The sequence below is a fragment of the Spongorhabdus nitratireducens genome, from assembly GCA_947387575.1.
Classification (GTDB): domain Bacteria; phylum Pseudomonadota; class Gammaproteobacteria; order Pseudomonadales; family Endozoicomonadaceae; genus CANDOC01.
In genome coordinates, this window is record CANDOC010000010.1 from 173,015 (window position 1) to 228,469 (window position 55,455).

The 55,455-nt window shown below is 49.0% G+C and carries 50 protein-coding genes and 1 tRNA gene (1 of these 51 running past the window's edge); 21 read left to right on the forward strand and 30 right to left on the reverse strand.

The window, feature by feature from the left end; translation table 11 throughout:
* From hisD to ACYZZ0_RS18175, 9 genes are all read right to left on the reverse strand, one after another.
* Window positions 1-639: the start of a histidinol dehydrogenase gene (hisD, locus tag ACYZZ0_RS18135; protein ID WP_461538061.1), read on the reverse strand. 678 nt of this gene lie to the left of the window's left edge; the window shows 639 of its 1,317 coding nt (coding positions 1-639); its start codon is at window positions 637-639; its stop codon lies beyond the left edge, outside the window.
* A 38-nt stretch (window positions 640-677) separates the two neighbouring features.
* Complete coding sequence (hisG, locus tag ACYZZ0_RS18140; RefSeq protein ID WP_461538062.1) at window positions 678-1,355, reverse strand: ATP phosphoribosyltransferase; 678 nt, start codon at window positions 1,353-1,355, stop codon at window positions 678-680.
* Between the two features lie 167 nt (window positions 1,356-1,522).
* Window positions 1,523-2,785 carry a UDP-N-acetylglucosamine 1-carboxyvinyltransferase gene (gene murA / locus ACYZZ0_RS18145; protein ID WP_461538064.1) on the reverse strand — a complete coding sequence of 421 codons (1,263 nt, stop codon included), beginning with the start codon at window positions 2,783-2,785 and terminating at the stop codon, window positions 1,523-1,525.
* A 10-nt stretch (window positions 2,786-2,795) separates the two neighbouring features.
* Window positions 2,796-3,038 carry a BolA family protein gene (locus tag ACYZZ0_RS18150; RefSeq protein WP_461538065.1) on the reverse strand — a complete coding sequence of 81 codons (243 nt, stop codon included), beginning with the start codon at window positions 3,036-3,038 and terminating at the stop codon, window positions 2,796-2,798.
* Between the two features lie 198 nt (window positions 3,039-3,236).
* The gene (locus ACYZZ0_RS18155; protein ID WP_461538066.1) at window positions 3,237-3,536 is read right to left on the reverse strand and encodes an STAS domain-containing protein; all 300 of its coding nucleotides are present in this window, start codon (window positions 3,534-3,536) and stop codon (window positions 3,237-3,239) included.
* A gap of 64 nt (window positions 3,537-3,600) precedes the next feature.
* The gene (locus ACYZZ0_RS18160) at window positions 3,601-4,347 is read right to left on the reverse strand and encodes an MlaC/ttg2D family ABC transporter substrate-binding protein (protein WP_461538067.1); all 747 of its coding nucleotides are present in this window, start codon (window positions 4,345-4,347) and stop codon (window positions 3,601-3,603) included.
* A gap of 54 nt (window positions 4,348-4,401) precedes the next feature.
* A complete protein-coding gene (gene mlaD, locus ACYZZ0_RS18165; RefSeq protein ID WP_461538068.1) occupies window positions 4,402-4,896 on the reverse strand; it encodes an outer membrane lipid asymmetry maintenance protein MlaD in 495 nt (164 codons plus the stop codon).
* Between the two features lie 11 nt (window positions 4,897-4,907).
* Window positions 4,908-5,690: a lipid asymmetry maintenance ABC transporter permease subunit MlaE gene (mlaE, locus tag ACYZZ0_RS18170; protein ID WP_461538116.1), complete on the reverse strand. Its 783-nt coding sequence runs from the start codon at window positions 5,688-5,690 to the stop codon at window positions 4,908-4,910.
* Window positions 5,691-5,714: 24 nt separating this feature from the next.
* Window positions 5,715-6,572: an ATP-binding cassette domain-containing protein gene (locus tag ACYZZ0_RS18175; RefSeq protein ID WP_461538069.1), complete on the reverse strand. Its 858-nt coding sequence runs from the start codon at window positions 6,570-6,572 to the stop codon at window positions 5,715-5,717.
* Window positions 6,573-7,303: 731 nt separating this feature from the next.
* Here ACYZZ0_RS18175 and ACYZZ0_RS18180 point away from each other — a divergent pair.
* The 12 genes from ACYZZ0_RS18180 to mgtE all read left to right on the forward strand — a co-directional run bounded on the left by ACYZZ0_RS18180 (window position 7,304) and on the right by mgtE (window position 19,413).
* Window positions 7,304-8,266 (forward strand): calcium/sodium antiporter, encoded by a 963-nt coding sequence (locus ACYZZ0_RS18180; RefSeq protein WP_461538070.1) that lies wholly within the window; start codon window positions 7,304-7,306, stop codon window positions 8,264-8,266.
* Between the two features lie 83 nt (window positions 8,267-8,349).
* Window positions 8,350-9,324: a KpsF/GutQ family sugar-phosphate isomerase gene (locus ACYZZ0_RS18185; protein ID WP_461538071.1), complete on the forward strand. Its 975-nt coding sequence runs from the start codon at window positions 8,350-8,352 to the stop codon at window positions 9,322-9,324.
* A 203-nt stretch (window positions 9,325-9,527) separates the two neighbouring features.
* On the forward strand, window positions 9,528-10,112 hold the full coding sequence (gene lptC / locus ACYZZ0_RS18190) for an LPS export ABC transporter periplasmic protein LptC (protein WP_461538072.1): 585 nt from the start codon (window positions 9,528-9,530) through the stop codon (window positions 10,110-10,112).
* Window positions 10,087-10,662, forward strand: coding sequence for a lipopolysaccharide transport periplasmic protein LptA (gene lptA / locus ACYZZ0_RS18195; protein WP_461538073.1), 576 nt, complete (start codon window positions 10,087-10,089; stop codon window positions 10,660-10,662). Before lptC ends, lptA begins: the two co-directional genes overlap by 26 nt.
* A 168-nt stretch (window positions 10,663-10,830) precedes the next feature.
* Entirely contained in the window at window positions 10,831-11,556 is a 726-nt protein-coding gene (gene lptB, locus ACYZZ0_RS18200; RefSeq protein ID WP_461538074.1) for an LPS export ABC transporter ATP-binding protein, read from the forward strand.
* 339 nt (window positions 11,557-11,895) lie between these two features.
* Window positions 11,896-13,413 carry an RNA polymerase factor sigma-54 gene (locus tag ACYZZ0_RS18205; RefSeq protein ID WP_461538075.1) on the forward strand — a complete coding sequence of 506 codons (1,518 nt, stop codon included), beginning with the start codon at window positions 11,896-11,898 and terminating at the stop codon, window positions 13,411-13,413.
* A 292-nt stretch (window positions 13,414-13,705) separates the two neighbouring features.
* A complete protein-coding gene (hpf, locus tag ACYZZ0_RS18210) occupies window positions 13,706-14,014 on the forward strand; it encodes a ribosome hibernation-promoting factor, HPF/YfiA family (protein ID WP_461538076.1) in 309 nt (102 codons plus the stop codon).
* 221 nt (window positions 14,015-14,235) lie between these two features.
* Window positions 14,236-15,519 carry an L-cysteine desulfidase family protein gene (locus tag ACYZZ0_RS18215; RefSeq protein WP_461538077.1) on the forward strand — a complete coding sequence of 428 codons (1,284 nt, stop codon included), beginning with the start codon at window positions 14,236-14,238 and terminating at the stop codon, window positions 15,517-15,519.
* A gap of 373 nt (window positions 15,520-15,892) precedes the next feature.
* On the forward strand, window positions 15,893-16,360 hold the full coding sequence (locus ACYZZ0_RS18220; protein ID WP_461538078.1) for a PTS sugar transporter subunit IIA: 468 nt from the start codon (window positions 15,893-15,895) through the stop codon (window positions 16,358-16,360).
* Between the two features lie 176 nt (window positions 16,361-16,536).
* Window positions 16,537-17,445 (forward strand): RNase adapter RapZ, encoded by a 909-nt coding sequence (gene rapZ, locus ACYZZ0_RS18225; RefSeq protein WP_461538079.1) that lies wholly within the window; start codon window positions 16,537-16,539, stop codon window positions 17,443-17,445.
* A 126-nt stretch (window positions 17,446-17,571) separates the two neighbouring features.
* Complete coding sequence (locus ACYZZ0_RS18230; protein ID WP_461538080.1) at window positions 17,572-17,841, forward strand: HPr family phosphocarrier protein; 270 nt, start codon at window positions 17,572-17,574, stop codon at window positions 17,839-17,841.
* A gap of 213 nt (window positions 17,842-18,054) precedes the next feature.
* Complete coding sequence (gene mgtE, locus ACYZZ0_RS18235) at window positions 18,055-19,413, forward strand: magnesium transporter (RefSeq protein ID WP_461538081.1); 1,359 nt, start codon at window positions 18,055-18,057, stop codon at window positions 19,411-19,413.
* 53 nt (window positions 19,414-19,466) lie between these two features.
* Here mgtE and pmbA read toward each other — a convergent pair whose 3' ends face one another.
* Entirely contained in the window at window positions 19,467-20,822 is a 1,356-nt protein-coding gene (pmbA, locus tag ACYZZ0_RS18240; RefSeq protein ID WP_461538082.1) for a metalloprotease PmbA, read from the reverse strand.
* A 174-nt stretch (window positions 20,823-20,996) separates the two neighbouring features.
* Here pmbA and yjgA point away from each other — a divergent pair, with 174 nt between their 5' ends.
* On the forward strand, window positions 20,997-21,524 hold the full coding sequence (gene yjgA / locus ACYZZ0_RS18245; RefSeq protein WP_461538083.1) for a ribosome biogenesis factor YjgA: 528 nt from the start codon (window positions 20,997-20,999) through the stop codon (window positions 21,522-21,524).
* Between the two features lie 53 nt (window positions 21,525-21,577).
* Here yjgA and ACYZZ0_RS18250 read toward each other — a convergent pair whose 3' ends face one another.
* From ACYZZ0_RS18250 to ACYZZ0_RS18290, 9 genes are all read right to left on the reverse strand, one after another.
* Complete coding sequence (locus tag ACYZZ0_RS18250; protein ID WP_461538084.1) at window positions 21,578-22,921, reverse strand: hypothetical protein; 1,344 nt, start codon at window positions 22,919-22,921, stop codon at window positions 21,578-21,580.
* 138 nt (window positions 22,922-23,059) lie between these two features.
* Complete coding sequence (gene tldD / locus ACYZZ0_RS18255; protein WP_461538085.1) at window positions 23,060-24,505, reverse strand: metalloprotease TldD; 1,446 nt, start codon at window positions 24,503-24,505, stop codon at window positions 23,060-23,062.
* 75 nt (window positions 24,506-24,580) lie between these two features.
* Window positions 24,581-25,432 carry a carbon-nitrogen hydrolase family protein gene (locus ACYZZ0_RS18260; RefSeq protein ID WP_461538086.1) on the reverse strand — a complete coding sequence of 284 codons (852 nt, stop codon included), beginning with the start codon at window positions 25,430-25,432 and terminating at the stop codon, window positions 24,581-24,583.
* Window positions 25,429-29,373 (reverse strand): YhdP family protein, encoded by a 3,945-nt coding sequence (locus tag ACYZZ0_RS18265; protein ID WP_461538087.1) that lies wholly within the window; start codon window positions 29,371-29,373, stop codon window positions 25,429-25,431. The genes ACYZZ0_RS18260 and ACYZZ0_RS18265 overlap by 4 nt, the downstream gene beginning before the upstream one ends.
* A gap of 100 nt (window positions 29,374-29,473) precedes the next feature.
* On the reverse strand, window positions 29,474-30,949 hold the full coding sequence (rng, locus tag ACYZZ0_RS18270; protein WP_461538088.1) for a ribonuclease G: 1,476 nt from the start codon (window positions 30,947-30,949) through the stop codon (window positions 29,474-29,476).
* Window positions 30,950-30,970: 21 nt separating this feature from the next.
* Window positions 30,971-31,564, reverse strand: a complete 594-nt coding sequence (locus ACYZZ0_RS18275) for a Maf family protein (protein ID WP_461538089.1) — start codon at window positions 31,562-31,564, stop codon at window positions 30,971-30,973.
* Window positions 31,565-31,999: 435 nt separating this feature from the next.
* Window positions 32,000-32,506, reverse strand: coding sequence for a rod shape-determining protein MreD (mreD, locus tag ACYZZ0_RS18280; protein ID WP_461538090.1), 507 nt, complete (start codon window positions 32,504-32,506; stop codon window positions 32,000-32,002).
* A 99-nt stretch (window positions 32,507-32,605) separates the two neighbouring features.
* Window positions 32,606-33,430: a rod shape-determining protein MreC gene (gene mreC, locus ACYZZ0_RS18285; protein ID WP_461538117.1), complete on the reverse strand. Its 825-nt coding sequence runs from the start codon at window positions 33,428-33,430 to the stop codon at window positions 32,606-32,608.
* Window positions 33,431-33,495: 65 nt separating this feature from the next.
* A complete protein-coding gene (locus ACYZZ0_RS18290) occupies window positions 33,496-34,539 on the reverse strand; it encodes a rod shape-determining protein (RefSeq protein ID WP_461538091.1) in 1,044 nt (347 codons plus the stop codon).
* Window positions 34,540-35,054: 515 nt separating this feature from the next.
* Between ACYZZ0_RS18290 and gatC the strand changes: the two genes are divergently transcribed.
* From gatC to gatB, 3 genes are all read left to right on the forward strand, one after another.
* The gene (gatC, locus tag ACYZZ0_RS18295; RefSeq protein ID WP_461538092.1) at window positions 35,055-35,342 is read left to right on the forward strand and encodes an Asp-tRNA(Asn)/Glu-tRNA(Gln) amidotransferase subunit GatC; all 288 of its coding nucleotides are present in this window, start codon (window positions 35,055-35,057) and stop codon (window positions 35,340-35,342) included.
* A gap of 63 nt (window positions 35,343-35,405) precedes the next feature.
* Window positions 35,406-36,863, forward strand: coding sequence for an Asp-tRNA(Asn)/Glu-tRNA(Gln) amidotransferase subunit GatA (gene gatA / locus ACYZZ0_RS18300; protein ID WP_461538093.1), 1,458 nt, complete (start codon window positions 35,406-35,408; stop codon window positions 36,861-36,863).
* Window positions 36,864-36,889: 26 nt separating this feature from the next.
* The gene (gene gatB / locus ACYZZ0_RS18305) at window positions 36,890-38,338 is read left to right on the forward strand and encodes an Asp-tRNA(Asn)/Glu-tRNA(Gln) amidotransferase subunit GatB (RefSeq protein WP_461538094.1); all 1,449 of its coding nucleotides are present in this window, start codon (window positions 36,890-36,892) and stop codon (window positions 38,336-38,338) included.
* Between the two features lie 133 nt (window positions 38,339-38,471).
* On the opposite strand, the gene ACYZZ0_RS18310 is transcribed toward gatB, so the two are convergent.
* From ACYZZ0_RS18310 to ACYZZ0_RS18330, 5 genes are all read right to left on the reverse strand, one after another.
* The gene (locus tag ACYZZ0_RS18310; protein WP_461538095.1) at window positions 38,472-39,239 is read right to left on the reverse strand and encodes a DUF6339 family protein; all 768 of its coding nucleotides are present in this window, start codon (window positions 39,237-39,239) and stop codon (window positions 38,472-38,474) included.
* 2 nt (window positions 39,240-39,241) lie between these two features.
* Window positions 39,242-40,054: a cupredoxin domain-containing protein gene (locus ACYZZ0_RS18315; protein ID WP_461538096.1), complete on the reverse strand. Its 813-nt coding sequence runs from the start codon at window positions 40,052-40,054 to the stop codon at window positions 39,242-39,244.
* 2 nt (window positions 40,055-40,056) lie between these two features.
* On the reverse strand, window positions 40,057-41,982 hold the full coding sequence (locus ACYZZ0_RS18320) for a hypothetical protein (RefSeq protein ID WP_461538097.1): 1,926 nt from the start codon (window positions 41,980-41,982) through the stop codon (window positions 40,057-40,059).
* A gap of 23 nt (window positions 41,983-42,005) precedes the next feature.
* The gene (locus ACYZZ0_RS18325; protein ID WP_461538098.1) at window positions 42,006-42,233 is read right to left on the reverse strand and encodes a hypothetical protein; all 228 of its coding nucleotides are present in this window, start codon (window positions 42,231-42,233) and stop codon (window positions 42,006-42,008) included.
* Window positions 42,234-42,397: 164 nt separating this feature from the next.
* Entirely contained in the window at window positions 42,398-44,485 is a 2,088-nt protein-coding gene (locus ACYZZ0_RS18330; RefSeq protein ID WP_461538099.1) for a DNA cytosine methyltransferase, read from the reverse strand.
* A gap of 25 nt (window positions 44,486-44,510) precedes the next feature.
* Here ACYZZ0_RS18330 and ACYZZ0_RS18335 point away from each other — a divergent pair, with 25 nt between their 5' ends.
* Complete coding sequence (locus tag ACYZZ0_RS18335) at window positions 44,511-44,966, forward strand: very short patch repair endonuclease (RefSeq protein WP_461538100.1); 456 nt, start codon at window positions 44,511-44,513, stop codon at window positions 44,964-44,966.
* 52 nt (window positions 44,967-45,018) lie between these two features.
* Here ACYZZ0_RS18335 and ACYZZ0_RS18340 read toward each other — a convergent pair whose 3' ends face one another.
* Window positions 45,019-46,539 (reverse strand): fumarate hydratase, encoded by a 1,521-nt coding sequence (locus ACYZZ0_RS18340; RefSeq protein WP_461538101.1) that lies wholly within the window; start codon window positions 46,537-46,539, stop codon window positions 45,019-45,021.
* Between the two features lie 232 nt (window positions 46,540-46,771).
* On the opposite strand from ACYZZ0_RS18340, the gene ACYZZ0_RS18345 reads away from it, so the two are divergent.
* The 3 genes from ACYZZ0_RS18345 to ACYZZ0_RS18355 all read left to right on the forward strand — a co-directional run bounded on the left by ACYZZ0_RS18345 (window position 46,772) and on the right by ACYZZ0_RS18355 (window position 49,687).
* Window positions 46,772-47,767 carry a 2Fe-2S iron-sulfur cluster-binding protein gene (locus tag ACYZZ0_RS18345; protein ID WP_461538102.1) on the forward strand — a complete coding sequence of 332 codons (996 nt, stop codon included), beginning with the start codon at window positions 46,772-46,774 and terminating at the stop codon, window positions 47,765-47,767.
* Window positions 47,768-47,801: 34 nt separating this feature from the next.
* Window positions 47,802-48,566 (forward strand): enoyl-CoA hydratase, encoded by a 765-nt coding sequence (locus ACYZZ0_RS18350; RefSeq protein WP_461538103.1) that lies wholly within the window; start codon window positions 47,802-47,804, stop codon window positions 48,564-48,566.
* Between the two features lie 143 nt (window positions 48,567-48,709).
* The gene (locus ACYZZ0_RS18355) at window positions 48,710-49,687 is read left to right on the forward strand and encodes a hypothetical protein (RefSeq protein ID WP_461538104.1); all 978 of its coding nucleotides are present in this window, start codon (window positions 48,710-48,712) and stop codon (window positions 49,685-49,687) included.
* Here the strand turns inward: ACYZZ0_RS18355 and ACYZZ0_RS18360 are convergent.
* Window positions 49,673-49,909 carry a hypothetical protein gene (locus ACYZZ0_RS18360; RefSeq protein WP_461538105.1) on the reverse strand — a complete coding sequence of 79 codons (237 nt, stop codon included), beginning with the start codon at window positions 49,907-49,909 and terminating at the stop codon, window positions 49,673-49,675. The two genes, ACYZZ0_RS18355 and ACYZZ0_RS18360, sit on opposite strands and share 15 nt — an antisense overlap.
* Window positions 49,906-51,543, reverse strand: coding sequence for an amino acid adenylation domain-containing protein (locus ACYZZ0_RS18365; protein WP_461538106.1), 1,638 nt, complete (start codon window positions 51,541-51,543; stop codon window positions 49,906-49,908). The genes ACYZZ0_RS18360 and ACYZZ0_RS18365 overlap by 4 nt, the downstream gene beginning before the upstream one ends.
* 201 nt (window positions 51,544-51,744) lie before the next feature.
* Between ACYZZ0_RS18365 and ACYZZ0_RS18370 the strand changes: the two genes are divergently transcribed.
* Complete coding sequence (locus ACYZZ0_RS18370) at window positions 51,745-52,941, forward strand: MFS transporter (RefSeq protein WP_461538107.1); 1,197 nt, start codon at window positions 51,745-51,747, stop codon at window positions 52,939-52,941.
* Here ACYZZ0_RS18370 and ACYZZ0_RS18375 read toward each other — a convergent pair.
* The 3 genes from ACYZZ0_RS18375 to ACYZZ0_RS18385 all read right to left on the reverse strand — a co-directional run bounded on the left by ACYZZ0_RS18375 (window position 52,924) and on the right by ACYZZ0_RS18385 (window position 55,455).
* On the reverse strand, window positions 52,924-54,204 hold the full coding sequence (locus tag ACYZZ0_RS18375) for an MFS transporter (RefSeq protein WP_461538108.1): 1,281 nt from the start codon (window positions 54,202-54,204) through the stop codon (window positions 52,924-52,926). The two genes, ACYZZ0_RS18370 and ACYZZ0_RS18375, sit on opposite strands and share 18 nt — an antisense overlap.
* A gap of 165 nt (window positions 54,205-54,369) precedes the next feature.
* Window positions 54,370-55,311, reverse strand: a complete 942-nt coding sequence (locus ACYZZ0_RS18380; protein WP_461538109.1) for a ribose-phosphate pyrophosphokinase — start codon at window positions 55,309-55,311, stop codon at window positions 54,370-54,372.
* A gap of 69 nt (window positions 55,312-55,380) precedes the next feature.
* Window positions 55,381-55,455 (reverse strand) — tRNA-Gln (locus ACYZZ0_RS18385).

A 55,455-nucleotide genomic window follows, 5' to 3' on the forward strand; every position in this document is an offset into this window, starting at 1 on the left:
CACCCGGGGCACAGTTTCTGTACCATAGGCCAGTGCCGCTACAGCCTGCGCACCGCCAATAGTGAAAATGGTATCCACACCAGCAACTCTGGCAGCTGCCAACACCATATCATTCAGTTCACCGTCAGGGGCCGGAACCACCATCACAACTTCATTAACGCCTGCCACCTTGGCAGGAATGGCATTCATCATCACGGAAGAGGGATAAGCAGCCTGACCTCCCGGCACATAAAGCCCGACACGGTCCAGCGGTGTGACTTTTTGCCCCAGTACCGTGCCATCGTCTTCCGTATATTGCCAGGATGTCTGCTTTTGCTTCTCGTGATACTGGCGAATACGTGACGCAGCTTTTTCCAGCGCTTCACGTTGCTCAAAACTGATTTTATTCAACGCGGACTCAAGCCGTTCTTCGGTTATTTTCAGAGCCTGTACAGAATCAACTCTGAAGCGATCAAACCGTGCCGTGTAATCCAGCAGAGCCTTATCACCCTGCTGGACAATAGCCGTAATTATGGCTGTTACCTGATCCTGCACCTGATGATCAGATACAGACTCCCACGCCAGTAGTTGGTTCAACTGTTGCCAGAACCGGGCATCAGAACTTTCAAGTCGCTGGGGCTCAGCGGCCACTTCACTCATAGCCTGTCACTCCTGCAGTTGTTATCCGAAATCCAATATCAGCATTCAGTCTGACGTTTTGCGATCACCGCAGCTTTGAGCTGCTCCAGCAATGAAGAGATACGCTGATGTCTTAATTTCATCGCTGCTTTATTGACTACCAGTCGCGAAGAAATATCCGCAATATGTTCTCTGGGCTCCAGCCCATTCGCTCTCAGCGTACCGCCGGTATCCACCACATCGACAATTTCATCAGCCAACCCAACCAACGGTGCCAGTTCCATGGAACCGTAAAGCTTGATGATTTCGGCCTGACGTCCCTGGCTGGCATAGTATTTCTTGGCAATATTAACGAACTTGGTTGCGACCTTGATGCGTCCTTCCGGCAGGATTTTGCCCACTGGCCCGGCAGTCATCAACTTGCAGCAGGCTATTTCCAGGTCCAACGGTTCGTACAGCGAAGGTGAGTTGTACTCCATCAGCACATCCTTGCCGGACACACCGATATCTGCAGCACCATGCTCCACATACGGCGGCACATCACTGGCCCTGACAATCAACAGCCTCACACCCGGATCGGTAGTGGGGATAATCAGCTTGCGGGATTTATCAGGATCTTCTGCCGGTTCAATACCCGCGGCATGAAGCAGCGGCAGGGTATCTTTCAGAATACGGCCTTTGGACAGGGCGATGGTCAGCTGCTCTGCAGCATCCGACGGGGAGTTTGATAATTGCATGGTGATGTTTTTATATTCAACTGCACAGACTGCAAATCCGCAGGATTTGAGAGGTTATCGTAATTTTACTTATTGCAACAGCTTTTCACCTGCATTTTACCCTGCCAGAAACAAATAAAGCCGGCTAGGCCGGCTTTATGGGGAAGAGCGGTATCAGAAGGATACGATCAGGAAGGTACCCGACGAATCTTGGCACCCAGCAGCTGCAGCTTCTCTTCGATACACTCATAGCCACGGTCGATGTGATAGATACGATCTACCACAGTGTCGCCTTCGGCCAGCAGGCCGGCAATAACCAGACTGGCTGATGCACGCAGATCGGTCGCCATCACCGGAGCCGCTTTCAGATTGGTCACACCGGTACTGATGGCAGTGTTACCTTCGATATCCATCTGTGCACCCATGCGCTTCATTTCCAGCACATGCATGAAACGGTTTTCGAATACAGTTTCAGTGATTTTACCAGTGCCTTCAGCCACGGCATTTAGGGCCGTAAACTGGGCCTGAATATCAGTTGGCATGGCAGGGTATGGAGCTGTCTTCAGGCTGATCGCTTTCGGACGCTTACCGTGCATATCCAGAGTGATCCAATCATCACCCCACTGCACATCAGCACCGGCTTCCTGCAGCTTGATCAGGATAGAGTCGATGATATCCGGACGGGTGTCTTTAACCTTGATCTTGCCGCCGGTTGCTGCTGCAGCAATCAGGTAAGTACCAGTTTCAATACGGTCCGGCAGTACAGAGTAGGAGCAGCCGTGCAGACGCTCAACACCCTGAACCCGAATAGTATCAGTACCATGACCTTCGATTTTGGCACCCATGCGAATCAGACACTCAGCCAGATCGACCACTTCAGGTTCACGGGCCGCATTCTCAAGAATACTTTCGCCATCGGCCAGAGCAGCAGCCATCAGAATGTTTTCGGTACCGGTTACAGTAACGGTATCAAAGAAGATACGGGCACCTTTCAGGCGGTCTTTCATGCTGGCCTTGATGTAGCCGTCTTCTACCACGATATCCGCACCCATGGCTTCCAGACCACGGATATGCAGGTCAACCGGACGGCTGCCAATGGCACAGCCACCTGGCAGGGCAACTTCTGCGCGGCCAAAGCGTGCCAGCAGCGGGCCCAACACCAGAATGGAAGCACGCATGGTTTTAACCAGTTCATACGGTGCAGTCAGATGCTTGATGGTGCTGGCGTGCACTTCAACATTCATCTTCTCATCGATCAGCAGCTCAACCCCCATGCAGCCAAACAGCTCGATCATGGTAGTGATATCGTGCAGATGAGGCAGGTTGCATACCGTTACCGGCTCATCTGCCAGCAGCGCTGCAGCCAGAATCGGCAGAGCCGCATTCTTGGCACCGGAGATGCGGATTTCACCTTCAAGGCGGGTGCCGCCGGTAATAATCAGTTTATCCATGAGCCTGCCCTTATTGTCCTGCAGCCTGCTGCTCAGCAGGGGTTAAAGTGGTCATGGTTACGGCATGAATAGAACCGTCAGCAATCAGGTGATTGAGGTGACCATAAACCAGCTGCTGACGCTTGACCGCAGACAGCCCTTCAAACTGACCGGATACAATAGTCAGACGAAAGTCACAGCCTTCGCCTTCTACCAGAACATCTGCACCGCCCAGTTGCTCCTGCAACAACTGCTTAACGTCATTGGCCTGCATTTATAACCTCAGAGAATAAAATCATGATTCAGGGCGTGTATACCCCATAACTACACTTCGTAGCTACGGCGGAAATCACGGCAGCAAATAAAGAGATAACGGCGAATAATATCTGACCTGTAAACCGCTGACCAGTTTCAAAGTGCGCCGTCGGCAGGAATCAAAATAAAAGTTTGCCCGAACAGGAAAAAGTGGTGATTAATGCTCCAACACCAACAGATCATCGATACCGCTGAGTGTCACCAGAGATAGCAGCTGACTACAGGGCTTGCGCAGAATGACACCAACCTGATGCTCACGGCCGTAACGGGTCCAGCTGAGAAAAACCGACAAGGCTGCACTGTCAATCCGGGTCAGGCCCGACAGATCAACAATCATACGCTTGCGACCATGCATATGTGCCCGCCCCTCGGCCTCGACATAAACGGCCTGGTCGTGCTGCAAGTCACCTTCAAGAATTAACTCACCCTCGGCACCGTGGTGAATCTGACAGGACATACCGTGCTCCATTATGGGGGTGAATAGAGGTGTGACCGGTTCACACCCCGGAAGAGTAGGAAAATCAGCCTGCAGCTGCGGCAGCAGGCTGAGCCTCATGTTGTTTTTCGATCTGCTTTTCAGTCTGCTGCTGGGACGACTTCATAATTTCATCCCAGTGTTCAATCACCTTATCCACACTGCCATAGCGCTGCATCGCATCATGGAACTGGTTTCTGAAGACAACACCGATATTGATGCCTTCAACCACAATGTTCCGGACTTTCCACTCGCCATCGTCCGACATCATCGAGAAGGAAGCCTGGTAGCTGGATCCACTGGCAGTGGAGATCACCATTTCAACCGGAACGGAGCGCACCTTGCCGGCATTGTAATCTTCCAGGCTGGCTTTGGACGCGTCCTTAACCTCAATTTTTTCGTTCTGGTATTTCAGGATACCGCGACCATACAGTCGCATGGCACTGCTTTTAACCTTGGACTCAAACTCGTGAATCTTCGTTTCAGTGGTACGGTGGGCATATTTACCCATAACTCCACGGGCAAAAGATTCACCGGCCACCTTGGGGGAAAGCGCTGTATCCAGATACTGAAACAGCTTGTCAGTATCCTTTTCGTACTCAGCCCGATTCTTATTGATATTGGCGATCAGTGCATCAGCCGTTTCACGCACCACAACGGCCGGATCGCCCTTTGCCGCTTCAGCTGCAGTCGTAACCTGTGCCACGACCAGCAACCCCAGACTAATAGCTTGAGCAGCCATCAGTGTTTTGAACGTCGACATCCACTTACCCGGAAATTTTATCCAGCGCATATCTTCAGTCTCTCTTACCCTGTCAGTTCTGATACTACTACTCTGATACTGCTATCAGAAATTATCTGCCGAACCAGAGCCTGCTGTAGCGCCACTGTCACTGTTAACAGTATTCAACAGAAACTTGCCAATCAAATCTTCCAGAATCAGCGCTGACTGGGTATCTTCAATCCGGCCCTCAGGCTGGACAAAATCAACCTCACCACCCACGCTGATACCAATAAACTTCTCACCCAGCAGGCCGGCGGTCACAATCGCAGCGGTGCTATCGACCGGGATATTATCGATATTCTTGTCAATATCCATATCAACCCGCGCCATATAGGTGCGCTTGTCAAACGTCACACTGACCACCCGCCCGATGGTAACACCGGACATGGAAACCTTTGCCCGGGGAGAAAGGGAGCCCACATTATCGAACATGGCATATATCCGGTATGTCTGCCGGGCAGAATCCAGTGACAGGCCACTCACTTTCAGGGCCAGCAACAGCAGGGCCAGAATTCCGGCCAGCATGAACGCCCCTACACTGATCTCTACGGTTCTCATCCGCATCTGCATCAATCTCCAAACATGACTGCCGTCAGGACAAAATCAAGGCCCAGTACGGCCAGCGATGAATAAACCACTGTCCGTGTGGTTGCCCGGCTGATTCCCTCTGATGTCGGGGTCGCATCATAGCCCTGGAATACAGAGATCCAGGTCACTACAGCACCGAACACCAGGCTTTTTATAATTCCGTCGCCCACATCACTCACGAAGTCGACGGAGTCCTTCATACTTGACCAGAAAGAGCCCTCATAGACTCCAAGCCAGTCAACACTCACCATGGCACCACCCAGAATACCCACCATGGTAAAAATCAGGGTTAACAGTGGCATTGAGATAAAGCCGGCCCAGAATCGGGGCGCAATAATGCGCTTGAGTGGATCGACTCCAATCATTTCCAGACTTGATAACTGCTCGGTCGCTTTCATCAGGCCGATTTCGGCAGTCAGTGCCGAACCAGCACGACCGGCAAACAGCAGTGCCGTCACCACCGGGCCCAACTCCCTGACCAGACTCAGTGCAACCATCTGCCCCACCGCCTCTTCCGATCCGTAACGAACCAGAATGTTATAGCCCTGCAACCCGAGTACCATTCCGATAAACAACCCGGATACGGTAATGATAACCAGAGATAGCACCCCGACAGCATACAACTGTTTGATTAGCAGACCATATCCACCGCCACCGGCTGCCGGACGACCAAAAATCGCCTGTACCATAAACAGCCCGGAACGACCGATAGCCTGAACAAACCCCAGCCCGGAATGACCTACCTGCTGCAGGCGATCCAGCATTGGTTTCAGCATGCTTTGCCTCCTTTACAAACCGATGCCACCTGCATCACCTCCCAACATATCCTGACGATAGTCTTTGGCCGGGAAATGGAACGGCACGGGGCCATCTGACAATCCCTGCATAAATTGTTTAACTCGTGGGTCATCTGACTGCAGCATTTCTTCAGGCTCGCCCTGACCAATCACTTTGCCGTCTGCAATCAGATACAGGTAATCTGAAATACTGGCCGTTTCATGCAGGTCATGAGATACCACAATGCTGGTAATACCCATCGCCTCATTCAGCCGCCGAATCAACTGCACCAGCATACCCATGGCAATAGGATCCTGCCCGACAAAAGGCTCATCGTACATAATCATCTCGGGATCCAGAGCCACTGCACGTGCCAGCGCAACCCGGCGCGACATACCACCGGAAAGCTCTGAGGGCATCAGGTTTCGGGCACCCCGAAGCCCCACTGCCTGCAGTTTCATCAACACAATATCGCGAATCATTGCCTCTGGCAGCCGGGTATGAATCCGCAGGGGAAAGGCGACATTTTCATAGACTGTCAGATCGGTAAACAGCGCTCCACTCTGAAACAGCATGCCCATCTTCCGTCTGACAGAAAACAGTTCGTCACGGCTGAGTTGCCCCATATTATGGCCGTCAACAATAACCTCTCCAGCATCCGGCCGGAGCTGGCGCCCGATAAGCCGCAGCAGGGTTGTTTTACCGGTACCGGACGGGCCCATGATGCCAACGACTTTGCCCCGGGGAATATTCAGATCAATATTGTCAAAAATAACCCGCTCGCCACGATGGAAAGTGAGCCCGCGAATCTCGATAAAGTTTTCGGATGCTGTACCGGACTGCTGTTGAGTCTCTACAGGCTGTTTCATTTGTGTCCAGGTCCTTTTCGTACGACGCATATTGCCTGATCAGTGATCAGCAATGTCATATAATGCTCCGTGCAGGATTAAACCCGCCAAAAGGTTAGGTGATGCTGTTCAGGAAAAACTGTTGGAAAACTGCTGCAAGTTGCCTGCGGACACGACCAGCCGCCAGACCCGGCAACCCTTTATCTCCATCTACTGTTGTCATCCCTGTTATTTTTAGCAGCCGGCGTTGTATTCAGGTTACTGATTCGTACTCTGATATCCTGTCAGAAACACTTTCCCACTCTCTCGCGACTATTTCCAGTTCCAGCTCCGAATAAAATTCCGGGTATAGTTTCGGATATAGCTCCGCTCTGAATACACGCCAATGCTTCAGCAATCTGATTCTGCATTATAATCATAAACAAGCAAAAAAATAAGCACAGGCACTGAAGACACTGACTGTTTCCAGTAACCTCAAAAACAAGCACACGCTTAAGGAGTAAAACCTCGTCAAATCAGCGTGGATAGAATTTAGAAAAGTTCTGCTCATAAAATGATGTGACACCCGATGTGACGCAAATGTGAAGAGCAGAAACAATACTTCTTACTGTAAAAACAACCATCACATTAATTACCTGCCAGACAACCTGCGATAATTCTCCACCAATAAACGACGCCAACTTATCTAGTGATACAATAACCGGGGTTAACAACAGGTTAACGAATCCAAATTCAATGGAAACATATAAATAATGCCACCAATTGTTATTGCCTCCCTGGCCATCCTGGCCGGCTTTGCTGTGTTAATGAAAAGCGCCGACTGGTTTGTAAATGGTGCCGCGGCAACAGCACGTAATTTTGGCATGTCACCCATGCTGGTCGGATTGACAATTGTCTCCATCGGCACCTCCGCTCCCGAAATACTGGTGTCATCCATGGCAGCACTGGACGGTCACAGCGCACTGGCGGTGGGGAATGCGCTGGGCTCAAATATTGCCAATATTGGTCTGGTGCTTGGTATAACGGCTCTGGTTGCACCGCTGCCGGTTCAGTCATCACTGATTAAAAAGGAACTTCCATTATTATGCGCAGTCACTGTTATCAGCGGAGTATGCCTGCTGGATGGCCGACTGGATCGTATCGATGGTGTTATTTTGCTGGCATTACTGGCACTGGTCCTGTACCTGATGTTTCGCTGGCAAAAGACACCTGAAGCCGCTGGCGAAGCTCATTATCAGGATGAAGTGGAACAGGACTACCCTGAGTTATCGCAGAGCAAGGCTTTTCTTCAGCTGGCAGCAGGATTAGTACTGTTAATGGCCAGTTCAAAGCTGCTGGTATGGGGTGCAACAACGATTGCAACCCAGCTCGGCGTCAGCGATCTGGTGATCGGGCTGACAATTGTAGCCATTGGCACCAGCCTGCCGGAGCTTGCAGCCTCGGTCGCATCCGCACTCAAAGGGCATCATGATATTGCCTTGGGCAATGTGGTCGGTTCGAATTTGTTCAATTTGCTGGCGGTAATGTCAGCACCGGCCCTGATCGCTCCGGAAGCACTCGATACGGCAGTGCTCTGGCGTGATTTCCCGGCAATGCTTGCATTGACAGCATTGCTGTTTATCATGGCTCGCAAGCAGCGCATTGGTCGTATCGGGGGTTTGTTTTTTGCCGGTACCTACGTGGCCTATACCGCTCTCCTTTTTATTATTGGCTGACATAGCAGAAGCAGGTACTGACCTGCTTTATGCCAACCGGCTGTAACCTGAGAACCGCTGCCAACCGAGACTGGCAAACGCAGATGCAAACTACAGAAGATTTTATACATTCAGCCCGCCGTACTATTTCAGTCGAGTTACAAGCTGTCGAAAAGCTGCTGCAACGTATTGATGCCAGCTTTGCCAAAGCCTGCGAATTACTCCTGAACTGTGAAGGACGAACCGTTATTCTCGGCACGGGCAAGTCAGGTCACGTCGGCCGCAAGATTGCTGCCACCCTGGCCAGCACCGGAACACCTGCCTTTTTTGTGCATGCCGGCGAAGCCAGCCATGGTGATATGGGGATGATCACCGGGCGTGATGTTGTAATTGCTATTTCCTATTCCGGTACAACCTCCGAAATTGTCACCCTGCTGCCCCTGATCAAGCGTCTGGGGGCGCCTTTGATCAGCATGACCGGCAAGCCATCATCGGCTCTGTCTCAGGCTGCTGACGTTAATCTGGATGTTGGTGTAGACAAGGAGGCTTGCCCGCTGGATCTGGCGCCTACTGCCAGCACCACTGTGACTCTGGCGATGGGTGACGCCCTGGCTATAGCCCTGCTCGAAGCCAAAGGTTTCACCGAAGAAGACTTCGCCTTTTCTCACCCGGGTGGTGCTCTGGGTCGCCGCCTGCTGCTCAAGGTTCGGGATATCATGCACAGTGGTGAGCGGATGCCACTGGTAAGCAGCGACACGCTGCTCAGCAAGGCACTGCTCGAAATCACCCGTAAGAGCCTCGGTATGACAGGCGTTGTTGATGACAACGGGCTGCTTATGGGCATTTACACTGACGGAGACCTGCGTCGAACCCTGGATCAGGGTATTGACCCGCATACGACGCCCATTGCGGATGTTATGACCCGTGACTGCATTACCATTCGAGCCGATATTCTGGCAGCAGAAGCCTTGAAAATCATGGAAGATAACAAGATTAATGCTTTGATCTGCGTTACTGAGGATGGCAAGCCTGAAGGTGCCCTTAATACTCACGACCTGCTTCGCGCCGGCGTCGTTTAGACCAAAACTTGCTACATTTGATTTACCATGAGCTAGTGCCATTCGTGCCGGCTCATGGAATAATCATATTGAATCACTGAGACTGTAATCGAGCCGGGTGTTGCTGAAAAAGTTAACAAGCCTTTTTCCAACCTCTGGCAAATGCCAGTGCATGCATTGAACAGCACTGGCTCTAAACAGGATATTTTAATGATCAGGGCCATATGAACTATCGCCATTACCTGTTTCTTCTGTTGCTGCTGGGACTGGGCGTGATTATTTACATTGCCGGCGACAACAGTATTTCCACGCCTCTGCTCAGCCGGGTGACATCGACACCGGCCGGCACACCTGATGTCTTTATGGAAAATGCCCGCATCACCCAGTATGACGAAGCCGGCAACCGCAGCAGTTTTGCTACAGCGACTCAGGTTGTCCATTACCCGGACAGTGACACCACCTGGCTGGACTCGCCCGACATCTGGAACTGGCAAGACAGCATCAACCCACCATGGCATAGTGTTTCTGAACGAGGCAAATTACTACCTGGTGGTAAAACACTGGAACTCTACGATAACGTGGTGATTAACCGGGCCAACCCGAAGGGTGGTGCACCACTGCAACTGGAAACCGATTTTCTTACAATTCATACTGACCGGGATATTGCTGAAACAGAGCGACCGGTAAGAATTTCCGATGAGTCTGGGGTCACTACGGCTGTTGGCATGACCACTTACTACAAAGAGAATCTGGTTAAATTAAAGTCAAAAGTAAGGGGTATACATGAAGTCAAGCAGCCAACGCCATAACGGCCAGTCTAAATGGCAAAAAATGACCGGACATTATGGCTGTGCGCTACTGTCTGCACTGATGCTGGCGTTTACCAGTACCAGCTGGGCACTGCCCAGTGATCGGAGCGAGCCTATCCGCATCGCTTCTGACAGTGCAGATATTGATGACAAGACAGGTACTGCCACTTATCGTGGCAATGTAGTGATGACCCAGGGCACTACCCGCCTGACAGGTGATGTCGTTACTATCAAGTCCGAAAATCGTGAAGTTGTTGAAGTGACTGCTGTTGGCAAGCCCGCTCACTACCGGGAGCAGCAGGAAGGTGAACAGGGCGAAATGAAAAGCTGGGGCAACACCATTCACTACTATGTGGCACAGGAAAAAGTTGTGCTGCTGGAGAATGCCCGGGTTGAACAAAAAACCGATGAAGTGCGCGGCAAGCGAATTGATTATGACATGAAAACCCAGCGCATTAACGCTCGCAGCCAGCGTGGAAGTTCTGGTGACGATCGGGTCATTATGGAATTCCAGCCTAAAACCGCACCGGCAACGCTTCCAAAAGGCTGAGATATTCTGATTGAGGAACCTTGGTACACCCCAAGAGTCAAACTGAAGACTTGGCTGGTCGGTTGTACCAACTATTACAGTGCGGTTGTATCAAGGTTCTCAGACAGTTCTCTACCCGCCAAAAGACTATCAGCTTAATTTGATTTCTAGTTTGGACTTTCTTAACGCATGAGCACACTGATCGCGAGAAACCTCTCTAAAAGCTACAAAAGCCGGCAGGTTGTCCGGGATGTGTCGCTTAGTATTGACAGTGGACAGGTCGTTGGCCTGCTTGGCCCTAACGGTGCCGGTAAAACCACTTGCTTTTATATGATTGTGGGACTGGTGCGTGCTGACGGCGGCCAGATCAGCATCAACGATCAGGATATCACCCGACAGCCGATGCATGGCAGGGCTCGTGCAGGTATCGGATATCTTCCTCAGGAAGCGTCTATTTTCCGCAAACTGACTGTCACCGATAATATTATGGGGATTCTGGAAACCCGGCGCGAGCTGAGCAAAAAGCAGCGTCTGGCCAAAATGGAGTCATTGCTGGAAGAATTCCATATCACCCATATTCGCAACAATACCGGCATGAGCCTCTCTGGAGGTGAACGACGCCGGGTAGAAATCGCCCGAGCATTGGCAACCGAGCCTTCCTTTATGCTGCTGGACGAGCCTTTCGCCGGTGTTGACCCGATTTCTGTGAATGATATCAAACAGATTATCCTGCACTTGCGTGACAAGGGCATTGGTGTACTGATCACCGACCATAACGTTCGGGAAACTCTGGATATTTGTGAGAAGGCCTATATTGTCAGTGAAGGCCATATCATTGCAGAAGGCGATAGCCACACTGTACTTTCCAATCAGCAGGTTCGTGACGTTTATCTTGGCCATCAGTTCAGCCTGTAAAATTTCTCTTCCGACCAATAAAGACTTTTTTTCCTGCTAACTTCATAGTTAGTCAGGATAAAGGAGTCTTTTTTCTCACCCCCACCAGTGTAAAATATAATTTTCATGCTCTCTCACAGCTATTAACATGCTGTGCCGTGAGTGTCGTTTTCTTAAAAACGGCACTATTCTTGCGAGTCAATATTGATTTTTTGCTTCGGTTTCTGAATATTCCCTATATTCTGGACGATTCCACCAATACAAAACCGGAATAACTGACCCTGTTGACCGAGGACCGTCGACGAGGAAGTATGGTGTGCCCCCGGGAGGCACACTGAAGGAGACAAGGGTAACTTTAAGATGAAACCATCTCTGGTCATGAAAATGGGCCAGCAGCTGACGATGACACCCCAGCTGCAGCAAGCCATTAAACTGCTCCAGCTATCTACTCTGGATCTCCATCAGGAAGTACAGCATGCATTGGAATCCAACCCAATGCTGGAACTGGAATCTGAAGGTCTTGAGCGTGATAACCAGAATAATAATGATGAAGCAGCTTTTGACATACCTGAAACACCCCCCAATGCTCCAGTCGATGCCTCAGCGGCCACTACAGCAACCACACAAGAAACAACGACCGAGCCTCAACCTGACTCTGAATGGGCGGAAAAAATCCCTGACGAGCTTCCTGTGGATACGGCCTGGGATGATATCTATCAACCGGCAACATCTTCTGCCGTCAGTGAAGACCGGGAATTTGATATTACGGCCCGCACCGGAGGACAGCAGTCGTTAAGAGATCATCTGGAATGGCAACTGAATCTGATTCCACTATCCGAGAAAGATAACCTGATCGGCGTGGCGATTATCGACGACATTGATTCACGGGGTTACCTGGCATCTGCCGTAGAACAGCTGACTGAGAGTTTTGATCCGGCTCTGGAGATAGAGCCGGAAGAAATTGAAGCGGTACTGAAACTGGTACAGCAATTTGATCCACCAGGTATCGGTGGTCGTGACCTGCAGGAGTGCCTGACGTTACAGCTGAGACAGCTGCCGGATGATGAGCCTTTCAAAGATATCGCCCTGACGGTTACCGAAAAGTACTTGAGCCTGCTCGGTGGTCGTGACTACAAACAACTGCTGCGCAAGCTGCGTATCAGCGAAGCCGATCTGGGTGCAGCTGTGCGCCTGATCCAGACCCTGAACCCCAAACCGGGTACCAGCATCGAAAGTGATGAGCCGGAATACATCATTCCGGACGTGGTGGTGAAAAAGCAGAAAGAGGGCTTCTGGACCGTTGAACTGAACGGCGAAGCCATGCCCCGACTACGGATTAACAATGACTATGCATCACTGATCAAGCGAGCAGACAGCAGCCGCGACAACACCTACATGAAAAACCAGCTGCAGGAAGCTCGCTGGCTACTGAAGAGCCTGCAAAGTCGGAATGAAACGCTGATGAAAGTTGCCACTTGCATTGTGGAACAGCAGCAGGCTTTTCTTGATTACGGTGAAGAAGCCATGAAGCCAATGGTACTGCATGATATTGCCGAGGCGGTTGGTATGCATGAATCAACCATCTCCCGGGTTACCACCCAGAAATATATGCATACGCCTCGCGGCATATTTGAGCTGAAGTACTTTTTCTCCAGCCATGTCAGCACCAGCAGTGGGGGTGAATGTTCCTCAACTGCTATTCGTGCCATCATCAAGAAGCTGGTTGCAGCTGAAAACCCCAAAAAGCCGCTGAGCGATAACAAAATTGCTACGCTGCTTTCCGAACAAGGCATAAAAGTCGCACGACGTACAATTGCAAAATATCGGGAATCTATGAACATTCCCCCTTCCAATGAGCGCAAGCGGCTGATGCCGTAGTTCATCTGATCATCCCGAAGGTTTTCAGCCTTCGGGATCTCCTAAAGTAATTCTCTTTCTGGTGACAAGCGCGCCAGCAAACAATTCAGAATAAACAACGGACTTGTAATAACAACCTTGCTATCAACCACCATTCTTACAATTGATTCACATCAAACGCACGATAACTTTACGAAAAAGTAACTACGCTCATAACCAGAAACCACAATCCGTGTGATACAATCAAATTGAATCGGCCAGAATTTCAAACGGCTGATGGGTCACGTTAGAGAGAAGATTAGGAGAGCGCTATATGCAAGCCAACATCAGTGGACATCACGTGGAAGTGACCCCCGCCCTGCGTGAGTATGTGACCAAGAAGCTACAGCGTTTGCAACAGCACTTTGACGGTATTACTAACGTTCAGGTTACCCTCAGCGTTGAAAAGCTGGCTCATAAAGTAGAAGCCGCTTTGCATATTCGAGGCGCCGATATCGTTGCTGCAGCGGAACAGAGTGATATGTATGCTGCGATTGATATGCTGTCTGACAAGCTGGACCGTCAGCTCGTCAAGCATAAGGAAAAGCAGCTTGACCGCATGCAAGGTGGTGCGGGTCGCTAACATTTCCGTGTAGCTCGATACCTCTGGGGTTACTCAGAGGTATCCAGAAACCTTGATATCAATCACTTTCCCCGCCTCGTTTATTTAAACCTCTCTTTTTAATCACTTCATTTCAGACTTTTCAGCCCGTTTATCCGTAGTTCTCATAATAACGGCTGGCACATTCATCCCTTAAAATCACGGCCACTTACCAACCTGCCCGACTTTTCAAGAGATCTCTCATGAAAGAACAGTGGTCACAATATCTTCAAGTTATCAAATCTGTCGTTAAACCCGCATTGGGTTGTACCGAGCCGATCTCGACAGCCTATGCCGCGGCGGTTGCGGCAGAATTATTGCAGCAGTGCCCGGAACATATTGCAGTGCAGGTGTCGCGCAACCTGTACAAGAATGCGGTAGGCGTTATGGTGCCCGGCACCGGAGAGAAAGGCCTGCAAATCGCCGCAGCGGCTGGTGCAACTGGCGGGCAGGCAAGCGCCGGGCTGGAGGTACTGAAAGGCATTACTGAAATCCAGGTGCAGCAGGCCCGTCAGTTAATTGCAGAACAGCGTATCCAGGTTGAAGCCGTCGATACCGAAGAATTTCTGTATTGTGCGGTCACTGCCACAGCCGGTGACCAAACCGCATATGTGCTTGTTTCCGGGGGCCATACCCGCCTGGTTGAAAAGCGTCTGAACAACAAACCGGTTTTTCAGCTGGACGAAAATCCGTGCAGCCAGAGCAGCAGCACTGGCAATGTCTGCAGCTGCATTGATATCGATATTGCCTCCATTTATGACTTTGCCCTGAATATCCCGGCAGAAGACATTCTGTTTATGAATGAGGCTGCCCGACTCAATAATGCACTGTCAAAGGAAGGTCTTGATAACGCCTACGGCCTGGAAGTCGGCCGGATCATGCAGGCCAATATCAACAAAGGCATTCTGTCCGAGGATTTAATTAACCGGATTGTACTGCGAACAGCTGCAGCCTCTGACGCCCGCATGGGTGGAGCAACCCTGCCGGCCATGAGCAACTATGGCAGTGGCAACCAGGGTATTGTTGCTACTATCCCACTGATCGAAGTGGCTGAATTTGTGAAAGCCAGTGATGAAGATCTGGCTCGAGCGCTGGCTATGAGCCATCTGATGGCTATCTACATTAAATCCCACTACCCACCGCTTTCTGCTTTCTGTGGCAATACCGTTACCGGTTCCGGCACTGCCTTTGCCATGGTTCATTTGCTGGGTGGAGATTTCAGCCAGTGCTGTCATGCCATGCAGAATGTAATGAGCGACTGTTCCGGCATGGTCTGCGATGGGGCCAAGGCCAGCTGTGCCATGAAGGTTGCAACTGCTGTCGGTGCTGCTGTTCGCTCCAGCCTGATGGCATTGAGTAACTCTGCGATTCAGGAACAGGGCATTATTGCCGACGAAGTTGAACAGACTATCAGAAATATCGGCGAGATGATTTGCTCTGGCATGGTCGATACTGATCGTTGCATTATCAACATAATGACGGCTTAAAGCCGTGCTGCCGGGGCGCTTCAGACTGTTTTGCGTGCAAATCGCCGACTGATCTGCTCAAATAGCACCTGACACAGGGGCATCCGCTTTTATTCCCGGGCTATAGACCCGGGAACGGATGGTATTTTTGTTGCGATTTGCCCGGTTGCGCAATCAACCGGTTATCAGCAAAGCGCATGAACTATTTAAGAGCCTGTTCACAATCTTATCGCGGGCTGCAAATGCCGATAAAAACCTCAGGTGCTCCGCTTTTCCTCGTTACATAGCACCACTATGCGCCTCGAAAAATCGAAGCACCTGAGGTTTTTCTCAACATTTTCGCTATCCACGAAAGATCATGAACAAGCTCTAACAAGCTGATCGCCACAGGGCAATGGGCATAGAAAACTTGATCTCGCCGTCACGGGCTTTGTGCAACGTACACGGCATCAGTAAAAAGCGTACTCTGGAACTGGTTGCCAATCAGTTGCATGAACAACTTCCGGCCTTTAATGCCAAGGAACTGTTTGCCAATCTGGTCAGCAGGGAAAAACTGGGCACAACAGCGCTGGGTGAGGGTGTAGCCCTGCCCCACTGCCGCTTGTCTGGTTGTGAACAGCCTGTCGGGCTGCTGCTGAAGCTGGCAACACCGATCGACTTTGATGCTGCCGACCAGCAGCCGGTTGATCTGGTTTTCGCCCTGATCGTGCCAAAGGATGCCCACGAGGAACATCTTTTGATTCTGCAGGATATTGCGACCCGCTTTAACAGTCCTGAATTTCGGCAAAACCTGCGCCAGACGGCAACCACTGACGAGCTTTTTACCGAAGCCGTCAAGCCACTGCCGCCTGAAACCAGTTAAACCACCCTTCACTATTCTCATACCGGCCGCAAATGCCACTGTGAATTTGTGGCCAAGTATGAGATACATATCAGAAAGCCTGTCCGTTCGGACAGGCTTTTTAGCAGCTTGATATGAGCCTGGGTTCGGATACAACGGTCCGACCGGCCCACTCACGCACACAGGACATCATCACCATGGCTACTGCAAATGCTTCCCAGCCAATCTCCCTGGTTATCATCAGTGGTCGCTCAGGCTCCGGTAAAAGTGCAGCGCTGAATGCACTGGAGGACCAGGGCTATTATTGCATCGACAATTTACCAGCCAACCTGTTAAGCCAGCTGGCCGGAAATATTCATGCCGAAGGCAAGCAGAAAGCCGCACATGTAGCGGTCAGTATCGATACCCGCAACGCAGTCAAGGATCTCGGCGATGTTCCGGGCCTGCTGGACAAACTGCGTGAACGGAAAAGCACAGTTATGGTTCAGGTAGTCTATCTCGACTCTGACCCGGTATCACTGATCAAGCGCTTTAACCTGAGCCGCCGGCGTCACCCGTTGTCTGAAGAAATGGGCCTGTCACTGGAAGAAGCTATCCATGAAGAAGCCCGGGTGCTCGAGCCGTTGATGTCGGTAGCAGACCTAAAACTGGACACGACTAACCTCAGCGTTCATGAATTGCGGGAAATGATCCGGCTTCGGGTTGTCGGACATGACGGTCGTAACCTGTCATTGCTGTTTCAGTCATTTGGCTTCAAGCACGGTGTTCCTCTGGATGCAGACTATATTTTTGACGTCCGCTGTTTGCCTAACCCCTACTGGGTAGAAGCACTGCGTGAATACACCGGACTCGAGAAGCCCGTGATTGACTACCTGTCACAGCAACCGGAGGTTGATGAAATGCTGGATAACATCAGCCAGTTTATTAGCCGCTGGCTGCCAGACTTTGAAAAGGGTGGGCGCAGCTACGTTACCGTAGCGATTGGTTGCACTGGAGGCCAGCATCGTTCAGTCTATATTGCAAACAAGCTGGCTGAGCATTTTAACGACCCTCAACATCCGGTCAGGGTTTCCCATCGTCAGCTGGGAGTCACTGAAAGCTTGTAAAGAACAGGCTTGTAAAAACAAGCCTGCAGGTTGTCGTAAACTGCAGAGGGAGAACAGCAACATCCCGTTCTCCCTTTTAGAATAAAGAAAACAGCAGTATCCATGCGGTAAAGAAAGCAGATATTTATGATTCAGGAACGCATTACAATTATTAACAAGCTGGGTTTGCATGCCCGTGCTGCAGCCCGTTTTGTGTCGACAGCCTCGGCTTTTCACAGCACCATTCGGGTGGGCCGGGATAACAAGATGGTGGATGGAAAAAGTATCATGTCGGTCATGATGCTGGCAGCCAGCAAGGGAACCGAATTAAACTTCGAGATTGAAGGCGAAGACGAACAGGATGCATGGCAGGCCATGTCAGGGCTGATCAATGATTATTTTGGTGAAGGCGAGTAGTTGATCGCTCTGGTGAAACCACCGGTTATTCAATTTGCTACGTCGAATTACCTCCCTGTCACAAGCTGAAACGATATAAACAGGTAAAACTGCTGTTCCTGTTGCCTGAATCATTCAATCCGTTTCAGATTCCCGCTAAAATCCCCGTTATATGAAACGATAAGTCATATCAACTATATTTGATATAACTCGCACCTCTGCAAGGTCGACGGTATGCCGCATCAGCCGCCCCTCAATACTACTGACATTCAGCTAAAAGAACTGAGTGAAGCTCTGGATGCGGGTATTCTGTCCCAGGCCCATCGCCTGCTGAACACCCTGCCATCCGAAGATATTGCCCACTTACTGGAATCCTCTCCGCCGCGGCTCAGGAGTCTGATCTGGAAACTGCTTGAGCAGGAGCAGGAAGCCGATGTCCTGCAGGACCTCAGTGAGGATGTCCGGCAGTTCTTCCTTGACCAGATGAACGTGGCCGAGCTGAAGGCCATTATGGAAGGCCAGGACGCCGACGATATCGCCGACCTGCTGCAGCAACTGCCCGACACTCTGATGCGGCAGGTGCTGGAATCCATGGACCAGCAGGACCGGCAGCGGGTAGAGGTCGTACTGCCCTACCCGGAAGATACCGCCGGCGGCCTGATGAACACTGACACCATCACCGTTCGTCCGGATAACGCCATCGATGTAGTACTGCGTTATCTACGCCGGCACAGTGATATTCCGGAGATGACCGACAGCCTGCTGATCGTAAACCGGCGTGATGAGTATATCGGGTCTCTGCCGCTCACCCGGCTACTGACCACTGATCCCTCCATTACTGTACGCGAAGTGATGTCTACAGACCTGGATGTGATTCCGGCGGATATGCCCGACACCCAAGTCGCCCAGCTGTTCGAACGTAAAGACCTGGTTTCGGCGCCGGTGGTTGATGAAACCGGCAAGCTGCTGGGCCGGATCACCATTGACGACGTTGTAGATGTTATCCGGGAAGAAGCCGAGCACTCGGTAATGAGTATGCACGGTCTGGATGAGGATGAAGATACCTTTGCGCCAGCCGTTAAAACTGCTCGTCGTCGTGCGGTATGGCTAGGTATTAACCTGATCACAGCATTTATCGCTTCATCCGTAATCGGTATGTTTCAGGAAACCATCGACAAGGTGGTAGCACTCGCAGTACTGATGCCGATTGTAGCCGGGATGGGTGGCAATGCCGGTAGTCAGGCATTAACGCTGGTTATTCGGGGTATGGCTCTGGGCCGTATCAGCCCCAGCAACACCCGCTGGCTGTTGGGAAGGGAACTGGCTGCCGGATTTATGAACGGCGTGTTATGGGCATCACTGGTAGCTCTGATTGCCTGGTTCTGGTTTAACGACCCGATTATATCGCTGGTCATTGGCTGTGCGATGGTGATCAATCTGACCATCGCCGTTATATCCGGCGCCACATTGCCCATTATTCTGAAGAAGCTGGATATTGATCCGACACTGGCCGGCACCATTCTGCTGACAACCATCTCCGATGTTGCCGGATTCCTGTCTTTCCTTGGCCTGGCGGCACTTTTCTATTCCTGACACTCAAACTGACTGAGCCTGTTATCAGACAGGCTCAGTCATTTCCCCAGTGATCAGTTACCGGCAATCATCATGCTATCAACCAGTAGCGATCCACTCTGGACATTGCCCCGGCGATCCACATCATTACCAACAGCCTGAAGACTCATAAACATATCCTTCAGATTCCCGGCAATGGTGACCTCTGATACCGGATACTGGATCTCGCCATTTTCAACCCAGAAGCCTGCGGCACCACGGGAATAATCACCAGTCACAATATTGATACCATGTCCCATCAGCTCGGTTACCAGTAATCCCTTATCCATGGTTTTCAGCAACTGCTGCAGATTCTGTTCACCGGGCTCAATAAACAGGTTATGGACACCGCCGGCATTAGCCGTACTTTCCATACCCAGTTTGCGGGCCGAATAAGTACTCAGGATATAACTGGTGAGCATGCCATCTTTCACAAAATCCTTGTCACGGGTTGCCAGACCATCATCATCAAATGCAGCAGAGCCCAGCCCGCCAACCAGACGAGGCTGTTCATGAATATGAACCCAGTCAGGAAAGACTTGCTTACCCAGATGATCCAGCAGGAACGATGACTGACGATACAGGCTGCCACCACTGATAGCGGCCAGAAAATGGGAAATAACCCCACCGGCCAGCTCTGCACTGAAAATAACCGGCAACTGCCCGGTATCCAGCTTGCGGCTGTCCAGTCGCTTGACTGTACGTTCTCCAGCCTTGCGACCAATTTCCTTCATTGAACTGAGCCGCATCGGGTCACGGGCAACGTCATACCAATAATCCCGCTGCATCTCTTCACCACTGCGACCAATCAGCACACAGCTGGCGCTGTGGCGGGTAGCATGACCACTTCCAATAAAGCCATTGCTGTTGCCATAAACCCGGGCACTCTGATGACTGCTGATGCTGGCGCCGTCGGAGTTTTCAATCCGCTTGTCTGAAGTCAGACCTGCTTGCTCACATTCCAGTGCCAACTCAATAGCCTGCTCGGCATCCAGCCCCCAGGGATGATACAAATCCAGATCCGGCAGATCGGTTGCCATCAGTGATTTATCCGCCAGCCCGGCATGAGGATCTTCAGAGGCATAACGGGCAATATCAGAAGCCGCTTTCACAGTAGCCGCTACTGCTTCAGGTGAAGTGTCGGAAGTGCTGGCAGAACCTTTTCTCAGCCCCTGATAGACTGTGATACCCACACCTTGATCACAGCTGAATTCAACCGTTTCAACTTCGCCCTTGCGGACATTCACCGAGAGGCCGGCACTGAGACTGGCGCCGACCTCGCAGGCCGTTGCGCCCTGTTTGTCTGCTTCCTGCATAATGGTTTTGACCAGGGTCTGCAGGCGCTGTTCTTCGGCCTGGATATCCAGCGGGGCTTCGGATTGATTCGCCATTTCTGCTCCCTTACAACAGCTTGACTCGGCTCACCATGATCGTTCATGGCTATTATGATTTCCATTGTACAGGGCTTTCAGGGCGCGTAAATACGCCGCTCATTCCCCGTTTCACTACTTCAGATGGTACAATGCTCCATCACCTCTTTTTGTAGTCTTTCTCTGGATTGGATCATGTCCGACATTCCACATGATGATGTATTTGACGATGATGAAGAAGAAATCATCTACGTCAGTAAAAGTGAACTGAAGCGTGATGCTCAGGAACTGCGGGATCTGGGCGTCCGTCTGGCAGAACTGAAGCCATCACAGCTGGACAAGCTGCCGCTGCACGATCGCTTGCGCCAGGCTGTTGACGAAAGCCACCGCATCAAAAGTCATAATGCCCGTAAGCGGCATTTCAACTTTATTGGCAAACTGATGCAGGATCAGGATATCGAACCGATCAAGGCAATGTTTGAGCAGCGTGATGGTAACAGCGCTGAATACAACCGCCGCTTCCATGCACTGGAAAACTGGCGTGAGCGGCTGATCAATGATGGAAACGCTGCTCTGGGTGAATATCTTACAGCCTATCCTGATGTTGATATGCAGCATTTACGACAGTTGATTCGTAATGCTGCAAAGGAAGTTAAATTGAATAAAGGGCCGACTCATCAGCGGAAGTTGTTTCGTTATTTAAGAGAAGTAGACGGCCTCTAATCAACCCCTTCAAGCGATCTCATTACGAATATTGTGATCGCTTGTTTTCCTGTTCAAAAGTCACTCGGGTTTGTCATTGAAGTGTCTACAGCTTCATCTGTGCACTCTTTAAGTACGTTGACTCCAGGTCTAGCTTCAACGAATCTATCACATAAAAATTTGAGTAAAAGCCCTTGGTCTCCCGCGTCCGTTTCGTCTTCCTCACCATCTTCTATATCACTTTGAGCTGGTGAAGACGTCACAACAGCAGCATAGTTAAATTTGCTTGATTGCTGTTTCATACTGGTAACATCCAGATGTGACATTCCCTCGAACTGCTTCCTTACTTGTTCAGCAACAACCTGTTGGTATTCAGGCTGAAACTTTCTCAAAGAAAACTCAATCTTGCTGTTAACTTCAAGTTTGAACTTTGACGCAACCTGATACAGCTCTCTTTCAGCAGGGCAAAACACATCCAGAATATCGAACTGAGAACCTCCTACCAAAACAACAACATGAATACCTATAAATTCATGTCCTAAAAATCTACGCCCTGATTTACTCTGATGTGGATCATGCTTTGTTAAAAAGGATGGCCATTTCCTTTTATCCAAAAACACTGCATGAATTGATTTAACCCGTCCGCCATAAAAGTCATCTACCAACCCTTTTTTAGCTACTTTTTTAATCTGTCTCTTTATCTCTCGAATTGTATCCCCATACAACTCAACCTCTTTTGCTTGCGTTTTAATTGCCATTTCATCCAGAATCATGCCTATCCAATTTGATAATGATCTGACCTCATAGGCTTTATCACTTTCCTGTGCTGGAACAACAAGCTGTTTTAGCTTGTCTAGCCTGTCATCAGCATTAACACAACAAACACAGGGAAACTCAGCCATTGCGGGAAAGCTTAGCAAACCCTCAGCGGTCAAAGTTGGCTCTCGACTTCGCTCATCGACCTGAATAACTTTCAGGCGTCTGGCACTGACAATTACGCTTTCAGAAAAAGGGTCCAGACCAGCTCCCCTCTGATCAGGCTTATAAGTCAGTTTTGGCAAACCTGATTTAGCATCTCTTTTCGAATCTTTACCTGCTGCCTGACTCAGCTCCTCTGGTTCCTCCCATTCGAGCTCTATATAACCAAGCTTTTGGAGCTTCATCGTCATCATACTTTTGGAACTGATATATTGTGCATACTCCAGAATCGTCGGCTTTACCGTCTCATCTATTTGAGCCAAGGTTAATGACTCTGATCTACCCTCAGTCAGATAGTCACTAAAAGGAGTTGATTGAAGGTCAGTAACTACAAACCTGACTATTGTATGCTTGATTGCGCTATCAACAGGAAAGGAAAGCAAAAAAAGAAGAAACAAGCTAGCTCTTGAGAAAATTCTTTTTAATGAATATAAATCCATTTTGTAAGCACCATATTAAAAACAGTCAAGTGCTTATAGATAGCTCAAAATATCAGAACTTAAAGACGAAAAATGTCATTTGACAGGAAGATAAATGACTATTACTTGAGACATAGCAATAGTCATTTACACAGCTATTTACTCGCTAGTACCGCCCACCGTAATCTCATCAATCTTCAACGTCGGCTGTCCAACACCAACGGGGACAGATTGACCATCCTTTCCACAGACACCTACACCCGTATCCAGCTTGAGATCATTACCCACCATGGAAATCCGGTTCATAACATCCGGGCCATTTCCAATCAGGGTTGCACCTTTAACCGGAGCAATTTTCTTACCCTTCTCAATCAACCAGGCTTCACTGGCATTGAATACAAACTTGCCGGAGGTGATATCAACCTGACCACCACCCATATTGGTGACATAAATGCCTTTATCCACAGAAGCGATAATTTCATCCGGATCGCTGGCTCCTGCCAGCATATAGGTATTGGTCATTCGTGGCATTGGCAGGTGAGAGTAGGACTCACGACGGCCATTACCGGTTGAGATACCTCCTGTCAGACGGGCATTGAGCTTGTCCTGCATATAGCCCTTGAGAATGCCATTCTCGATCAGTGTCGTGCACTGCGAAGGCACACCCTCGTCATCCATATTCAGAGAGCCGCGACAGCCTGCCAGCGTGCCATCATCAACAACGGTACACAGTGGAGAGGCTACTCGTTCACCAATTCTTCCGGCATAGGAAGAGCTGCCCTTGCGGTTAAAGTCTCCTTCCAGACCATGACCGACAGCTTCATGCAACAATACACCGTTCCAGCCAGCACCCAGTACCACAGGCATAATACCAGCCGGAGCAGGCACTGCTTCCAGATTAATCAGCGCCTGACGTACCGCTTCATCGGCATACTTCAGAGCCTGATCATCCTGCAGGAACATGCGATAGTCGGTGCGACCACCACCGCCATGTCCACCCCGTTCCAGGCGGCCATTCTGCTCGGCAATCACGCTTACATTCATCCGTACCAGCGGACGCACATCGGCAGCCAATGTACCATCACTTGCAGCCACCAATACCACTTCATGAACACCACTGATACTGGCAGTGACCTGCTTGATTCTGGGATCTTTGGCGCGGGCATGAAGGTCAACCTTGCGCAGTAATTCGACCTTCTCATCCTGCGTCAAAACATCCAATGGATTGGCATCAGAATACAGTGTCAGCGGTTGCTCCCGCTGCCAGGCCTGCACCTGCTGATCACCACCCAGTCGAGTAATACTGCGGGCAGCACCGGCAGCCGCATTCAGCGCCGGTAAAATAATTTCATTGGAATAGGAAAATCCGGCCTTTTCACCGGACATAGCCCGCACACCAACGCCCTTGTCGACGTTAAAGCTGCCTTCCTTGACGATGCCATCTTCCAGCACCCAGGCTTCATGACGTGTACTCTGAAAATAGAGATCAGCAGCATCCACACTGTGACCGAGTACATTGTTAAGCACTTTTTGCAGACTGCTGTCGGTTAATTCACCCGGCGCCAGCAGTTGCGCCCGGGCAATTGCCAGGGAATTGTCGCTCATTACCCACCTGTACTGTGGTTTAATATCGTTGCTATGGACAGAGCTATATATCGCTCTATATAGCTGTGTATAGCTCTATGGTAGGGAAGTCGAGGATGGGTCACAAGAAAGCATTTGTGGCGCGCCCGGCATTTTCTTTCTGAGCTGTTCGACCTGGGTCAAATTAATTGTCTGGAACAAGACGCCCGGCGAAAAATCAGACAGGACTTTAGTGTCTCCCCAGGGAGAAACAATCATCGAATGTCCCCAGGTTTCACGCCCTTCTTCATGTTTTCCGCTCTGGTTGGCCCCCAGTACCCAGCACTGGTTTTCAATAGCCCGGGCACGCAGCAATACTTCCCAGTGGGCTTCACCGGTTACTTTGGTAAAAGCTGCCGGAACACAGATAACTTCAGCACCCAGCTGTCGCAGTTCACGAAACAGTTCCGGGAATCGCAGATCAAAACAGATCGCCAACCCGACCCGGCCAAAGGGTGTATCAAAAACAACTGGGTCATATCCCGGCCGGTAATGATCCGATTCACGGTACTGTTTTTTGCCATCCGTCACTTCAGCATCAAACAGATGAATCTTGTCATATCGAACGACTTCATTTCCGCTCGGATCATAAACAAAGCAGCTGGCCCATGCCTTGTCACCCGGAATACCTGAATCTTTCGGAGTGCAACACGGCAGTGTCCCCGCGATCAGCCAGATACCATGCTGCTTTGCCAGTTCCGCCATAAGCTGCCGTTCCGACGAAGCGGCAGGGCCAAACCGCGCTGCATCACCTCCAATTGCGGCAAACATCTCCGGCAGCACAACCAGACGGGCACCTTTTTTTGCTGCAAAGCCTATCTGCAGCGAGGCTTGCTTGAGGTTCGCTCCAATTCCAGTACCGGAGCACATTTGCACAACAGCAGCCTTATAGAGGATGTCAGCACTCATCCCTTTTTCACCTTGTCAGAAAATACCCGATCCAGTTCAACATCCGGCTTGTCCAGACTGCCGGTAATTTTGTAACGGAGACTGGCAAACTGCTGCACTTTTTTACCCAGCAATTTATCGAACAGATAAATGGCTCCGGCAATTTGCGGTTGTCCCAGCAGCAACCCGACCAGCGGCAGATTCTCAGTCACCGGCAGAGTAACCGCCAGTTCCATATCAAGCCTGTCCTCAGGCAGGTTCATGGAACCTCCGAGAATAAAGTCTGATGAAGGGCCCGTAACTTCCAGCGGCTTAGGAAAGGAAATCACACCATGATCAAATCTAGTTTCACCCTTAATCCGATCAAAGCTAAGCCCTGAACGATAAAGATCCGAAAAATCCAGTTTCAGCCGGCGCATAATCGAATCAATATTCAGAACACCGAAAATCCTCAGGGCAGAAGTTGAAGAACCCTTGGGAAAGCGTCCGTCACGGATATCTATAGAGCTGTTACCTTCCAGGCGTGACGCATTCAGGTAAGCCGGCGAACCGGACCAGCGCAAATCACCTGACAATGTCGTTCGGTCAGCGACCATAAATTTATCATGACCAAAATCCCGCAACAGATCGCCAATCTTTCCGGTCTCCAGCTGGCCGGAAAACTGACTGTTATGAGCACCTTCCAGATAGTACCAGTCAAGCGTACCGGCCAGCTTTGCTCCTGCTCGCTCCAGGTTCAGGTCTGTGATCTGGACACCATTTTCCTGTGGCCGTGTTTTGAAGCTGAAGGAGTCAACTTTCAAGGTTCCCAGGTTAACCCTGCTCCCGGTTACATTCATTGCAGGCAGCTGTGCCGGATCCATATCTGCCAAGGCATCCTGATCGGAATCACTACTCCAAAGCTCCGACTCGACCCCTTCTTCCGCCACCAACTGCAATCGGTCAATAACTACCTGCCACGGTTTGTCTGACTTATAGGGCTTCAGCAGACTGCCTCTGACCTGCTCGCTGTTAATCTGGATATCAATGCCGTCGACCTGACTCAGAGCTGATACAGAAATATTACTTGTCTCAGTATCTCCCAACCTGAACTTGTCTATCTGCAGCTGACTCACTTCCAGCCGCATACTGCGATTGGCTTCCGGGCCTTCACGATTAATTACATCAAAGGCTGCCTGCCCCTGATTCTGCTGGATAAAATCACTCCACTCTTTTTCATTCAGTTCGCTTACTTTACCCTGCAAGCGAATAAATCCCGGGTTTAAAGTGTCAGGTCCGGAACCACCCAAACCGACACTGACAGCATTAACACCCTTATCATCATAAGACAGTGCAAGCTTTGCCAGCTCAGTACTGCTCTGGTTCAAATAGCTGCCATAAACCTCTCCACCTGCACTGGCAAAAGACAGATCAAGCATTAACTCGGCTGGGTCATTAGCTTTTTTACCAAACGGTGTCGGCAGATTAATGGCTGTACCTTGCAGCTTGCTTGAAACCATCAATCTGGCAGGCTCATCAGCGGATATAGCCAACAGACCGGAATAGTTCAGCTCTCCGGAATACAGTTTACTGTCCAGTATCGGTAACCAGGCCTTCAGTGCCTCAGCCCGGGTTTCGTGTTCAAGCTTGAACTGGTAAACCGGCTTTTGCGCCGGAGACACCGTTGTAATCGATAACTGCAGCGGGTCATTCCATAACTTTCCTGTCAGCTCATCAGCAACCAGTCCCAGTTTGGAATCATAAAACAGGTCTCCCTGAATATCGGTTATATCCAGATTCTGACGCTGTTCGGTGAAGCGGCCATTCTCTGCCTGCACATCCACTCGAACAAATTCCTCAGCCCCGTCATCAAGTGGAATATCGAGCTTTAAACCAACATCGAAACGCCCTTCCAGATTCCAGTTATCCGCTTCATTTCCCAGCAGAGTTGCAACCGGAGAGGTACGAAGCAAGGTCAAACCATCACGACCATTGGTTTTCAGATCACCTTTGACGTGTAACATCAGTGGGTGCTTATCATCTTCAATTCCCGGCACACTGACATCCACATGACTGGCAACCGTATCTTTGTACAAGCGGGCCTGGGAAGCCGTTACATCAACCCGGTCAGGATCCACCACAACCATTGCAGTAACATCTTTCAGTCGGGGCCATGCGGGGTCATAATCCAGCTCGGCATCCTTGACGTCAAAGAACAACGCATAGACATTCTCGATGCTGCCATAGCCCAGATTGCTCAATGGACCATTCATCATATAGGCGCCTTCATTAACAAAGGCAGCCTTGATACTGTTATCAAGCCACTTGACCAGACCCTGGCTCATACCTGAGCGGGCAGGAAGGTACTTACTGGTATAACTGCCGTCACCATCCTTCAGCCCGGCGGCCAGTTTCATACTAATCGGCCTGGTACTCAGGCGCCCAAAGGGAATATCCAGCTGCAGCGCTACACTGAGATCACCTTCTTCACCTTTCAACTTCAGATGATTAACATCCAGCCGGTACAGACCGTCGGTCAATTCCCAGGCCAGCCGACCTTTTGCAAGCTGGTAGTGCCAGGTATCCCGAAACAGCTCCGGCAACCCAAGGCTGAAATTTTCCGTATCGAGATCGAGGTAACCATAACGCGGCCCCATTCTCAGCTGAGCATTTACACCGGCCCCTGAAGGTGCATCTTCCCAAGCTGCAACAGATACTTCTTTCAGGCTGGCACTCAGATCAAAATCAAGATCTTTACCTTCTTGCAAAGGGCTCCATCGCAAGGTGATATGTTCCAGCTGACCATCAGGGTTAAGTGTTTCCAATACACTGCGCCCGGTACCTTCCAGCAGGGGCAAATCAAGTACCATGTCCCTGACCGGAGCCAGGTCGACACGATCCGCAGCAAGCGTCAACTGCCTTTCTTTTGAATTTGCCGCAGCAAGGTAAAACGATGCCGGTTCGATCGTATATTCACCACGCTTGAAACCCAGATCCTGAACAGCCACTTGCCATAACCAGGGATTTGAAACCTCCCCCGACTCATTCTGCTTAAAGAAACCCTGAGCAGAAAAGCTGGTTGAGAGGGACTCTATCGCTGGTTGCTCAACACCACTTAAAGCAAACTGTAATTGGGGAATATTCAAGTTGCCCTGAATCGACCACGCCTTCGGATCGAAACGTCCCCAGATCTGAGTGCCTAGGTTGAGCGGTGCCAGAGAGAATTGTTGCTGCTGTTCAGAAGGCAACAGACCTTGCAGTAAATCAGGCCGAAAACGGGAAGTTTGAAGATAGAAATTACCCGCCTCAAGTGACTTTTCAATTTCTGCACTGATATTAACAGGCTGTCCCTGCGATACTTGCAGCATCAGTTGTACAGCGGATGTTTCACCCTTATCGAGCAACTGAAAGTTCTGACCAAGCAATGAAACCGGATCACCCTGAACCGGTTTAAAATTCAGATATATATGGCTGACTTCAATATATGACTGTTCAAGAAACAGACTTACCAGGTTCCTTGTCGTCTTGTCTGCATCACTTTTGTTCGTACTGGCGGTTGCATCAGATACGGGTGGACTATCAAATCCTGCCAGTTGCCAGCCGTTATCAACAGCGTTTTGCTTCAACCGGGCTTCGAGCTGACTGATACGAAATGATCGGAAAACAGGCGACAATGATCTCAGGCTGCCAATAGAATCAAGTTCCATTACTGCATCCTTAATCACCAGTGCGCCATTCCCACTGCCGATATACAGATTCTCCATGGCAATTGCCGGATTAAACCCCTGCCAGCTACCTCGCAGCAGTCCAACCTTTACTGGCACTTCCAGCCGATCTTCAAGCAGCTGCTGAATCTGCCCCCGGTAAGCCGGAAGCTCATTGATTGCGATTCGGGTCGCAAGCAGGGCCAATGCAATGATCAACAGCATTCCCAGCTTGATAAACCACAGTCCGCGAAAGCAGTGCCAGACAATTTTTTTCATCTATCAGTGATTCTGCAATAAGGCCTCAAATCCCTGGGCCTTTTAAAAAGGAGTGCGTATTCCGCTATTAACAGAATACGCGTATATATGACTTCAGGATTTACACCAGAACAACGTCGAACTGTTCCTGTGTATACATCGGCTCAACCTGGAAGCGAATAGTCTTGTCGATAAACGCTTCAACATTGGCGACGTTATCCGACTCTTCATCCAGCAACCGGTCAACAACGGACTGCGCTGCCAGTACCAGATAAGCGTCGTTTTCATAGGCACGGGCATTACGCAGGATTTCCCGGAAAATCTCATAGCAGATGGTTTCTGCTGTTTTCAGCATGCCACGGCCATTACAAGTCGGACAGGCTTCACACAGAGTATTTTCCAGACTTTCCCGGGTACGCTTGCGGGTCATCTGCACCAGGCCCAGCTCGGTAACACCGGTAATACCGGTTTTGGCATGGTCGTTTTCCAGTGACTTTTCCAGTGTACGCAATACCTGACGCTGGTGTTCGGCATCTTCCATATCGATAAAGTCGATAATGATAATACCGCCGAGGTTACGAAGCCGCAGTTGTCTGGCAATTGTCGTGGACGCTTCCAGATTGGTTTTGAAGATGGTTTCTTCCAGATTGCGATGTCCGACAAAACCACCGGTATTCACATCAATGGTGGTCATCGCTTCGGTCTGATCGATAATCAGGTAACCACCGGATTTAAGCTGGACCTTACGCCCTAACGCCCGGGTAATTTCATCTTCAACCCCGAACAGGTCAAAAATCGGACGTTCGCCAGAGTAATATTCAACCCGGCCATCAACCTGTGGCACCAGTTTTTTTACAAACTTGGAAACCTTCTCAAAGGTCTCCCGGGAATCGATCCGGATACGTTCAATATTCGGGTTAACCAGATCTCGCATGGTACGCAGGTGAAGTGGCAGGTCTTCATAAACACAGGCCGGCGCTTTTGATTCTTTGATGGCCTCTTCAATCGTTCCCCATAACCGGTGCAGGAACAAAATATCAGCCCGGATTTCAGATTCGCCCACACCTTCAGCAGCGGTGCGCAGAATAAAACCGCCCCGCTCACTCAGCTGCTCTTCTTCAATGCACTTTTCCACCAGCTCCTTCAGCCGGTCACGCTCCTGACTGTCATCAATCCGGAGAGAAATACCAACATGGTTGTTGTGGGGCATAAAGACGAGATAGCGGGCAGGAATCGATAGGTGGGTTGTCAGCCGGGCACCTTTGCTACCAATAGGGTCCTTGGTAACCTGTACCACCAGCGACTGGCCTTCATGGACAAGACCCAAAATATTAGGCTCTCCACTTTCTCCCTGTCGCGGAGCATCCGCCTTGGCCTGAATTTCACTGACATGAATAAATGCCGCCCGCTCCAGCCCGATATCAACAAAAGCCGCCTGCATCCCGGGTAAAACCCTGACAACCTTGCCCTTGTAGACATTGCCAACAATGCCCCGGCTGCGACTGCGCTCGATATAAACTTCCTGTAGTACACCGTTTTCAACCACGGAAACCCGTGATTCCATCGGTGACACATTCATTAGAATTTCTTCACTCATTCAACATCTGCCCGCTGCTTTTCAAGGATTAGAATGCCAAAACCCTACTCCGCATGTTTTCAGCAGCTTCGCCGTCTCTGCCAGCGGCAGTCCGACCACATTGGAATAACAGCCATCAATGCGCTCAACCAGCACTGCACCCTTCCCCTGTATTCCGTAACCACCGGCTTTATCGACCGGTTCACCGGTACTCCAGTAGCGTTCAGCCAGCGCCCTATCAATCGGTGCAAACACCACACGGGTTTCCACCACCGCCTGGTGCAGCTGTTTACCATCGAAAACAGCCACACCGGTAAGAACACTGTGAATTCGGTCGGAAAGTTGTATCAACATCCGGATACCGTCTTCACGGTCAGCCGGTTTGCCTAGAATCTGTTGATCAATAACAACACTGGTATCTGCTGCCAGTACAGGGGGTAGTGGTGCTGATTGCGACGTTTCAAGTCGCTGCCAGACTGTTTGCGCCTTGGTCGTTGCCATTCGGCGGACATAAGCCTCCGGCTGCTCGTGATCAAACGGGGTCTCGTCAATATCCGCCGGGGATACTGAAAAAGGCACACCGATCTGTTGCAGTAGTTCTGCCCGCCGGGGCGATTGTGAAGCCAGATAAATCATGCGGAAATCAAAAATCTTTCAATTCCCTTGCATGATATATGAAAAACCCGACCGCAGGCCAAGCCCTTTGCGGATGGTTATAGAAATAAACGAAATGAAAGGTCGATGTGTGCCTGTAGCCACAACGGCTACAGGCACATATAACTAGGGGCTGTTGACAATTAAACATGTGACCAGTTCATCACACAAGCCCTCAGGTAAGGCGAGCGGCGCGGGGCATGGTGGTTCCATGTTCAAGCCGTTCAACGTGGCATGAGGGCTTGTGTGATGAACCCGAAGGGCCGCCCATGGATTACGCCATGCCGCGTTGCTCACTGTTTATGTGGAATAACCACACCGCACAGCTCGCGCCTAACCTGGCGTAATCCATGGGCGGCTGGTCGCATGTTTAATTGTCAACAGCCCCTAAATCAAAGAAGTAAACAGAAAGCCTGATTACGACACATTGAATCGCTGCCGCAGGTAACGCAGGATCGCGTAAATCCAGGGCCAAAGAAAGGCACTGCTTAATGCCGGCATCAGCATGTACAGTGAAGGCAGACGGTTAGCAATGGCACTTTTCACCCAGAGCTTCATCATCTCGGCAATGCCAATAATCACCAGCACCATAAAAGACTGTTGCCACCAGGGATACATACGCAACCGCTGATGCAGCTTCAGGGTAATCATACTGACCATAACCATGGTCAGCGCATTCTGCCCCAGGATCGCTCCTTCCATAACATCAAGCAGCAACCCGGTACCCCAGGCGAAAAAAAGACCATAACGTTGCGGTAACGCCAGTACCCAGTACATCACTACCAAAGCCAGCCAGTAAGGCCGGGCCGACATCAATACCTCAGGCAGCGGTACCAGACTCAGGACATAAGCTACCAGCACACTCAGCAGGACAACCCACTGCCCCCGTGCAGTCCCCATCATGACTCCATAATCCGAGTGCATCGCCACAGTTCTCCCTGAAGCGGCTTTCATCCATGAAATATATGACTCGTAACGCCAGGTAACCGGCGTCAGACAAGGCCGGTTACCAGTAAAACAAAACTATTCTGTTTCAGAAAACAGCAACAGTACCAATCGTCCTCGGTTCAGATGAGCAGCAGGAACGACCTCAATCCGGGCAAACGCCTTGCCCGGGTCATGTACAACCCGACTCACCTTACCCAGCGGATAGCCCACCGGAAACCGCTGCCCCATGCCCGAACTGGTCAGCAGATCCCCTTCCTGGATATCTGCCGTATCGGAAACATGTAACAAGTCCAGTTTGTCCGGCAATCCGGTTCCGGCCGCAATCATGCGCACGCCGGAGCGGTTCACCTCGGCGGGAATCCTGCTGCTGGCATCAGTGACCAGCATAACCCGGCTACTGAACGGACTGACTTCCACCACTTGTCCCATAACCCCGGTTGCATCCAGTACTGCCTGACCAAGGAACACACCATCCTGGGAGCCCTTGTTAATAATGATCTGCTGCACGGAGGGGTCGGGATTGACACCAATGATCTCTGCGACCTTCACCTGATCTTCCAGCGTCTCGGTGGAATTGAGCAGGGCTTTCAGGCGAATATTCTGCGCTGTCAGTGCTTCCAGTTTCAGCACTTGCTGCTGCAGAATCAGGTTTTTTGCTTTCAGGCGGGCATTTTCTTCCTGAATCAGACTGCGGGAGACAAAAGCATCGGACACCATTGACCACAGCCGAACCGGCATATCAGCCAGCCACTGAACAGGAGTAACGGCCACTGTCAGCCACGAGCGAACCGGCGCCAGATAATTCATGCGCTGATCCACAAACAGCAGAGCCAGTGACAGAATGACCAATACCAGAAAGCGAGACCAGAGGGTGCGACCACGCTTGAATATCGGTTTAATTGTCTTCTCTCCAGGCTTGCAGTGCTGCCCGCTTCAGCATGAAACAGGCAGAACCGTTTATCCCGTTATTCGGTTGAGAGCAGATCCATGCGGTGCTTGTCCATCATATCCAGTGCACGGCCACCACCACGGGCGACACAGGTCAGCGGATCTTCAGCCACAATCACCGGCAGGCCGGTTTCTTCACTCAACAGGGTGTCCAGGTCACGCAGCAGACCACCACCACCGGTCAGCACCATGCCCTTCTCGGCAATATCGGAAGCCAGTTCCGGCGGAGACTGCTCCAGAGCACTCTTCACGGCCTGCACAATGGCAGCCAGAGATTCCTGCAGTGCTTCCAGAATTTCACTGCTGTTCAGGGTAAAGCTGCGCGGAATACCTTCGGCCAGGTTACGACCACGCACATCAATTTCCAATACATCATCGCTGGGGTAAGCACAGCCGATTTCCTGCTTGATGCGTTCAGCGGTAGCATCACCGATCAGGCTGCCGTAATTGCGACGCACATAAGTCACAATGGCCTCGTCAAAACGGTCACCACCGATCTTCACGGTATCGGAGTAAACCACACCACTCAGCGAGATAATGGCGATCTCGGTCGTACCACCACCGATATCCACCACCATGGAGCCACTGGCTTCTTCAACCGGCAGACCTGCACCGATGGCAGCTGCCATTGGCTCCTCAATTAAATAGGCTTCACGTGCACCGGCACCCATCACCGATTCACGAATCGCCCGGCGCTCAACCTTGGTTGATTTGCAGGGAACACAGACCAGCACGCGCGGGCTGGGCTGGATAAAGGTATTTTCGTGCACCTTGTTAATAAAGTGCTGCAGCATCCGTTCACAGACATCAAAGTCGGCAATAACCCCGTCTTTCATCGGACGAATGGCGGTAATATTGCCGGGAGTACGTCCCAGCATGCGCTTGGCGTCGGTACCTACCGCCACCACACTTTTCTGGCTGCCATGATTGCGAATTGCAACAACAGAGGGTTCATCAAGAACGATACCCTTGTCACGTACATAAACCAGTGTATTGGCTGTTCCCAGGTCGATGGAAAGGTCGCTGGAAAACAAACCGCGTAATTTTTTCGGAAATAGCATCTGTTGAGATTACCTCGGTAATCGAGTGATCTGTTGACAGCGTTCAGTTGAAACAGCCATAAAATCCTGAATATGCAGTTTTCTTCATTCCTGACGGTCGTTCATGACGGTCACTCCTGATGAACAAGCCACTGCATGCCCGTATATATTATAAAGTGACGAACACTCTCAGCAGACCACTTCCCATAATTCTGCAAATGTATCAACGGCGCAAGTTTACAGCAACCCGGAATCATGTCCGACTTGATTTAACGCCTGATTTTTTTATTCTTTTGACCGCATATTTCTGCTGTTATCACGGCATTGGGTCAAAATCATCGTGCTGAAGTACGGAAATAACGTCCAGCACTTGAGATTGAACGGTCATACCCCTACATTAGCCTGCTGCTCACCATGAAAAAACAGCATGCTCATTCCGGTTATGGATTCGAGTATCGAGTTTTTCATGAAGTTCCAGATTACACCCAAACCTGCCTAAAAGCATTTAGCTGGTTTTCACAAGCCGGAGCGACAGCATGGCCATTGACCGAAAAGAGGTGGAAGCAGTTGCCCACCTTGCGCGTCTGTCTATAGACGAAACCCAGATTGAACGCACTACAGAGAGCCTGCAAGGCATTCTCGGAATGATTGACCAGATGCAGGCCATCGATACCAAAGGTATCGAGCCTATGGCTCACCCGCTGGATGCGGTTCAGCGCCTGCGTGCTGACGAAGTAACCGAAACTGACCAGCGTGAAAAACTGCAGCAGCACGCACCGGCCACCGAAGAAGGCCTGTTCCTGGTACCCAAAGTTATTGAGTGATGCCCGCCGCCCTGTTCCCGATTCCGGCAGCATCCTTTATTAACCTGATTACGAACCGAACCCATGCACGAAAAAACACTGGCTGAACAGTCAAAAGCGCTGGCCGCAGGTGAGATTTCCAGCGTTGAGCTGACTCAACATTACCTCGGCCGCATTGAAACTCTGGATCCACAATTTAACAGCTACATCACCGTGACCGGTGATCAGGCGCTGGAAGCGGCCCGTCAGGCCGATGCCCGCCGTGCTGCCGGAGACTTCAATGCCCTGACCGGTATTCCACTGGCTCACAAAGACCTGTTCTGCACCGAAGGCGTTCGCACCAGCTGCGGCTCCAAAATTCTGGACAACTTTATTGCCCCTTACGAATCCACCGTTACCGCCAATTTCCGCGATGCCGGTGCGATTATGCTGGGCAAAACCAATATGGATGAGTTCGCCATGGGCTCTTCCAACGAAAACAGCTTTTACGGTGCGGTAAAAAACCCGTGGGATATTAAAGCCATTCCCGGTGGTTCTTCCGGCGGCAGTGCTGCCTGTATCGCTGCCCAGCTGGCAGCCGGTGCAACCGGTACCGACACCGGCGGCTCCATTCGCCAGCCAGCTTCCATGTGTGGCATTACCGGTATCAAGCCGACCTACGGCCGTGTGTCCCGCTGGGGTATGATCGCTTACGCCTCCAGTCTGGATCAGGCGGGCCCGATGACCCGTACCGCTGAAGATGCAGCGATGATGCTGAATGTAATGGCCGGTTTCGACCCGAAAGACTCCACCTGCATTAATAAGGAAGTACCGGATTACACCGCTGATCTGGACAAACCTCTGGACGGCCTGAAGATCGGCCTGCCAAAAGAGTTCTTTGCCGAAGGTCTCGACAGCGGCGTAGAGCAGGTTGTTCGCGATGCTATCCGCGAATACGAGAAGCTGGGCGCCACTATCAAGGAAGTCAGCCTGCCGAACGCAGCACTGTCCCTGCCCGCTTACTATGTTATTGCACCGGCTGAAGCTTCCACCAACCTGTCCCGCTTTGACGGCGTTCGTTTCGGTTACCGCTGCGAAAACCCGAAGAATCTGGAAGACCTGTACAAGCGCAGCCGCAGCGAAGGTTTTGGTGAAGAAGTGCAGCGTCGTATTCTGGTCGGCACTTATGCGCTGTCTTCCGGTTACTACGATGCCTACTACCGCAAGGCACAACAGATTCGTCGTCTGGTTCGTGAAGACTTTACCAAGGCACTGTCCGAAGTTGATGTACTGATGGGCCCGAACGCACCGACTCCTGCATTTGATCTGGGTGCCAACACCAAGGATCCGGTATCCATGTACCTGCAGGATATCTACACCATTTCCCTCAACCTGGCTGGCCTGCCGGGTATGTCTGTACCTGCCGGTTTTGTAAATGGTCGTCCGGTTGGCTTGCAGATTATCGGTCGTGACTTTGACGAAGCCCGACTGCTGAATATCGGTCACAAGTTCCAGCAGGTTACTGACTGGCACCTGCAATCTCCAACTGGCCTGACAGCCTGAAACGCATCCAAGACGAGGTTTTAGACATGGCATGGGAAGCGGTTATCGGGTTGGAAATTCACGTCCAGCTCGCCACCAAAACCAAGATTTTTTCCGGCGCCTCCACCGCATTTGGTGCGGCTCCGAACACACAGGCCTGCGCGGTTGACCTGGGTCTGCCGGGCGTACTGCCGGTACTGAACGCCGAAGCAGTAAATATGGCCATCAAATTTGGTCTGGGTATTGACGCCGAGATCAACAAGATCAACGCCTTCGAACGTAAAAACTACTTCTATCCTGACCTGCCCAAGGGCTACCAGACCACTCAGCTGGAGCGTCCGATTGTGGGTGCCGGTCATGTCGATATCATGCTGGACGACGGTAGCAGCAAGTCGGTTCGCATCCATCACGCGCACCTGGAAGAAGATGCCGGCAAGAGCCTGCACGAAGACTTCCAGGGTATGTCAGGTATTGACTTGAACCGTGCCGGTACGCCGCTGATCGAGATCGTAACCGAGCCGGATATGAGTAACGCCAAAGAGGCGGTTGCTTTTGCCAAGAAGCTGCACTCTATCGTTACTACGCTGGGTATCTGCGACGGTGAAATGTCTCAGGGCTCTATGCGTTTCGACGTCAACGTTTCTGTACGTCCGAAAGGTGAGAGCAAGCTTGGCACCCGTACCGAAACCAAGAACCTGAACTCTTTCCGCTTTATGGAACGCGCCATCAACAAGGAGATCGAACGCCAGATCGATCTGATTGAAGACGGCGGCACCGTCATTCAGGAAACCCGCCTGTACAACGGCGACACCGACGAAGCCCGCTCCATGCGCAGCAAGGAAGAAGCTAACGACTACCGTTACTTCCCCTGCCCCGATCTGCTGCCGGTAGTGATAGAAGACAGCCTGCTGGACAAGCTGCGTGGCGAAATGCCGGAAATGCCGGATGCCAAGAAAGCACGCTTTATCCGCGATCTGGGTCTGGGCGAATACGACGCTGAAATTCTGTCCGGCGACCAGACCACAGCCGCTTACTTTGAAGCTACTGCCAAAACCAGTGGTGATGCCAAACTGGCTGCCAACTGGGTAATGGGTGAACTGTCCAAGTCCCTGAACCAGAATGAAATCGCTATCAGCAACAGCCCGGTTACAGCCGAAATGCTGGGCGGTCTGATTCTGCGTATCAAGGACAATACCATCTCCGGCAAAATCGCCAAGCAGGTGTTTGAAGCCCTGTGGAATGGTGAAGGCAAAGATGCGGATGAAGTGATCGAGAAGAAAGGCCTGAAGCAGGTAACCGATACCGGTGCAATCGAAACCATGATTGACGAAGTACTGGCGGCCAATGCCCAGCAGGTCGATAATTATCGTGCAGCGCCGGTTGAAAAGCGCGGCAAGATGATTGGCTTCTTTGTGGGTCAGTGCATGAAGGCCTCCAAAGGCAAGGCTAACCCGGGAATGGTTAACCAGATTCTGAAGAAGAAGCTGGAAGGATAAATCGATATAATTTCAGGGTGCCGACAAATCAGCACCCTGAATTCAAACCCTTCCAAACAATCTTGTTTATATATAATTCTTTGGTTTTTTTATACATGACAAAGCTAATTCGGTCATGTATAAAATTGAAACATCAAACACAAGATTCAACCAAATCGTATAGCTCTTTTCTTAAACTATTGATACTGATTGATTCAAGCTGCTTATGCTTAATAAGTAGACTTAGTTTTTTCACAACAGATTTAGACAAATTATCCTTGGACTTAACTTTCGGAAGAAAGTGCGATAAAGCATCCAGCAAGCAAATTCTTACCTTGTCACTACTGCCATAACTTCTTTCTAATACATCAAAGAATATTTGCTGTTGCGAAAGAAGAATATGAGTATACTTTTCTCTATCTGATGATTTGAAAACATCTAGCTCAGAGTTTCTTTCCCAAGGAGCTACGGTCAAATAAGCAGCCCACCATAACCGTGAGATGGAGTTTCTTCTTAAAGCTCCGAGCCCCCCACCTTTTTTCTCGAACCAATGCTCAAGAATATAGCTGTTTTTGCTGATTGAAGGCCAGCGAGCAAAGGTATAATCCCAGAATATTGAGTGCGTAAGAGTTACCCAGAGTCTAGTATCTGATGCTTGGGTGCGACTAAGAGAACCTAAGTATTCATATATTAACAGTGCATTCTTGGCATCGTCCTTTGCTCTAGTCCTATCAGAGGTGATATCAACTTTTAGGTTTGGTACTGTTGAAGGCACCTTTATAGTTGTATTTACGAAACAATCTTCTGTGAATATAGGTCTAATATCAGAGTTTAGATATAGCTCAGGTATATCTTCAGAATTAAGCAAAGCACTACGAAGTTTACTTAATGATGAGCTGTTTAATATTTTTAAAGAATCCATTTTTAACCCTTATCAAGAGATGCGTTGATATCAAGAAAAGCTCTCTGTAAAGGAAAATTAAGAATTTCCTGAGCAATAACATATGAAGAGCTACTAGTGATTTCCTTGTTCGAAATTATTTCTTTCAAGCGAGAAGACCAGATATTTGACTCAAACCGATCCATAAGAGATATAGCTTCAGCAATGACTGGTAAGACGATTGAGGCATGCAAAAAGGAAGGGATTCTATCCCGTATTCCAGCATACTCACTCCAGTCTTTTTCAGATAACTCAACTGTAATGAAGTCTTCTTCAAAAATAGCGTTATAAGCACCTTCTTTATGTACACCTTTTCTTATCTTCAGAATTGAAGAAACAGGCGCTTTTAAAGGGTCATAATCTTTATCTACATTAAATGTATATGTTGCTTGCGATGATAAGGTTTCGCCAGGCTTTATATGGAAAGAAGTATCACTATAATCCTGATGCATAGCAATTGGCTTATAGTTAGGCATTTCAGCATTTGCTACTACCTGTATCTCTACGTTGACAGTTCCCTCGAAATCTTGTCCCAAACAATGATGCACCCATTGTTTATCTTTAGTTGTATATGTTTGCCTGACGTATGTTCGTGGGCATAGTAATCTTATTTGCCAAATTGCTTTATTGTCACAAATCAAGTCATCAATATACTGATAATTAGTATATAAATCAGAAATATTGATTTTCAAAGTTTCATCAGAAATATCACATTCGACAATAGGGTCATGTATCTCTGATCCTATATCATCACCATTACCTAAAACTGGGTATGGATATGAAAAATAAGTGCTCATACTTAATTCCCCATTGAAAGGCAAAGCTCTGTATCAGAGTTAATATCAACTAATAAAGTTGTTTTCTGACCTTTGATTAAGTTGATGCCGAGAATTTGGCTATCGCTTACAGAAAGATGCTCACCATTATCAACAGAGATTGCTTTAGTTATATTAATGGGGTAGTCATTATCCTCTCCAATAGCTTTCAGCTTGAGTATTCCTGAAAGGTCTTTTTTTGCAGTCAAAATTATTTTGTATTTCTTATATGAAATGAAACTTCTGAAATTCACAACTGTTGAGTCAAAAACTTTTTGCTTTTTTCCTTGTCCTGCACCTTCAGAACCCGCACTTTTTCCTTTGCCTCCAGAGGGAGACTTTTCCCCTTTAGACGCCTTTTTCCCTTTCTTTCCTGAACTAGGCTTATCATCCTGTTCATTTGCAGAAGGCCTTGGGAGTTTTGCTGCAGTAACTTGGACTACTGCTTTCTTATTTCTACTTCTTTTTTCTCCAGTTTCTTGATCAGAGTTTTGGCCTGTCAGTTCATTTCCAGGTTTAGTGTTAGTACCATCATCTTCAGATGGTAAATATCTACCTAAGAAAGGAATGTCCTCCTCATCTTGAAGATTTTCACCTCGTACTTTTTTTAAGGTATTTCTCACGAAGGCATTTATACTATTTAGTACTTTTTTGGCTTCGTTCTTCTGTTCAGTAGACCAGTTTCTTGTTTCTTCTATATCCCAGCATTCATGAGTAGCTCCCTCAAGCTGAGCAAGATATTGATTACCATCCTCATTATCACAGATTAATACTGCTGCGAAGTTACTTAAAAGCCTGCTCCCATGGTGCTGAACAATAATACGAGGAGATCGCATTTTTGCCCATCTGTCTGGCATTGATTTATTTTCATTGTCTCTGTAAAGATAGAGTTTGACAGTGCCAATCTTTGCAATTTCTGTAGTAAAGGGTTCTCCATTTAGTGGAGAAACTAGGGCCTTATGAAAATAGACTGTTGAACCAAGCCCGCTTGTATATTCAGAATGATTTTGCTCGGAAAATGCTTCTTCAGCAGCCACTTTAAGATGATGGTCTAAATTTCCAGAAGATATTTCAGATAAAAGACAATCACTTTCTTTGAGCTTAACGACCAACTGATTATTTTCAATTGCAGCGAAAAAGTTCTCGAGAATAGAGTGCCTTATTGATTTCTCCCAGTCGCTACTATTGAAGCCAACAACCCACAAATCAGTACCGATGTTTTCTCTCAAAAATCTTTTGGGAATAGTGCTAGTTTGTCGTATGGTATTCCAAGATTTTCCATCTGTACTTTTTTCGCACCACCAACCCTTTGCTTGAGTGATTTCACTGCCCTCTGGGTGCGGAAAACTTGCCAGAATTGATTTAGCAATGAAAGCATTACCATCTGGTGTTTTTGTTGAATAAAAAACTGTTCGAAGTGCTGAGTGAGCAAATGGTGCTCGTTGACCTATGCCGTAAGTTCCACCACCTACCCCTTGTGCAGAACTAGAGCCTTGTTGCTTAAGTAATCGAAAAAATGGTTTTGTCCTATCACTATCATCGCCTACTAAGCCTGTAGTATTTTCATCTCCAATTCGGAGTACAGGTATAGTCTTCGAGTTTAATATTTTTATACCATTACGAAAGAACTCTTTTTCATTCCCGGTACCATCTTTCAACCCAGCTAAAACATAGTCCCTGCATGATTCAAAACATTTTTTGAACTGCTCTAAACCCGGGAACTCTTCTATAGGTAGGTGTATAAGTTCGAAGGTTGCTATTGCAGGTTTTCCTGAACCGTCACGAACATCACCAATATTCTGGCAGGTTTCTCTACCAAGTGCAGATGCTTTCTTAAAAGTCTGAATTCCAGACTCATTGAGTCCTTGCTCTTCTCCGCCTCCAAGCAGAGGAAAAAACCAATCTGACAAAGTGAATCTCCTTTCACTATAGATTACAGCTTAAAGCCTTCATCTTCGTTAGAACCATTGCTATCAAATCGAGCTTTCATCTCATCCAGAGACTTTTTAAGAGCTCCATATATTTTTTTTGCATCCTGATCTGTGTAATCATAATTACTTCTATTTGATAGATTTCCAATCAGCTTTATATCTTTTAATGCTTTATTTACGCGTTTCTCTGCCAATTCCTTGAACTTTTTTCTATCTTCTTCTCTAGCCATAAATGCCACCATATGTACAATATAAACAATAGTACACATAACAAAAAAGACTGTCAATATATTTTCGTATATATTGAAAATGTACGAAAATATATTGAGGTAAACATAAAAAAGCCCCGCGGCGTGAGCGCAGGGCTTAAATATCTATTTAAAGCTAATAATCCTTAGAGCAATTTATTCCATAGACTAAACAGTACATTAGATATATGCAGAGCCAAATAAGGTGGTACAGCATTACCAACCTGAGTTCTCTGCTGCGTAGGCTTTCCTTCAAAAAAGTAATTGTCTGGAAATGTCTGTAGCCTTGCCGCTTCACGCACTGTAAGGCTTCTGCATTGAACAGGATCAGGATGGATGTAGTAATGTCCGTCCTTTGATATATGGCAGGTAACAGTAGTAGATGGACTTTCCGCTCTTTGGACTTTGAATCGGTCTACAAAAGATTGAGTATTTTGATGATATGGCTGGAGGCCAGCCTCCTTTAAATGATCAATATTTACCCTGTCTGATATCCTGCACTTTTTCGACAGAAAATCTCTTGCCTTCATAGCGTCGAAACTAGGAAATACTGACCGTATTTTTTCCTGCATATCTTGGTATGCAACTGCATAGCAGGCAATATAGACATACCTTGCCAAGTCTGTATCCATGTGACCACGGGAATAATGGTTTATAGCTGGTAGCCCTTTGGACTTAGCTTTATACCAGTTACTTAAAAGCTCAGAGCTTGGCTGACCTGACTTCCATTGATAATCGCCTAGAGTAAAAGGAGGTTCTTTGTCGGCAGTTAAGGTACTAATTTTTCTTTCAGTTTCGGATAAAAGCTCAGTTATTCTATGTTGAAGCACTTCTTTCAACTTATCTGACAAACATCTGTCATCTATTTTTAATTCTTCATTTTCAGACATGAGATTACTGATAGATTCTAGAGACAAAGTAGAATCAGGGTGCTCAATATCTGAAATAATGTCTCTAATCAGCTGTGGTACCAATACCTTCCATTTAGCTTCAGATTCACTGGCTTTAACACTTTTTTTCTTCCCTCCTAATTCAGCCATTGAGCTCAATGTACTGAAAAGAGGTGGCAAGTCATTAATTGCAGTTCCTACTGAAACCGCATGATTCTCGGTAGATGGCAGCTTTGCATTACTTAAAACAGCCTGCTTTGAGAAACCCTCCAAAAGGTCCTCCCTTATACCGAGCAATATAACTCTATCTCTGTGCTGTGGAACACCATAGTCAGAAGCTCTGAGTAAGAAGTCTCTTGGGTCAATGCGGTCTAAATCTTCAATTTCACCGTCATAATAACAATCTTTGCCAGGTACAAGAGAAGTAATTGTATATTTCTTACCAGAGGTATTTGAGCCCAAACTTTTACTAGGGTTATGAAGCTCTGAAACAACCCTTTTCCATACTGGCTCTTTTGTTCCATTTTCAGAAGAAAATTGTGCTGAAAGCATACCTCTGACATTTTCCATGACGAAAAATGCAGGTTCATTCTGATTAAGAACCTTCAGATATTCCTTATACAAAGTAGCTCTGGGGTCTCTATCGAAAACATACTCGCCACTTTCATCACAAGTGTAGCTTTTAACATTACCACTACGCCTGGACCGACCCGCATTAGAGTAAGCCTGGCAGGGAGGGCCTCCCACCAGGATAAAATCATTCTTGGAAGCCTCATTGTTGTTAAATCGTCTTAAAGCGATCGCTATGTGCGGGGTTATATCACCTGAGTTAGAGGTATTTTTGCCACCTCCAAGCTCAAAATGCTTAACTTCTTCACGAGCATGCAAAGCAGCATTAAGTATGTCATCTAGCTCATCAGAATAGTCCTTAGAAAAATTTTGCCACCGATCTCTTAATGAACCTGCCAGTAGAGTTTTAAATTCAGAGTCAGTCTTATAGTCTTCAAGCTCAACGTGAAGAATATCCGCCAATATGTAAGCAGGAGATTTCTTCTCGTTATTTGTCTTTGCCGTTACATAATCAATATAGATTTCAGGAGGGCAGTCATACTTTTTGTTATATATAAAGAAACGCAGAAAAGCCCTCATACGTAGAGTATGAAAGGCGGACTCTTCTTTCTCTGCAGATATAATACTTCTGAATGGATAGAAATCTTCGCCCGAGGTAGCAACTGAGAACGATGAAAAGCCCTCACTTAGGCCGCCTGGCCCTGCGAATATATCCACAAATGGGATTGACTGATGCATATAAACCTGACTGATAAAATCTATAGCAAGCAGCATACCAGGTAACCCATTACAGGCCAATATGACAGATACAGTAGATAGTGCAACCCGTTCACAAAACATGTCCAGAATCAGGAGCAAAAACACAAAACCTGAATTACTCGTTCGAAAGTATCTATTTTCTTCAGGTTTCAGATACTGCCTGAACGATCGAAAATTACCAGGCCGTCCAGATATAGTTTTGCGTAAGTATAAAGCGGTAATCTTTGTCCATGGCTGCTTCTGGCATCATCATCAAGGCTGCCGACTGGCATATTCTCCAAGAAGTAGAACAGGATTCTGGCAGAAAAAATTCTCTGGCAATGTAAGCAGGGACGAAAAAGTAAAACAAGCATTATTAGAGATCGACTGGAGAGTTCTAGTCATCTGGGAGTGTGCAACCAGATCCAAAAAATGCCTAGATTATTTTGCAGAGGTTGAGAGCTGGATAAAATCATCAAGTTCATATTCAGAAATATCTGCATCAGATGAGTTGTAGAAGTTATATGCCGCCGGCTCAAGTAGTGAGACCAGCGGCAATAGAGGTTTTGCTACTGAATTTCCAGCTTCTGCGCTTCCTGAATCTTCACTTTCCACGCAGCAGGGCCAGTGGTGTGAACCGATTCACCTTTGCTGTCGACAGCAACCGTTACCGGCATATCCTTAACATCAAACTCGTAGATGGCTTCCATTCCCAGCTCAGGGAAGGCCAGCACTTCTGCATTTTTGATCGCTTTGGACACCAGATAGGCAGCACCACCCACCGCCATCAGATAGACGGCTTTGTGCTTTTTGATCGCTTCGATAGCAGTCGGGCCACGCTCAGACTTGCCGATCATTCCCAGCAGGCCGGTCTGCTCCAGCATGGTATCGGTAAACTTGTCCATTCGGGTTGAAGTGGTCGGACCCGCCGGGCCAACAACTTCGTCGCGTACCGGATCAACCGGGCCAACGTAGTAGATAAAGCGGCCTTTCAGATCGACCGGCAGTTCTTCACCGTTGGCCAGCATTTCGGTCATCTTCTTGTGGGCAGCATCACGACCGGTCAACATCTTGCCGGACAGCAGTACGGTTTCACCCGGTTGCCATTCCAGTACATCTTCCGGAGTGACTTCATTCAGGTTAACCCGACGCACATTGTCGCTGGCTTCCTGAGTAATTTCCGGCCAGTCTTCCAGGCTTGGCGGTGTCATTTCATGAGCACCGGAGCCATCCAGTACGAAGTGGGCGTGACGGGTAGCGGCACAGTTCGGAATCATCACTACCGGCAGGGAAGCAGCGTGGGTCGGGTAGTCGAGGATTTTGACATCCAGCACAGTGGTCAGACCACCCACACCCTGGGCACCGATACCCAGATTGTTTACCGCATCAAAGATTTCCAGACGCAGCTCTTCAACCCGGTTCTGCGGACCGCGCTCACGCAGCTCGTGGATATCGATATGCTCCATCAGAGACTCCTTGGCCAGCACCGCTGCTTTTTCTGCAGTACCACCAATACCAATACCCAGTACCCCGGGCGGACACCAGCCGGCACCCATGGTCGGTACGGTTTTGACAATCCAGTCCACCAGGCTGTCGCTGGGGTTCAGCATGACCATCTTGGTTTTGTTTTCGGAGCCGCCACCTTTGGCTGCTACGGTTATATCCACGGTATCCCCGGGTACCACAGACATATGAATGACAGCCGGCGTGTTGTCCTTGCTGTTTTTACGCAGACCGGCCGGATCGTGCAGGATGGAAGCCCGCAGCACATTGTCCGGGTTAGTGTAGGCACGACGAACCCCCTCGTTCACCATATCTTCTACACTCAGGGTGCTGTCCCACTGCACATTCATGCCGATTTTCAGGAATACGGTAACAATACCGGTGTCCTGACAGATCGGGCGCTTGCCTTCGGCACACATGCGGGAATTGATCAGAATCTGGGCCATGGCATCCTTTGCCGCCGGCGATTCTTCTTTCTGATAAGCGGAATAGACCGCATCAATAAAATCTTTGGGATGGTAACAGGAGATATACTGCAGAGCGTCAGCAACACTTTGAATAAAGTCCTGCTCGCGAATTATGGTCATGGTGTACTTGTTCTCCATGATTTGTTATGAGATTTGCCCCGGCGCCGATTATATCAGTCTATGGAGCAATGGTTTACATGGATTTATCAGACCAGGCTGATATACACCCTGAAGTGCTTTCCAGTGGGAAATAAAAAACGACCAAAGAGCCTGAAAATCTGAAATAAGCGACCATAATCACCTATAAAGATGCGATCACCTTGGTTATGATGCGAATCAGCCATGAACAAGAATGATACAAGAAGAGATGGGCATGTCCGGTTCAGATACTGAAACAATACCCTGGGTACAGTATGAAGGCCGGCAGTATCCGGTTAAACCGGGTCAATCGGTACTTGATGCCTTGCTGGAAGCAAAGGTCCGGGTGCCGTTTTCCTGTCGTTCCGGTCTGTGCCATGCCTGCATGATGGAGACCACCCAGGGACTGGCACCGGCTACAGCACAATCGGGACTGTCAGCAACCGAGATCAGGCAGGGGGCTTTTCTGGCCTGCCAGTGTCATCCCCGAAATAATCTTGCCATTCGCCGCCCTGACCGGCAGCAGCAGACTGAGGCCATTGTTACCGAAATCAAGGAACTCAGCCCTACAGTCAAGGCTTTGACTATCTCTCCTCGTAATCCGCTGGACTATCACCCGGGGCAATATCTTTCAGTCTGGCAAAACAAGCATGAATGTCGTGATCTCTCCATTGTTTCGCTGCCGGAAATAACCAACAACATCACCTTTCATGTTGAACGCCATATCAGCAGCCCGTTCAGCCGCTGGGTTCATGAGGAACTGAAGCCCGGGGACAAGCTGACAGTCGGTAATGTTCGTGGTGCCAGTCATTATCATCCCGGAGATACCAATGCTCCGCTTTTGTTTGTCGGATTCGATACCGGTATCGGTGCGCTTTATGGCGCGGCACAGGATGCCATTCGGCAGAAGCACCGTGGGAATATCGAGATGCTGCATGTGACCAATGCAGCGATTGATTTATATCTTGAGCGGGAAATGAAGTATATCGCCGGATTAACCCGTAATTTTCAATATCATCCGATAACCGGAATCGATCGGGTTGATAACACTGTTTCATATCTGGAAAATTATCCACAACTGCAACGGGCTGATATTTTTATCTGCGGTACCGAAGCTCACACCCAGATTGTTGCTGACTGGCTAAGCCGGCAGCAGCCATCAATTGATCGTGTATTCTGCGATCCTTTCCACCATAAGTCAGATAACTGACAGTCACTCACATAAAATAAACAAGGGTTGCACTATGAATGCTCCTGTAAAAACGACACTTGAAAATAATATTCTGACGATCAGTCTGAATCGCGAAGAAAAGAAAAACGCGCTTACCCAGGAAATGTACACAGCACTGGTCGATGCACTGGAAAGTGCATCCGCGGATCCTGAAGTGCGTGTCGTATGCCTGACAGGTTCAAAGGATTGCTTTACTGCCGGCAATGACATGATGGACTTTTTCCACAACCCGAACACCAGCATGGACAGCCCGGTAATGCAGTTTATCCTGGCTGCAGTCTCTTTTGAAAAGCCCTTGATTGCGGCTGTTAATGGCCCTGCCGTGGGGATCGGTACGACCATATTGATGCATTGTGATCTGGTATATGCCGGGCCTGATGCTCTTTTCCAGCTGCCTTTTGTCAATCTGGGTCTCTGTCCTGAAGCAGGCTCCAGTCTGTTGTTACCCAATCTTGCAGGTTATCAACGGGCTGCAGAAATGCTGTTACTGGGCGAATCGTTCAGCGCAGAACAGGCCAGAGAAGCAGGCATAGTCAATCGCGTGGTTGATGATGTCCAGGGCTATGCCCGACAACGCGCCCAGGCTTTGGCTGCACAACCACCTGCAGCGATTCGATTGGCCAAAAAGCAGATGAAGGAGCCGTTGCTTAACCAGCTGAAGGAAACTATTGCCAGTGAAGGCCAGGCTTTTGCTAAGGGGCTTCAGTCGCCTGAGGCTAAAGAGGCTATTGGGGCTTTTCTGCAGAAAAGAAAACCGGATTTTTCCCGATTCAAGTAATCCTGAATTTTTAGGTCACAGAGCGTTCTGCTTTTCATAGAACGCTCTTTAAATAACATGCTATTTACTCTGCTAACGTATTATTGCCATTCCTTGTAGAAACAGAGACTTTATCTATATTACTAGTTTTAAAAACGTAAGACGTGAAAACTGAAATGCGTAGAATAATAATGGTTATATTCCTATGCGTAATAGTATCGTCATCTCCTTTAAGCTATGCCAAAAAGCACTTTGTAATTACTCATAGAAACCAAGTCATTTCAAAAGGCTGGACTCATTTTGAAGGAAGAGGCAAAAGCCTTACACTTATCAATGATGCCATTCTAATTAAGCCCGGTACTCGAAGAGAAAGATCCAGGGTGATATTTATACAGGTCAGGCACTACAATCAATACAGCCCCGGATTTTCAGGCCCCCTGACAGATCAAGTTATTGAGCTTACCTTAAGCTTGAGCGCAGGGTTTGAAGTTCACCCATGCGATAGCGATCCGGAACAACTGGATTTTCGACATGAAAAATCATTCGATTTTTTTGAGTATTTAAAATGGTTAAATCATGATAATCCAACAATCGTTACATATTGGATAAACCACATTAAAGATCGATCGAAACGTGGCGATTTTTGGTATCCTGACGCTGACCTATATGACTTTGTTTATTTTTCAATAAAAAATAAAGGCGTTACATTGCACGATTTTGACGACCTTCAGAGAGGAGCAAAAAAAGCTATCACCGACGATAAGAGCTCTACAAATTGGAACAGTTTTATGCCTTGTTTTGCAGTAGGACCTCGTAAGATCAGAATGGACGTCAGAAAAAGATTACAATCTCCTGAAAGCGACTCTGTCCTTGATGCAGTGGAGCTTACCCAGTTTCATGAATCAGGGTCTGGAAATTCGTTTCTGACGATTTACTTTTCAAAGAAACATGATGCCCAATTTTTTTCGCATACTACAAGAGCCGGTGCTGTTCTACGTGTAAAAGGCGTTTCAGCAGCGACCCATCGACAAGTCAGAACCAATGAATCTCATAGACTTCACAGCAACGTATTAAGGCTACTGCTATCCCCTATACTGCAAGAAACTCTACTGCAAAAAACTTTTCCTTCAGCTACTAAGTGAACTGCTGACCCAGCCAAGAAGGCCATCCAGCAACATAATAGACTCAATATCTGCAGAGGCCAGATCAAGCGTTAAACCCAGATCGGCCTCCAGTTGCACAATCATTTCCATCAAATCTACCGACTTTAAATGCTCTAGCAGCAAGCTATCTCCAGACAGACTATTTATGTCGACACCTTTATGTTCCATAAACCGATAAACCAATTCTCTGACCTGGTTCATTTAGACTCCTCCTGCTCTCGGGTCGCTGCCTGCAACCCGGCAATATCCACTTTTCCGTTGGCATTTCTGGGAAGCGTATTCATCCAGTAGATCGCTGACGGCAACATATACGACGGCAGTTTATTCCCGCACAGTTTTAAAACCTGCTTCAGATCGGCTGTTTCTGACGACTCTCCTGAAACCCATACTACAACGCCTGATGCAGCCCCCGTCAGCTCATCTACCGGCCAAGGGATAGCAGCTAGCCAGCTACATTCCACCAACTCTCTGATGACGCCTTCAATCTCGGATAGTTCAATTCTGTAGCCATTGATTTTGACCTGAAAATCATTACGGCCATGAAAGATCAGTCCCTGAAACTGACTGTCGGAGGCAATATCTCCAGTCTTATACCATCGATTAAACGGATGGCCTGTCACAGTTTTTTCTACAAATGTCTGTCCGGTTTTTTCTTCATCCTTCCAATATCCTGCTACCAGCTGACTACCGGCCAGATACAGTTCACCTTCTTCACCTGAAGTCACTTCTTCACCCGATTCATTCAGTACTACAGCCCCCTGTCCGTCAAAGGGCAGCCCAATGGGCATCACCGCCTGATCAGGAACCTGATTTCTGTCGAGTTCATATGAAGTAATCGCGATAGTCGCTTCAGTGGGCCCGAACAGATTGATAACCCGACTGTTTGGTGCGGTCGCTCCCCAGGCAACAGCCATCTCGACAGGCAGCGCTTCGCCACAAAAGAAACTGAGGCGAAGACTGGGCAAATAATCCGGCTTGAGCCGGTTAAAGCGTTTGATAAAACCCAGTGTGGAGGGTACCGAGCCCCAACATGTCAGTTCATGCTTGCGTACAAAGTCAGACGGACAAAGCAGAGCCGTTTCCGGCACTACATACAGACAGGCTCCGGCCTGCCAGCAACTAAAAATATCATTGACCGAAACATCAAAAGCCAACTCATAGATCTGGGTACAACGATCTTCAGTCGTCAGAGGCCAGGTTTGCTGCATATGGTCAAGGAAGGCCCCAACATTGCCGTGGCTGACGCCGACCCCCTTGGGTTGACCTGTAGTACCGGAGGTGAACAGCAAATATGCCAGATCCTCTACTTTCAAGCTTTGGGGAGCAGACCAGCGTTCAGGAGAAGGCAGCTCATCAGCCAGTACAAACTTATGCTTTCCCTTCAATTCTTCCGCCCAAGCAGGAAGCCGGCCCCTGCAACCAAGCAAAATGACCTGGCATTCATATTTGACCACAGCCAGCAATGCCGCAGCTTTTTCTTCACAGGCAGAATCAACACATAAGGTGCGAATACCAGCCCGGCCCACAATGAAGTCAAGACGCTCAAGCGGAAAACGCGGATTCAGAGGAACATAACAGCTCCCGGCCAACAACACTCCCAGCAAACTGCAGTAAACGCTGGATGTACGGCTGGCAAAAACACCAACTTTCTCACCTGCTCTCCCTTCTCCGGTATCAGGCATTACCTGAGCCAGAGAACAGGCCTGCTGCAATACCTCCTGATAAGAAAGATATTCACCTTCAGCCCATAAAGCGGGTCTGGATTCATACTTTTTAGCAGCACTGAGAACTCTCCCGCCAAGAGTGGCCTGGAAATCCATATCGCTCTTATTCATCTTGATCTGTTCATTAAACCAGTACAAAAAATGAATGGAATGCAAAGCATAGCGTTTATTTATGCACTTATTATTAAGAATTACGCTCTTTGCCACACCGGCAGGAACTTGTCGGCCTTATGGTCGATCATTAAAAGAACATTTTATTAAATGAGTCCTGCCGTGATCTCAGACAGCAATTTAAAGCGGGTGTTACCCGCCATGAGTGCAATTTTCGTCGACATTATGTCATTCGGTCTTGTTACGCCGATGATCGTCGCTGCTTTTGCTGAAGATATCTTTCTGGCAGCAAGCCCTGATACCGTTCGGGACCTGGCTCAGGCCATTGCATTTGCCATTTTCCCACTGGGTATGTTTTTAGGAGCAGCCGTTCTGGGAGACCTCAGTGACCACTGGGGACGTAGAAAAACCCTGATGCTGTGTATGGTCGGACTCCTGTTCTCATTCGGGCTGATGGGGGTCTCCATGGCTTCTGGATTGGTATCCCTCCTCTTGCTTGGCCGGCTGTGTGCCGGACTGATGTGCGGAGCTACGGCTATTGGTCAGGCCAGTATCATCGATCTCAGCACTGAAGATACCAAGACTCAGAACCTATCCCGCATTACACTGGCCAATGTCTCCGCTCACTTTCTGGGCCCCGGCATGGGTGCGGCCCTGGCCGGATTTGGTCTGTACTGGCCTTTTGTGGCCATCAGCGCACTGGCACTGGGATCCATGATCTGGATTTATCTGAGACTGGAAGAAACGGTAACAACCAGAGCCCAGGAACCTGTTGACTGGTTACTTCCGGTCCGAACTTTCCGAGCCGCTTTTAATAACAGGAATATTCGTCGCCTCAGCCTGTGCCATATCCAGTTTCATACCGGTAACTGTATGGTGTATCAGTTCTTTTATATCTATCTGGCCAGTCACTACCACTACTCTCCTGTGGAGCTGGGCCTGTTCAGTGCAGTCTGTGCCGGTAGCGGCGGCATGATTGCCATCCTGTGGCTGTTACCCTGGCTGCAGAAGCGGTATACACCGCGGATACTTACAATAGCTTCACTATTCTGTAGTGCGATATTTTCAGTCTTGTTTGCTTTGGACTTCTCTATAGCAGCTCACTGGATAATTGCCTTGTTATGGTCCATGGCCATTGTGGTGGCTTATGTATCAACGCTGGCTCTCTTTAGTGACTGTGCCGACAGTGAAAGTCAGGGTTGGGCGATGGGCATCGCATCCTCCCTTTTTGCTTTCTCCTTTATTCTGGGAGGTCTCAGCGCCTCACTCCTGACCCTGCTTGGTGTTAACAACCTGATTATCCTCGGCGGAGCTTTCCTGGCAGGAAGCGCGCTAACGCTAAAACTGTATGTTCCCGAAAAGCTCTGCCCTCAACCCGACTCAGGCCAATTGACGTGAAGGAGAAAAAATACCTGAACGGAAACTGAAAAGGGCAAATAACAGAGCAATCATTGAAGTAGCCATTAAATATAACGCCGGAGACCTGTAGTCTCCGGTCACTTCAATAAGTGACGTTGCTATCAGCGGCGCTGTCCCACCGAAAAAAGAAAAACCCAGATTATAAGCCAGCGCAACACCACTGTAGCGAACACTGGTCGGGAACAGGTCAGCCAACATGGCCGGAATAGTCCCCGTCACCAAGGCACAAGGGATCGCAATCCCGAAAGCGGCTGGGAGTTTACTGGCCGAGCCACTCATCAACCAATGCAAAAACAGAGGTGACCCCACCAGTACAAGCAAACTCAGTGCAATAAAAAGAGGGCGCCTGAACTGACCATCCACCAGCTTACCTATCAGGCACACAGGGGATGACAGCATATAAGCCAGTGCCAATATTCCGGCAAAATGGCCGGGATCGAATTCAACATTTCGGACAATAAATCCCTGCATGTACTGGCCATAAAAGATGACGGCCGAACCACAGAAGGCCACCATAATGACACCCAGCAGCAGCTCACGGGGGTATTTCACCAGTACGGTTCTAGCCGGAATGGATTCCCTTTGCTTTGTCTGTTCCAAAAGCTTATACAAACCACTTTCATGACACTGGCGACGAATCTGATAGCTGACAAATCCCAGACAACCACCAAAAAGAAACGGAATACGCCAACCCCAGTCATGCATCATCTGTTGCCCCAGCACACTGGAGAGCAGCCACTGAATAATGCAGCACAGAGCCAGCGCATTCAGCAGTGCCATATAGAGCACGCCACAATAGAAACCCCGTTTTTCAGGTCTGGCTTCCGAGATATAGGTTATAGCGCCGGGTAATTCCCCCCCTAAAGAAAAGCCCTGCACAATTCGCAACACAATCAGCAATACAGGAGCCAGCAAACCAATCTGACTGTAATCCGGAAGGATACCGATCAGCGCTGTGGACAACGCCATCAACAGAACCGTCGTTGCAAATGTCTTTTTGCGGCCATAACGGTCACCCAGATGACCAAATATCAGCCCGCCTAACGGGCGACCAAAATATCCTACAGTGAAGGTTGCAAAGGTCAGTAATAAGGAAATGGAAGGATCATCAGCAGGGAAAAAGTGTGAAGCTATATGGTTCGCCATAATGGCGTAAATACTGAAATCATATAATTCCAGAAACCCTCCCAGTGAAGTAACAGCTACCAGTTTTCGTACCGAGGTCGATTGTCCTTCAGCCATACCTGTCACTCTTGTAGAACAGAATGTAAACCTGGAATTTTGTTATTACGTGTTTAGGGGCTGTTGACAATCTAGACAGGGAAGGGAAAAGCGTAAAGGGAATTAAAAAATAACAGGCCTGAAAAATAGAGATTCTACTTCGCAGGCCTGTTTATCAGTCAATGATTAACGAAACATTGCACTGATTGATTCTGCATTGCTGATACGACGCACAGATTCAGCAATCAGAGGGGACATATCCAGCTGACGGATACGATCAATGGCCTGTGCTTCCGGAGTCAGCGGAATGGTATTGGTCACAACCAGCTCATCCAGTACAGAGTTGGCTACGTTTTCCAGCGCACGGCCGGACAGCACAGGGTGGGTGCAGTAAGCGTAAACCTGCTTGGCGCCGTTCTCTTTCAGAGCGTGGGCAGCCTGACACAGGGTACCGGCAGTATCGACCATATCGTCGATCAGAACACAGGTACGGCCGTTAACGTCACCGATAATGTTCATCACTTCAGCACGGTTCGCTTCCGGGCGACGCTTGTCAATAATGGCCAGTTCTGCATTCAGCTGCTTGGCAACAGCACGGGCACGAACAACACCACCGTGGTCCGGAGAAACAACCATGATATTTTCGAAATTGCGACGCTCGATGTCGTCCAGCAGAATCGGTGTTCCGTAGATGTTGTCTACCGGAATATCGAAGAAGCCCTGGATTTGATCTGCATGCAGGTCAACGGTCAGTACGCGGTCAACACCAACGCTGGCAATCATGTCAGCAACAACTTTGGCACTGATCGGTACACGGGTGGAGCGGGGACGACGATCCTGACGGGCATAACCAAAGTACGGCAGTACAGCAGTTACCCGAACAGCGGAGGAACGACGCATGGCATCTGCCATAACAATCAGTTCCATCAGGTTGTCATTAGTCGGAGCACAGGTGGACTGAATGATGAATACATCCTTCCCCCGTACGTTTTCCTGAATTTCTACAGCGACTTCACCGTCACTGAAGCAGCCGACAAATGCCTTGCCCTGGGGAATATGTAAGTGATCTACAACCTTCTGGACAAGTTCCGGGTTGGAATTACCAGAAAATACCATCATCTTCGACACGGTGGTGACCCTGTGCTTTATCAGCCGGTTTAGAGTAAGAATATAGAGTCAGAACGCGACGGTTTCGTATGGCTGGGGTGGCAGGACTCGAACCTGCGCATGACGGGATCAAAACCCGTTGCCTTACCACTTGGCGACACCCCA

Coding starts and splice junctions, on each gene's coding strand:
- yjgA (WP_461538083.1), top strand. CDS start 20,997: ATGTCCGACATTCCACATGATGATGTATTTGACGATGATGAAGAAGAA.
- ACYZZ0_RS18315 (WP_461538096.1), bottom strand. CDS start 40,054: ATGAGCACTTATTTTTCATATCCATACCCAGTTTTAGGTAATGGTGAT.
- ACYZZ0_RS18215 (WP_461538077.1), top strand. CDS start 14,236: ATGAAAGAACAGTGGTCACAATATCTTCAAGTTATCAAATCTGTCGTT.
- ACYZZ0_RS18340 (WP_461538101.1), bottom strand. CDS start 46,539: ATGACCATAATTCGCGAGCAGGACTTTATTCAAAGTGTTGCTGACGCT.
- hpf (WP_461538076.1), top strand. CDS start 13,706: ATGCAAGCCAACATCAGTGGACATCACGTGGAAGTGACCCCCGCCCTG.
- tldD (WP_461538085.1), bottom strand. CDS start 24,505: ATGAGCGACAATTCCCTGGCAATTGCCCGGGCGCAACTGCTGGCGCCG.
- mlaD (WP_461538068.1), bottom strand. CDS start 4,896: ATGAGAACCGTAGAGATCAGTGTAGGGGCGTTCATGCTGGCCGGAATT.
- gatC (WP_461538092.1), top strand. CDS start 35,055: ATGGCCATTGACCGAAAAGAGGTGGAAGCAGTTGCCCACCTTGCGCGT.
- ACYZZ0_RS18325 (WP_461538098.1), bottom strand. CDS start 42,233: ATGGCTAGAGAAGAAGATAGAAAAAAGTTCAAGGAATTGGCAGAGAAA.
- ACYZZ0_RS18175 (WP_461538069.1), bottom strand. CDS start 6,572: ATGAAACAGCCTGTAGAGACTCAACAGCAGTCCGGTACAGCATCCGAA.
- ACYZZ0_RS18180 (WP_461538070.1), top strand. CDS start 7,304: ATGCCACCAATTGTTATTGCCTCCCTGGCCATCCTGGCCGGCTTTGCT.
- mlaE (WP_461538116.1), bottom strand. CDS start 5,690: ATGCTGGATCGCCTGCAGCAGGTAGGTCATTCCGGGCTGGGGTTTGTT.
- ACYZZ0_RS18155 (WP_461538066.1), bottom strand. CDS start 3,536: ATGTCCTGTCAGATTCACCACGGTGCCGAGGGTGAGTTAATTCTTGAA.
- ACYZZ0_RS18150 (WP_461538065.1), bottom strand. CDS start 3,038: ATGCAGGCCAATGACGTTAAGCAGTTGTTGCAGGAGCAACTGGGCGGT.
- lptB (WP_461538074.1), top strand. CDS start 10,831: ATGAGCACACTGATCGCGAGAAACCTCTCTAAAAGCTACAAAAGCCGG.
- ACYZZ0_RS18335 (WP_461538100.1), top strand. CDS start 44,511: ATGACAGATACAGTAGATAGTGCAACCCGTTCACAAAACATGTCCAGA.
- ACYZZ0_RS18265 (WP_461538087.1), bottom strand. CDS start 29,373: ATGAAAAAAATTGTCTGGCACTGCTTTCGCGGACTGTGGTTTATCAAG.
- ACYZZ0_RS18345 (WP_461538102.1), top strand. CDS start 46,772: ATGATACAAGAAGAGATGGGCATGTCCGGTTCAGATACTGAAACAATA.
- rng (WP_461538088.1), bottom strand. CDS start 30,949: ATGAGTGAAGAAATTCTAATGAATGTGTCACCGATGGAATCACGGGTT.
- pmbA (WP_461538082.1), bottom strand. CDS start 20,822: ATGGCGAATCAATCCGAAGCCCCGCTGGATATCCAGGCCGAAGAACAG.
- lptA (WP_461538073.1), top strand. CDS start 10,087: ATGAAGTCAAGCAGCCAACGCCATAACGGCCAGTCTAAATGGCAAAAA.
- hisG (WP_461538062.1), bottom strand. CDS start 1,355: ATGCAATTATCAAACTCCCCGTCGGATGCTGCAGAGCAGCTGACCATC.
- ACYZZ0_RS18275 (WP_461538089.1), bottom strand. CDS start 31,564: ATGATTTATCTGGCTTCACAATCGCCCCGGCGGGCAGAACTACTGCAA.
- ACYZZ0_RS18375 (WP_461538108.1), bottom strand. CDS start 54,204: ATGGCTGAAGGACAATCGACCTCGGTACGAAAACTGGTAGCTGTTACT.
- ACYZZ0_RS18260 (WP_461538086.1), bottom strand. CDS start 25,432: ATGAGTGCTGACATCCTCTATAAGGCTGCTGTTGTGCAAATGTGCTCC.
- ACYZZ0_RS18205 (WP_461538075.1), top strand. CDS start 11,896: ATGAAACCATCTCTGGTCATGAAAATGGGCCAGCAGCTGACGATGACA.
- lptC (WP_461538072.1), top strand. CDS start 9,528: ATGAACTATCGCCATTACCTGTTTCTTCTGTTGCTGCTGGGACTGGGC.
- gatB (WP_461538094.1), top strand. CDS start 36,890: ATGGCATGGGAAGCGGTTATCGGGTTGGAAATTCACGTCCAGCTCGCC.
- ACYZZ0_RS18310 (WP_461538095.1), bottom strand. CDS start 39,239: ATGGATTCTTTAAAAATATTAAACAGCTCATCATTAAGTAAACTTCGT.
- mgtE (WP_461538081.1), top strand. CDS start 18,055: ATGCCGCATCAGCCGCCCCTCAATACTACTGACATTCAGCTAAAAGAA.
- ACYZZ0_RS18350 (WP_461538103.1), top strand. CDS start 47,802: ATGAATGCTCCTGTAAAAACGACACTTGAAAATAATATTCTGACGATC.
- ACYZZ0_RS18365 (WP_461538106.1), bottom strand. CDS start 51,543: ATGAATAAGAGCGATATGGATTTCCAGGCCACTCTTGGCGGGAGAGTT.
- ACYZZ0_RS18220 (WP_461538078.1), top strand. CDS start 15,893: ATGGGCATAGAAAACTTGATCTCGCCGTCACGGGCTTTGTGCAACGTA.
- ACYZZ0_RS18250 (WP_461538084.1), bottom strand. CDS start 22,921: ATGGATTTATATTCATTAAAAAGAATTTTCTCAAGAGCTAGCTTGTTT.
- ACYZZ0_RS18370 (WP_461538107.1), top strand. CDS start 51,745: ATGAGTGCAATTTTCGTCGACATTATGTCATTCGGTCTTGTTACGCCG.
- ACYZZ0_RS18230 (WP_461538080.1), top strand. CDS start 17,572: ATGATTCAGGAACGCATTACAATTATTAACAAGCTGGGTTTGCATGCC.
- murA (WP_461538064.1), bottom strand. CDS start 2,785: ATGGATAAACTGATTATTACCGGCGGCACCCGCCTTGAAGGTGAAATC.
- ACYZZ0_RS18160 (WP_461538067.1), bottom strand. CDS start 4,347: ATGCGCTGGATAAAATTTCCGGGTAAGTGGATGTCGACGTTCAAAACA.
- ACYZZ0_RS18330 (WP_461538099.1), bottom strand. CDS start 44,485: ATGCTGCTTGCTATAGATTTTATCAGTCAGGTTTATATGCATCAGTCA.
- rapZ (WP_461538079.1), top strand. CDS start 16,537: ATGGCTACTGCAAATGCTTCCCAGCCAATCTCCCTGGTTATCATCAGT.
- gatA (WP_461538093.1), top strand. CDS start 35,406: ATGCACGAAAAAACACTGGCTGAACAGTCAAAAGCGCTGGCCGCAGGT.
- ACYZZ0_RS18185 (WP_461538071.1), top strand. CDS start 8,350: ATGCAAACTACAGAAGATTTTATACATTCAGCCCGCCGTACTATTTCA.
- mreD (WP_461538090.1), bottom strand. CDS start 32,506: ATGCACTCGGATTATGGAGTCATGATGGGGACTGCACGGGGGCAGTGG.
- ACYZZ0_RS18360 (WP_461538105.1), bottom strand. CDS start 49,909: ATGAACCAGGTCAGAGAATTGGTTTATCGGTTTATGGAACATAAAGGT.
- ACYZZ0_RS18290 (WP_461538091.1), bottom strand. CDS start 34,539: ATGCTATTTCCGAAAAAATTACGCGGTTTGTTTTCCAGCGACCTTTCC.